68 protein-coding genes and 1 pseudogene (2 of these 69 cut by a window edge) are annotated in these 52,989 nt (G+C 62.0%); 38 read left to right on the plus strand and 31 right to left on the minus strand.

Going from position 1 to position 52,989, the window contains the following annotated elements:
- The 20 genes from IC762_RS12350 to IC762_RS12445 form a co-directional block, all read left to right on the plus strand.
- Nucleotides 1–116, plus strand: partial view of a hypothetical protein gene (locus IC762_RS12350; protein WP_195789080.1) — the 3' end only. The gene continues 160 nt to the left of window position 1, outside the view; 116 of the gene's 276 nt are visible here — the last part of the coding sequence; its start codon lies off the left edge, out of view; the stop codon is at nucleotides 114–116.
- A gap of 1 nt (nucleotide 117) precedes the next feature.
- Complete coding sequence (locus IC762_RS12355) at nucleotides 118–993, plus strand: hypothetical protein (protein ID WP_195790448.1); 876 nt, start codon at nucleotides 118–120, stop codon at nucleotides 991–993.
- Complete coding sequence (locus IC762_RS12360) at nucleotides 993–1,523, plus strand: hypothetical protein (protein ID WP_195789081.1); 531 nt, start codon at nucleotides 993–995, stop codon at nucleotides 1,521–1,523. Before IC762_RS12355 ends, IC762_RS12360 begins: the two co-directional genes overlap by 1 nt.
- On the plus strand, nucleotides 1,523–4,555 hold the full coding sequence (locus tag IC762_RS12365; RefSeq protein ID WP_195789082.1) for a tail fiber domain-containing protein: 3,033 nt from the start codon (nucleotides 1,523–1,525) through the stop codon (nucleotides 4,553–4,555). Before IC762_RS12360 ends, IC762_RS12365 begins: the two co-directional genes overlap by 1 nt.
- Nucleotides 4,552–6,720, plus strand: a complete 2,169-nt coding sequence (locus IC762_RS12370; RefSeq protein ID WP_195789083.1) for a hypothetical protein — start codon at nucleotides 4,552–4,554, stop codon at nucleotides 6,718–6,720. Before IC762_RS12365 ends, IC762_RS12370 begins: the two co-directional genes overlap by 4 nt.
- Before the next feature lie 393 nt (nucleotides 6,721–7,113).
- Nucleotides 7,114–7,779 carry a hypothetical protein gene (locus IC762_RS12375; protein ID WP_246801522.1) on the plus strand — a complete coding sequence of 222 codons (666 nt, stop codon included), beginning with the start codon at nucleotides 7,114–7,116 and terminating at the stop codon, nucleotides 7,777–7,779.
- A gap of 32 nt (nucleotides 7,780–7,811) precedes the next feature.
- Nucleotides 7,812–7,961, plus strand: coding sequence for a hypothetical protein (locus IC762_RS12380; RefSeq protein WP_195789084.1), 150 nt, complete (start codon nucleotides 7,812–7,814; stop codon nucleotides 7,959–7,961).
- A gap of 2 nt (nucleotides 7,962–7,963) precedes the next feature.
- On the plus strand, nucleotides 7,964–8,224 hold the full coding sequence (locus IC762_RS12385) for a hypothetical protein (protein WP_195789085.1): 261 nt from the start codon (nucleotides 7,964–7,966) through the stop codon (nucleotides 8,222–8,224).
- Nucleotides 8,225–8,228: 4 nt separating this feature from the next.
- Nucleotides 8,229–8,612 carry a hypothetical protein gene (locus IC762_RS12390; protein ID WP_195789086.1) on the plus strand — a complete coding sequence of 128 codons (384 nt, stop codon included), beginning with the start codon at nucleotides 8,229–8,231 and terminating at the stop codon, nucleotides 8,610–8,612.
- Between the two features lie 8 nt (nucleotides 8,613–8,620).
- On the plus strand, nucleotides 8,621–8,929 hold the full coding sequence (locus tag IC762_RS12395) for a hypothetical protein (RefSeq protein WP_195789087.1): 309 nt from the start codon (nucleotides 8,621–8,623) through the stop codon (nucleotides 8,927–8,929).
- Between the two features lie 216 nt (nucleotides 8,930–9,145).
- On the plus strand, nucleotides 9,146–9,493 hold the full coding sequence (locus tag IC762_RS12400) for a hypothetical protein (protein WP_195789088.1): 348 nt from the start codon (nucleotides 9,146–9,148) through the stop codon (nucleotides 9,491–9,493).
- Between the two features lie 2 nt (nucleotides 9,494–9,495).
- Nucleotides 9,496–10,545 (plus strand): hypothetical protein, encoded by a 1,050-nt coding sequence (locus IC762_RS12405; RefSeq protein WP_195789089.1) that lies wholly within the window; start codon nucleotides 9,496–9,498, stop codon nucleotides 10,543–10,545.
- A complete protein-coding gene (locus tag IC762_RS12410; protein ID WP_349629751.1) occupies nucleotides 10,524–10,979 on the plus strand; it encodes a GNAT family N-acetyltransferase in 456 nt (151 codons plus the stop codon). The genes IC762_RS12405 and IC762_RS12410 overlap by 22 nt, the downstream gene beginning before the upstream one ends.
- 491 nt (nucleotides 10,980–11,470) lie before the next feature.
- Nucleotides 11,471–11,770 (plus strand): HNH endonuclease, encoded by a 300-nt coding sequence (locus IC762_RS35760; protein WP_433995906.1) that lies wholly within the window; start codon nucleotides 11,471–11,473, stop codon nucleotides 11,768–11,770.
- A 158-nt stretch (nucleotides 11,771–11,928) separates the two neighbouring features.
- On the plus strand, nucleotides 11,929–12,369 hold the full coding sequence (locus tag IC762_RS12420) for a hypothetical protein (RefSeq protein ID WP_195789091.1): 441 nt from the start codon (nucleotides 11,929–11,931) through the stop codon (nucleotides 12,367–12,369).
- Nucleotides 12,370–12,383: 14 nt separating this feature from the next.
- The gene (locus IC762_RS12425) at nucleotides 12,384–13,298 is read left to right on the plus strand and encodes a hypothetical protein (RefSeq protein ID WP_195789092.1); all 915 of its coding nucleotides are present in this window, start codon (nucleotides 12,384–12,386) and stop codon (nucleotides 13,296–13,298) included.
- Nucleotides 13,299–13,316: 18 nt separating this feature from the next.
- A complete protein-coding gene (locus IC762_RS12430) occupies nucleotides 13,317–14,021 on the plus strand; it encodes a hypothetical protein (protein ID WP_195789093.1) in 705 nt (234 codons plus the stop codon).
- 11 nt (nucleotides 14,022–14,032) lie between these two features.
- A complete protein-coding gene (locus tag IC762_RS12435; RefSeq protein WP_195789094.1) occupies nucleotides 14,033–14,293 on the plus strand; it encodes a hypothetical protein in 261 nt (86 codons plus the stop codon).
- 206 nt (nucleotides 14,294–14,499) lie between these two features.
- Nucleotides 14,500–14,784, plus strand: coding sequence for a hypothetical protein (locus IC762_RS12440; RefSeq protein WP_195789095.1), 285 nt, complete (start codon nucleotides 14,500–14,502; stop codon nucleotides 14,782–14,784).
- Nucleotides 14,784–16,772 (plus strand): SGNH/GDSL hydrolase family protein, encoded by a 1,989-nt coding sequence (locus IC762_RS12445; RefSeq protein ID WP_195789096.1) that lies wholly within the window; start codon nucleotides 14,784–14,786, stop codon nucleotides 16,770–16,772. The genes IC762_RS12440 and IC762_RS12445 overlap by 1 nt, the downstream gene beginning before the upstream one ends.
- On the opposite strand, the gene IC762_RS12450 is transcribed toward IC762_RS12445, so the two are convergent.
- From IC762_RS12450 to IC762_RS12530, 18 genes are all read right to left on the minus strand, one after another.
- Complete coding sequence (locus tag IC762_RS12450; protein ID WP_195789097.1) at nucleotides 16,714–16,914, minus strand: hypothetical protein; 201 nt, start codon at nucleotides 16,912–16,914, stop codon at nucleotides 16,714–16,716. The two genes, IC762_RS12445 and IC762_RS12450, sit on opposite strands and share 59 nt — an antisense overlap.
- 56 nt (nucleotides 16,915–16,970) lie before the next feature.
- Entirely contained in the window at nucleotides 16,971–17,228 is a 258-nt protein-coding gene (locus tag IC762_RS12455; RefSeq protein WP_195783609.1) for a hypothetical protein, read from the minus strand.
- A gap of 238 nt (nucleotides 17,229–17,466) precedes the next feature.
- Nucleotides 17,467–17,748, minus strand: coding sequence for a hypothetical protein (locus IC762_RS12460; RefSeq protein ID WP_246801068.1), 282 nt, complete (start codon nucleotides 17,746–17,748; stop codon nucleotides 17,467–17,469).
- Nucleotides 17,749–18,368: 620 nt separating this feature from the next.
- Nucleotides 18,369–18,659: a zinc finger domain-containing protein gene (locus IC762_RS35765; RefSeq protein WP_433995836.1), complete on the minus strand. Its 291-nt coding sequence runs from the start codon at nucleotides 18,657–18,659 to the stop codon at nucleotides 18,369–18,371.
- Between the two features lie 218 nt (nucleotides 18,660–18,877).
- The gene (locus IC762_RS12465) at nucleotides 18,878–19,051 is read right to left on the minus strand and encodes a hypothetical protein (protein ID WP_195783610.1); all 174 of its coding nucleotides are present in this window, start codon (nucleotides 19,049–19,051) and stop codon (nucleotides 18,878–18,880) included.
- Complete coding sequence (locus IC762_RS12470) at nucleotides 19,052–19,294, minus strand: hypothetical protein (protein ID WP_195783611.1); 243 nt, start codon at nucleotides 19,292–19,294, stop codon at nucleotides 19,052–19,054. It abuts the gene before it with no gap.
- Entirely contained in the window at nucleotides 19,287–19,685 is a 399-nt protein-coding gene (locus IC762_RS12475) for a hypothetical protein (RefSeq protein WP_195783612.1), read from the minus strand. Before IC762_RS12475 ends, IC762_RS12470 begins: the two co-directional genes overlap by 8 nt.
- Nucleotides 19,675–20,187 carry a hypothetical protein gene (locus IC762_RS12480; protein WP_195783613.1) on the minus strand — a complete coding sequence of 171 codons (513 nt, stop codon included), beginning with the start codon at nucleotides 20,185–20,187 and terminating at the stop codon, nucleotides 19,675–19,677. Before IC762_RS12480 ends, IC762_RS12475 begins: the two co-directional genes overlap by 11 nt.
- 90 nt (nucleotides 20,188–20,277) lie before the next feature.
- Nucleotides 20,278–20,631, minus strand: coding sequence for a DUF6197 family protein (locus IC762_RS12485; RefSeq protein WP_195783614.1), 354 nt, complete (start codon nucleotides 20,629–20,631; stop codon nucleotides 20,278–20,280).
- Nucleotides 20,632–20,684: 53 nt separating this feature from the next.
- On the minus strand, nucleotides 20,685–21,179 hold the full coding sequence (locus tag IC762_RS12490; protein WP_195783615.1) for a hypothetical protein: 495 nt from the start codon (nucleotides 21,177–21,179) through the stop codon (nucleotides 20,685–20,687).
- A 2-nt stretch (nucleotides 21,180–21,181) separates the two neighbouring features.
- Nucleotides 21,182–21,586, minus strand: coding sequence for a hypothetical protein (locus IC762_RS12495; RefSeq protein WP_195783616.1), 405 nt, complete (start codon nucleotides 21,584–21,586; stop codon nucleotides 21,182–21,184).
- Nucleotides 21,583–21,840: a hypothetical protein gene (locus IC762_RS12500; protein ID WP_195783617.1), complete on the minus strand. Its 258-nt coding sequence runs from the start codon at nucleotides 21,838–21,840 to the stop codon at nucleotides 21,583–21,585. The genes IC762_RS12495 and IC762_RS12500 overlap by 4 nt, the downstream gene beginning before the upstream one ends.
- Before the next feature lie 322 nt (nucleotides 21,841–22,162).
- Nucleotides 22,163–22,537: a DUF4326 domain-containing protein gene (locus tag IC762_RS12505; RefSeq protein ID WP_349629717.1), complete on the minus strand. Its 375-nt coding sequence runs from the start codon at nucleotides 22,535–22,537 to the stop codon at nucleotides 22,163–22,165.
- Complete coding sequence (locus tag IC762_RS12510) at nucleotides 22,518–22,922, minus strand: hypothetical protein (protein ID WP_195783619.1); 405 nt, start codon at nucleotides 22,920–22,922, stop codon at nucleotides 22,518–22,520. The genes IC762_RS12505 and IC762_RS12510 overlap by 20 nt, the downstream gene beginning before the upstream one ends.
- Nucleotides 22,915–23,097 (minus strand): hypothetical protein, encoded by a 183-nt coding sequence (locus tag IC762_RS12515; protein ID WP_195783620.1) that lies wholly within the window; start codon nucleotides 23,095–23,097, stop codon nucleotides 22,915–22,917. Before IC762_RS12515 ends, IC762_RS12510 begins: the two co-directional genes overlap by 8 nt.
- Nucleotides 23,094–23,882 (minus strand): Lar family restriction alleviation protein, encoded by a 789-nt coding sequence (locus IC762_RS12520; protein ID WP_195783621.1) that lies wholly within the window; start codon nucleotides 23,880–23,882, stop codon nucleotides 23,094–23,096. The genes IC762_RS12515 and IC762_RS12520 overlap by 4 nt, the downstream gene beginning before the upstream one ends.
- Nucleotides 23,883–24,025: 143 nt before the next feature.
- A complete protein-coding gene (locus tag IC762_RS12525) occupies nucleotides 24,026–24,223 on the minus strand; it encodes a hypothetical protein (RefSeq protein ID WP_195783622.1) in 198 nt (65 codons plus the stop codon).
- A 5-nt stretch (nucleotides 24,224–24,228) separates the two neighbouring features.
- Nucleotides 24,229–24,528 carry a hypothetical protein gene (locus tag IC762_RS12530; RefSeq protein WP_195783623.1) on the minus strand — a complete coding sequence of 100 codons (300 nt, stop codon included), beginning with the start codon at nucleotides 24,526–24,528 and terminating at the stop codon, nucleotides 24,229–24,231.
- A gap of 87 nt (nucleotides 24,529–24,615) precedes the next feature.
- On the opposite strand from IC762_RS12530, the gene IC762_RS12535 reads away from it, so the two are divergent.
- Nucleotides 24,616–25,080: a GIY-YIG nuclease family protein gene (locus IC762_RS12535; protein WP_195783624.1), complete on the plus strand. Its 465-nt coding sequence runs from the start codon at nucleotides 24,616–24,618 to the stop codon at nucleotides 25,078–25,080.
- 43 nt (nucleotides 25,081–25,123) lie between these two features.
- Here IC762_RS12535 and IC762_RS35245 read toward each other — a convergent pair whose 3' ends face one another.
- A complete protein-coding gene (locus IC762_RS35245) occupies nucleotides 25,124–25,459 on the minus strand; it encodes a hypothetical protein (RefSeq protein ID WP_246801525.1) in 336 nt (111 codons plus the stop codon).
- A gap of 6 nt (nucleotides 25,460–25,465) precedes the next feature.
- Nucleotides 25,466–25,684, minus strand: a pseudogene (locus IC762_RS35770) (hypothetical protein); the annotation flags it as partial.
- A gap of 64 nt (nucleotides 25,685–25,748) precedes the next feature.
- On the opposite strand from IC762_RS35770, the gene IC762_RS12545 reads away from it, so the two are divergent.
- Nucleotides 25,749–26,093, plus strand: a complete 345-nt coding sequence (locus IC762_RS12545; RefSeq protein WP_195789099.1) for a DUF1491 family protein — start codon at nucleotides 25,749–25,751, stop codon at nucleotides 26,091–26,093.
- On the opposite strand, the gene IC762_RS12550 is transcribed toward IC762_RS12545, so the two are convergent.
- The gene (locus tag IC762_RS12550) at nucleotides 26,090–27,061 is read right to left on the minus strand and encodes a DUF2336 domain-containing protein (RefSeq protein WP_433995889.1); all 972 of its coding nucleotides are present in this window, start codon (nucleotides 27,059–27,061) and stop codon (nucleotides 26,090–26,092) included. The two genes, IC762_RS12545 and IC762_RS12550, sit on opposite strands and share 4 nt — an antisense overlap.
- A gap of 271 nt (nucleotides 27,062–27,332) precedes the next feature.
- On the opposite strand from IC762_RS12550, the gene IC762_RS12555 reads away from it, so the two are divergent.
- Nucleotides 27,333–27,527 (plus strand): hypothetical protein, encoded by a 195-nt coding sequence (locus IC762_RS12555; protein WP_195789101.1) that lies wholly within the window; start codon nucleotides 27,333–27,335, stop codon nucleotides 27,525–27,527.
- A gap of 17 nt (nucleotides 27,528–27,544) precedes the next feature.
- Entirely contained in the window at nucleotides 27,545–28,306 is a 762-nt protein-coding gene (locus tag IC762_RS12560) for a hypothetical protein (RefSeq protein WP_195789102.1), read from the plus strand.
- Between the two features lie 21 nt (nucleotides 28,307–28,327).
- Here the strand turns inward: IC762_RS12560 and IC762_RS12565 are convergent, their stop codons facing one another.
- The 3 genes from IC762_RS12565 to IC762_RS12575 are packed head-to-tail and all read right to left on the minus strand — an operon-like array spanning nucleotide 28,328 to nucleotide 31,822.
- Nucleotides 28,328–28,948: a DUF1254 domain-containing protein gene (locus IC762_RS12565; protein WP_195789103.1), complete on the minus strand. Its 621-nt coding sequence runs from the start codon at nucleotides 28,946–28,948 to the stop codon at nucleotides 28,328–28,330.
- A complete protein-coding gene (locus IC762_RS12570; protein ID WP_195789104.1) occupies nucleotides 28,945–29,523 on the minus strand; it encodes a DUF1214 domain-containing protein in 579 nt (192 codons plus the stop codon). Before IC762_RS12570 ends, IC762_RS12565 begins: the two co-directional genes overlap by 4 nt.
- Nucleotide 29,524: 1 nt before the next feature.
- On the minus strand, nucleotides 29,525–31,822 hold the full coding sequence (locus IC762_RS12575) for a transglycosylase domain-containing protein (RefSeq protein WP_195789105.1): 2,298 nt from the start codon (nucleotides 31,820–31,822) through the stop codon (nucleotides 29,525–29,527).
- Between the two features lie 281 nt (nucleotides 31,823–32,103).
- Here IC762_RS12575 and IC762_RS12585 point away from each other — a divergent pair, with 281 nt between their 5' ends.
- The 7 genes from IC762_RS12585 to IC762_RS12615 all read left to right on the plus strand — a co-directional run bounded on the left by IC762_RS12585 (nucleotide 32,104) and on the right by IC762_RS12615 (nucleotide 41,403).
- A complete protein-coding gene (locus tag IC762_RS12585) occupies nucleotides 32,104–32,652 on the plus strand; it encodes a YcgN family cysteine cluster protein (RefSeq protein WP_195789107.1) in 549 nt (182 codons plus the stop codon).
- A gap of 159 nt (nucleotides 32,653–32,811) precedes the next feature.
- Nucleotides 32,812–34,407, plus strand: coding sequence for an MDR family MFS transporter (locus tag IC762_RS12590; RefSeq protein ID WP_195789108.1), 1,596 nt, complete (start codon nucleotides 32,812–32,814; stop codon nucleotides 34,405–34,407).
- Nucleotides 34,408–35,519: 1,112 nt separating this feature from the next.
- Nucleotides 35,520–36,743: an ABC transporter substrate-binding protein gene (locus IC762_RS12595; protein WP_195790096.1), complete on the plus strand. Its 1,224-nt coding sequence runs from the start codon at nucleotides 35,520–35,522 to the stop codon at nucleotides 36,741–36,743.
- A gap of 94 nt (nucleotides 36,744–36,837) precedes the next feature.
- Complete coding sequence (locus tag IC762_RS12600) at nucleotides 36,838–37,713, plus strand: branched-chain amino acid ABC transporter permease (RefSeq protein ID WP_195789109.1); 876 nt, start codon at nucleotides 36,838–36,840, stop codon at nucleotides 37,711–37,713.
- 1 nt (nucleotide 37,714) lies between these two features.
- Nucleotides 37,715–38,641: a branched-chain amino acid ABC transporter permease gene (locus tag IC762_RS12605; protein ID WP_195789110.1), complete on the plus strand. Its 927-nt coding sequence runs from the start codon at nucleotides 37,715–37,717 to the stop codon at nucleotides 38,639–38,641.
- Nucleotides 38,641–40,119 carry an ATP-binding cassette domain-containing protein gene (locus tag IC762_RS12610; RefSeq protein WP_195789111.1) on the plus strand — a complete coding sequence of 493 codons (1,479 nt, stop codon included), beginning with the start codon at nucleotides 38,641–38,643 and terminating at the stop codon, nucleotides 40,117–40,119. The genes IC762_RS12605 and IC762_RS12610 overlap by 1 nt, the downstream gene beginning before the upstream one ends.
- Nucleotides 40,120–40,161: 42 nt before the next feature.
- The gene (locus tag IC762_RS12615; protein ID WP_195789112.1) at nucleotides 40,162–41,403 is read left to right on the plus strand and encodes an ABC transporter substrate-binding protein; all 1,242 of its coding nucleotides are present in this window, start codon (nucleotides 40,162–40,164) and stop codon (nucleotides 41,401–41,403) included.
- A 54-nt stretch (nucleotides 41,404–41,457) separates the two neighbouring features.
- Here the strand turns inward: IC762_RS12615 and IC762_RS12620 are convergent, their stop codons facing one another.
- Together IC762_RS12620 and IC762_RS12625 are read right to left on the minus strand one after the other, a co-directional pair.
- On the minus strand, nucleotides 41,458–42,672 hold the full coding sequence (locus IC762_RS12620; RefSeq protein ID WP_195789113.1) for an NAD(P)/FAD-dependent oxidoreductase: 1,215 nt from the start codon (nucleotides 42,670–42,672) through the stop codon (nucleotides 41,458–41,460).
- Nucleotides 42,673–42,690: 18 nt separating this feature from the next.
- Nucleotides 42,691–44,325, minus strand: a complete 1,635-nt coding sequence (locus IC762_RS12625; protein ID WP_195789114.1) for a thiamine pyrophosphate-requiring protein — start codon at nucleotides 44,323–44,325, stop codon at nucleotides 42,691–42,693.
- A gap of 321 nt (nucleotides 44,326–44,646) precedes the next feature.
- On the opposite strand from IC762_RS12625, the gene IC762_RS12630 reads away from it, so the two are divergent.
- Nucleotides 44,647–44,811 (plus strand): Flp family type IVb pilin, encoded by a 165-nt coding sequence (locus tag IC762_RS12630; protein WP_195789115.1) that lies wholly within the window; start codon nucleotides 44,647–44,649, stop codon nucleotides 44,809–44,811.
- Between the two features lie 3 nt (nucleotides 44,812–44,814).
- On the opposite strand, the gene IC762_RS12635 is transcribed toward IC762_RS12630, so the two are convergent.
- Nucleotides 44,815–45,048, minus strand: coding sequence for a hypothetical protein (locus IC762_RS12635; protein ID WP_195789116.1), 234 nt, complete (start codon nucleotides 45,046–45,048; stop codon nucleotides 44,815–44,817).
- Between the two features lie 49 nt (nucleotides 45,049–45,097).
- Complete coding sequence (locus tag IC762_RS12640; RefSeq protein ID WP_195789117.1) at nucleotides 45,098–46,072, minus strand: Ku protein; 975 nt, start codon at nucleotides 46,070–46,072, stop codon at nucleotides 45,098–45,100.
- A 239-nt stretch (nucleotides 46,073–46,311) separates the two neighbouring features.
- On the opposite strand from IC762_RS12640, the gene IC762_RS12645 reads away from it, so the two are divergent.
- On the plus strand, nucleotides 46,312–46,464 hold the full coding sequence (locus tag IC762_RS12645) for a hypothetical protein (RefSeq protein ID WP_195789118.1): 153 nt from the start codon (nucleotides 46,312–46,314) through the stop codon (nucleotides 46,462–46,464).
- Between the two features lie 26 nt (nucleotides 46,465–46,490).
- On the opposite strand, the gene rfbB is transcribed toward IC762_RS12645, so the two are convergent.
- Entirely contained in the window at nucleotides 46,491–47,585 is a 1,095-nt protein-coding gene (rfbB, locus tag IC762_RS12650; RefSeq protein ID WP_195789119.1) for a dTDP-glucose 4,6-dehydratase, read from the minus strand.
- A 5-nt stretch (nucleotides 47,586–47,590) separates the two neighbouring features.
- Entirely contained in the window at nucleotides 47,591–48,475 is an 885-nt protein-coding gene (gene rfbA, locus IC762_RS12655) for a glucose-1-phosphate thymidylyltransferase RfbA (RefSeq protein WP_195789120.1), read from the minus strand.
- Between the two features lie 507 nt (nucleotides 48,476–48,982).
- On the opposite strand from rfbA, the gene IC762_RS12660 reads away from it, so the two are divergent.
- From IC762_RS12660 to IC762_RS12685, 5 genes are all read left to right on the plus strand, one after another.
- Nucleotides 48,983–49,138 carry a hypothetical protein gene (locus IC762_RS12660; RefSeq protein WP_195789121.1) on the plus strand — a complete coding sequence of 52 codons (156 nt, stop codon included), beginning with the start codon at nucleotides 48,983–48,985 and terminating at the stop codon, nucleotides 49,136–49,138.
- Nucleotides 49,139–49,712: 574 nt separating this feature from the next.
- Complete coding sequence (locus IC762_RS12670) at nucleotides 49,713–49,988, plus strand: hypothetical protein (RefSeq protein WP_195789123.1); 276 nt, start codon at nucleotides 49,713–49,715, stop codon at nucleotides 49,986–49,988.
- Nucleotides 49,989–50,043: 55 nt separating this feature from the next.
- Nucleotides 50,044–50,445 (plus strand): hypothetical protein, encoded by a 402-nt coding sequence (locus IC762_RS12675; protein ID WP_195789124.1) that lies wholly within the window; start codon nucleotides 50,044–50,046, stop codon nucleotides 50,443–50,445.
- A gap of 138 nt (nucleotides 50,446–50,583) precedes the next feature.
- Nucleotides 50,584–51,603: an NAD-dependent epimerase gene (locus IC762_RS12680; RefSeq protein ID WP_195789125.1), complete on the plus strand. Its 1,020-nt coding sequence runs from the start codon at nucleotides 50,584–50,586 to the stop codon at nucleotides 51,601–51,603.
- Between the two features lie 451 nt (nucleotides 51,604–52,054).
- Nucleotides 52,055–52,294 carry a hypothetical protein gene (locus IC762_RS12685; protein WP_246801527.1) on the plus strand — a complete coding sequence of 80 codons (240 nt, stop codon included), beginning with the start codon at nucleotides 52,055–52,057 and terminating at the stop codon, nucleotides 52,292–52,294.
- Between the two features lie 8 nt (nucleotides 52,295–52,302).
- On the opposite strand, the gene IC762_RS12690 is transcribed toward IC762_RS12685, so the two are convergent.
- On the minus strand, nucleotides 52,303–52,989 hold the 3' portion of the coding sequence (locus IC762_RS12690; RefSeq protein WP_195789126.1) for a hypothetical protein. 444 nt of this gene lie beyond the right edge of the window; 687 of the gene's 1,131 nt are visible here — the last part of the coding sequence; its start codon lies beyond the right edge, outside the window; its stop codon occupies nucleotides 52,303–52,305.

Genomic DNA, 52,989 nt, shown 5'->3' on the forward strand with positions numbered 1-52,989 from the left:
CGTCTGTGACGTCTACAGCAACCGCTGGTTCGGCTACGCTGCCAGCAAATCCGACCGGCTTCCTGACGATCACGGTCAGCGGAACAGCCTACAAGCTTCCGCTCTACAAGGTTTAGCATGCCGCTCATCAAAGGCTCGTCGCGAGAGGCGATCTCTCAGAATATCAGGACCGAAAGCAAAACCAAGCCGCACGATCAGGCTGTTGCCATCGCACTCGACGTCGCGCGACGAGCCCGAAAGGCCGATGGGGGTGGCGTACAAGGTATGGTTGTTCCTGGGAACATTGATCTTGCGTCGCGTCCGGTAGTGCATAATGACGACGGTACTATCAGTACGGTGCGGTCTATTGGCATTAACGATGGGGGCAAGGAGGTCCTCATTCCGACAGTGAGCCCGGACGCTAGCATCCTGTCAAACGACGACGCCGTCAGGCTTTATCGAATGACAGGAAAACATCTTGGGATGTTTGACACGCCCGAGAACTCAGATGCCTACGCCGCAAAACTTCACGATGATCAGGCTGTGATGTATCAAGGTCGGGCAAATGGAGGAAGAATTAAAAGCGCTCTCCGAATCGCTCGGAAAGCAGATGGCGGGTCCGTCTACAGCGGATACATCCACGGCAATACCGGCGGCAGAACCGACAACAAAGACATCGACGTTGCGTCGGGCAGCTACATTATTCCAGCCGATATCCTGAGTGGCCTGGGGCAGGGCAACTCACACGCGGGCGCTGAGGCGCTGATGCGGCAGCTCAATATGGGGCCACAGGACGACGCGCAACCGCCAATGAAGGCAGACGGCGGTCCTGTCGGCGCTCCGGTGCCGATCGTGGCGGCATCCGGAGAAATGGTTATTCCTCCGGATAAGGTTGCGGGCTTGGGTGGCGGAGACCTTGATCGCGGTCACAGTATCCTAGACGCGATGGTCTCTCACGTCAGGAAGAAGACGATCAAGACGCTCAAGTCACTTCCGAAGCCAAAGAAGAACTGATGAATCAACCATCGTTGGTGCGTCCCGCTCGGCCTGCTGACAAGAGCGAGGTCTGGCGGCTGTTTCGCTTGTGCCACGCCGAGAACGGATTACTGCCGATCGCTGAGCGCAAGGTTAATTTCTACATCGATCGATTGCTCGAGCCAGCCAACATCGTGGCGGACGACGCCGGGCCTAGAGGCATTATCGGGGTCATTGGTGAGAAGAAGCTGGAGGGCTGCATCATGCTCTCGTTTGGCTCACCCTGGTACAGCGACGAGATTAACGTCGATGAGTTCTTGAATTTCGTCGATCCGGCGCATCGCAACGGCAACCACGCCAAGACGCTGATTTCCTACGCCAAGGAAATGATTGACGCACTCCGAGGTGATCATCCGCATCTCAAGTTGATGATCGGAGTGCTGTCGGTCAAGCGCACGGCTCCGAAAGTGCGGCTCTATGAGCGTCAGCTAACGCCAGCAGGTGCGTTCTTCATCTACCCGCCGCCCGAGAATATCGAGCCGCCACGGCATCTCTACAGGACACGTTGATGGGATCCAAGACCCAGACCAGCACGACGCAGCAGAGCACCACTCCTTATGCTCTGGGCAACCTGCAGTCGATCTATAACACGGTGGCGAACGCCGCATCGACGCCATATCAGGCGTACACGGGCGAACTCACTGCGCCCGTCAACTCGCAGCAGACGGCCGGTATCAACAACATCAATTCCAACGCCAGCTACGCGTCGCCGTACATCCAGAGCGCGGCCGGGCTCGTGCAGGGTGCCTCATCGCCCCTTACGCAGCAGCAAATCCAGAACTATCAGAATCCCTATACCCAGAGCGTCGTCAACGCCACGCAGGCACAGTTCAATCAGTCGAACGCCGAGCAGCAAAACAGCCTGAAGGGCAATGCGGCATCTGCCGGCGCGCTTGGCGGCGATCGGCAGGCCGTTGCGCAGTCCCAGTTGGCCGGGCAGCAGCAGCTCGCACAAGCGCCCGTGATCGCAAACCTGTACAGTCAGGGCTACAACAACGCCGTCAATACGGCCGCCCAGCAGTATCAGCAAAACCCCCTCGCACAGGCTGGCGCGCTGGCGAACTTCGGCATTCAGGGACAGAACGCTGCGCTCTCTGGTGCCAATGCCCAGATCAACGCCGGCAGCCTCCAGCAACAGACCCAGCAGGCCCAGGATCAGGCAGCCTATCAGCAGTTCCAGAATCAGGCTGGCTATCCGTTTCAAACCGCGGCATTTCTCCAGCAATACGGCTTGCCGACCTCGCTCGCGCAAGGCAGTTCGTCGAGCGGTACGCAAACGTCGCCGGGACCGAACCCGTGGACGCAGGCGCTTGGCCTCGGTACCGCGGCACTAACAGCCTATTCCGACGCGCGGGTAAAGGAGAACGTCGAGGAAGTCGGCAAGACCTTCGACGGCCAGAAAATCTATCGGTTCAACTATCGCGGCAGCCCGTTAACTCAGATCGGCCTGATCGCGCAGGACGTCGAGAAGAAGCACCCGGACGCTGTGGGTGAGGACCGTGGAATCAAGACGGTCGACTATAAAGGCGCGACGGATGATGCGGCCGACAAAGGGAGATACGCTTTCGGCGGCTACGTCAACACCTCGATGCCGTACACCAGTGGCTCGTCTTACGTTCCTACGGGCAACGCGTCGAATGCCCAGCTACAGACTCCGACGCTGCAATATGCCAAACCGGCCTCGTCCAGCACGGGTTCCGATCTCGGCAAGACGATCGGGACGGCGGGGAAGGCGTTCAGCAACCCGCTTTCCTACGGTGCGTCGATCCCCGGCGCAGAGGGCCCGACGTCTGTTGGTGGCGCTCCGCTCAACGGCGTCTCGCCCTTTGGCGGGGTTGGCTACCAGAACAGCACCGGCAACTTCAATGGCATCACAGACGCTGCGCAGGATGCCATGCAGGACGCAGGTCTTTTGTCACGTGGCGGCTTCGTGAGCGCTGTGCACCACATTCGCGAGAGCATTCGCCGTTCACGCGGGGGAGCAGTGACGAGTCCATTCGCGGGCTACGCTGACGGCGGCGGTATTGACTTGGCTGAGCGGTTCGCCCCTGTTCAGGAGGCAATCGCGAATGGAGACTTCGATCCGCAGGGCATTAACTCGACGACATTTGCAGCTCCTGCGCGCGACACTTCGCCGATGGTCGCAGCGGCCAATGACGCTACCATCCCGTTGCCCGTTGCCAGACCCGCAGCCGCTGACGCCGCCTCGGCGCCGGTCACGCTGCCTGCTGCAATCGCCAATCCGGACAGCACTCCTGCACCGGAGCCTACCTCAGCGCTGGCCTACGACTCTGGCGACCAGCCGCAGCCTGCGCCGACTCCGTCTGCATCTCCCGTAGCTAATCCGGCCGATAGTCGGTTTGGGTCGTTCAATCCGTTTGGCTTGAGCGACAAAGCGCGAGAAAGCATCATCGCAGCGGGTCTGGGAATGGCAGCCAGCCGCTCTCCGTTCGCAATGAGCGCGATCGGTGAGGGTGGCCTGAAAGGCTTGGGAACGTACTCCGCAGCAACCGCTGCTGAACAGCAGGCGGCTGACAAGGCAGCCACGCGCCAGCAGAACCAGCAGCGTATCGATCAGGAAGCCAAGCGCATCGCGAACCAAGCGTCACAGTTTGCAAAGACGCAATCGCTTGCCGAGCGGCGAGAGAAGTTTGCAGAAGACAAGACGCCGTCCGGTTATCGTCAAAAGGACGATGGATCATATGAGCCAATTCCGGGCGGCCCGGCAGACCCCGAGATTATTCGCAAGGCGGCGGAAGCTAAGCGATCGAACGCGGCTCTTGTTGACGACGATACGGCCGACTTCCTCGCTGAACGGGTTCTGGCGGGCGACACCAGGGCGCTGGTGGGCTTCGGTCGTGGTGCTCAGGGTCCGGAGAACTTGGCAAAGGTCCAAGCTCTGGTCGCAGCCAAAGCGCGCGAGCGTGGAATGGATGCGTCCGATATCCTCAACCAAGTTGCGGTCCAGTCTGGCAACACGGCGGCTCAGCGCACGTTTGGTACGCAGACGGCAAGAATGGCCGTCAATGCTACCGAGGCGCAGGGAGCAATTGAGTTGGGTCGGGCTGCGTCATCTGCTGTTCCGCGCACGAACTGGGTGCCCGTCAACAAGGCCATTCAAGCCTATCAGTCGGGCACGAGCGATCCTGCCCTTGCTAAGTTCGGTGCCGCCAACTTGGCGATCATCAACACCTATGCTCGCGCGATTAGCCCGACTGGTGTCCCTACCGTCAACGATAAACAGCACGCCGAACACCTGCTTTCGACTGCGACCGGGCCAGATGCCTATAATGCCGTTCTCGATCAGATGAACGAGGAGATCAAGATCGCCCACGCGGCGCCTCAGAAAGCAAAGCAGGAGATCGAGGATATTCGCAAGGGTAAGAAGTCGACGCCGGACAAGGCAGCATCACCCAGCTCGGCACCCGCTATCCCGGCGCCGCCGGCCGGTCTGCCTGCTGGCTCTGCCTATAGCCCCTCGCGTAATCAGTGGAAGGCGCCTGACGGAACAATTTACAACGCGGATGGCACCAAACCATGAAGCATAAGGCTTTGGCGATCGCGCGTATTGCTGCCAACCACAAGATCAAGCCTGTGAATTGGGATGCGGTTCGCCGTGGTCCTTGGGATAAGAAAAAGCCGCACAAGGCTGATGGCGGCGGCGTCGATGACTGGGTTTCCCCGCCCGTGGATGACTGGATTTCGCCTGAAAAGCCCGCAACGCCTGACAAGGGAGTCCTGAGTGCTGCTGCCCATGGGTTGGCGCAGGGTGCATCCTTCAACTTCTCCGATGAAATGATGGGTGCCCATGCGGCGGGCCCATCGTGGGTGCCGGAAGTGGTTGGTCCATTACCGCTCCGCACTATGGTTGGTGCTGGGCGAACCGGTCTCGCATACCTGACGGGAAAAGACCCGGACGCAATTGCTGCCTATGAAAAGGCCCGAGACGAAGAGAGGGCCGCGAACGAGGAGGCTCAGCAGCAACATCCCTACGCCTACACCGCCGCTGAGATCGCAGGGGGCGCTGCCATTCCGGTGGGGGCTGGAGCCACTGCCGCAACGCTGCCCGGGCGCATTCTAAGAGGCGCCCTGACGGGTGCTGGCGTTGGTGGGCTGTATGGCGCTGGTGCTGGTGATACGGCAACCGATCGCCTCACTGGCGCGGCTACGGGATCGTTAGCGGGCGCGGCCACCGGTGCTTTGGCTCCTCCGATTGTTGAGGGTGCCATTCAAGGCGTCAGCCATTTGGCGCAGCCGGCAATTAACACGGTCAGAGGACTATTCAACCCCGAAGGGGAGGCCAGCCGAAGGGTGGCGACTGCCCTTGAGCGGGACTTCCAGCATCAGGGACCTCAAGTTACACCCGAAGAGGCTGCAATCGCACAAGCCGCAGGTAGCCCTACTGCGGTAATAGACGCTGGTGGAGAGACAACGCGGGCGCTTGCTCGTTCGGCGGCGAACACCTCTCCAGAGGCTCGCCAAGCCCTCTCAGGGCTGACACAAGCGCGATTTGGCACGCAGAACCAGCGCGCCGCTGACTTTGTGCAGCGCTTGACCGGAGCGGCGGGGGATAATCCCGCTGATATCGAAGCAATCCAAGCGGCGGCACGGCGCGTTAACCGCCCCGCCTATGAGCGCGCATACCGAGAGGGCTCAGCGGTTTGGAATGACGACTTGGAGCAATTGTCGCAGGCTCCCGCGGTACAAGACGCGATCCGTCAGGCCACCAGAACCGGAGCAAATAGAGCTGCTGCTGAAGGCTTTGAGCCGGTTCGGAATCCATTTCAGTTTAGTCCAGAGGGCCATATGTCCTTGCGGACCAATGCGGATGGCAGCCAAGCTCTTCCGTCGTTGCAATTCTGGGACCACGTCAAGCGCAACCTAGATGATCAATTCACCAAGCTTCAGCGAAGCGGTGAAAACTCTGCGGCTCGCGACGTAGGCGACCTGAGATCGCAGTTGCTCGGAGTCTTGGATCAAGAGGTCCCGTCCTTTGCGAATGCTCGAGCCGGTGCAGCGCGAGCATTCGGTGCCCAAGATGCAATGGAAGCGGGAGCGAACTTCGTTAATTCGCGCATGGAGAATGCCGACGCTAGACGGGCGCTCGGTAGAATGTCAGCGCCTGAGCGTCAGCTATTTCAGCGTGGATATGCTTCTGCACTCATCAACAAGATAGACGAGATGGGAGACCGTACCACCATTCTCAACAAGCTATCCAGTTCTCCGGCAGAGCGAGAGCGGATGGAAATCGCGCTCGGCCCGCAAAATTCCCGATCTGTCGAGGCCTTCCTTCGTGTGGAGGGCCTAATGGACAGAGCAAGGAATGCCGTGGTTGGAAACTCTACAACGGCGCGGCAGTTGGCGGAGTTGGGATTGGCCGGCGGTGCGTATGGCATTGCGAGCCATGGAGACCTAACCGACCCCCGCGCCGTGGCTACTGGTATGCTCGTCTATGGACTGACGAGGGGGAACCACGCCATCAACGAGCGAGTTGCCCGTCGAGTTGGCGAGATGCTTGCCAGTAACAACCCTGACGTAGTTCAGCGTGGGATTCAGATGATCGCTCGTCACGCTCGTATTTTGAATGGGTTTCGAGCGATGGACAACGTTGGATCCCGCGCTGCTGGTCAGCAGTCGGCGAAGATCGCCCCCGCAGTGCAGGGACCAGTACCAAGTCGCGCCGACGACGAAAAGAAGAAGCCCTAAGGGATATGGCACAAGTAGCCAAATCAGGGACAGGCCCGCGCTAATTAATAGTGCGATCATTCTGGCTTGCTGCACTCAGACGCTCATGATGGCGGCTTATGGCACTCGGACTCTACGACTCGATTCTAATTCCAATGAATATGAGGTGGTGCCCGCAAACTAAGAGGAGGCCGTCCACAAGCGGACTCTTCTTCTATCTTTGCCTCTGGCGATAGATAGTAAACGACCACGGCAAAGTTAAGCAGCAGCAAAAAGCCTATTAAATCGATCCAGCCATATTTCGACATCGAAAGACATCCTCAGCAACCCTGAGTCGAGCCTACCCCGCAACCGCTAATAGAGCAATCCACCGAAGGCCGCCTCTGGCGGTCTTTTTCGTTTCAGGACGGTTTCATGGTCGATCTATCCTCTCTGAAGACACAGAACGCGAAACGTTGGGCGGTCGCGAAGCCGACCCGAAACATGACCGCCGTCGCCAAGTCCCTGGTGGCGGCGAAGTCCCGGTATCAGGCTGTAGAGGCCAAGACCGCCGTCCCGTGGTGGTTTATTGCCGTGGTGCACGAGCGAGAGGCATCGCAGAACTGGTCGACACAGCTCGGGCAAGGTGATCCGCTCAACCGGGTATCGACGCACATTCCGACGGGGCGCGGGCCGTTCCCAACCTGGGAAGCTGGTGCCTATGACGCCCTCGTTAACACCTCTCCCTATGCCGCCCGCAACAAGGACTGGTCGTCCGGTGGTGCGCTGACGATGCTTGAGGAGTACAATGGCACAGGCTATGCCGCCCGAGGCAAGCCATCGCCTTACGTGTGGGCCGGCACCGATCAGTACGTCAGCGGCAAGTACGTCCGCGACGGGGTCTACGATCCGAACGCCGTCGATCAGCAGCCCGGCTGCGCAGCGATGCTCCTCGCAATGAGGCAGCTAGATCCATCGGTTCGGTTTGCTGGCGAAGCAAACTTTCCAAGTCCAAAACCCCAGCCCCCAGTCGTCCCGCCAAGCCCTCCGAAAGAGGGCTTTTTTAATGCCCTGAAATCTCTCTTCGTGAAGAAAACCTGAAAGGAAACTACATCATGTTCGGACTAACATTCTTGGGCGATATCTGCGTGTTCATCGGTGGCATCGCCGCTGGCATCCTCTACGAAACCAAGATCAAGGCCTGGATCGTCGGCGCTGAAGCATTTGCCGCATCCCTCAAGGCCAAGGCCGCTGCCGTAGAAGCGGCTGTCAAGAAGACCTGAGCATGCGCCAGTTCTTCGCTGATCTGTGGGCCAAGGTCAAATCCGATATCGCGAATGCATTTGCGATCATCGGGACTGGTCTTGGCTCGGTCATGGCCCACATCGACGACGTCGCCTCCATGCTCGGCGATCCGAGTCTAAGTCAGCAGCTATCGACTGTCTTTACAGATGCAAAATGGGTCGGACGCTGGCTTCTGTTCGTCGGGTTACTGACTGTGGCGGCTCGCTTCAAGAAGCTGGTCCAATCACCTCCGAAGGAGTGACGCAATGTGGCTCGCTATAATGCAGTTCATTGGTGGGCCTGTCGTCTCGGGCCTCATCAATGCCTACAACTCGTATCTGAAGGCAAAGACACAGGACGCAGCCATTGCAGCCGACCTGGCAGGCAAGGAAATCGCTGCACAGACCGTTGAAGCGCAGGCAATACAGCAACTAAAGATCGCTGAGATCGGCCATCCATATGAGCCCGAGAAACTGGCGTTTTACGTGACGCTGGTGTTCTACGCCAAGTGCATAGTCTGGGATACGATCCTTGGTCTCGGTACCACGCCAGCACTCCACGGCGATGTCAGCACATGGGCCGGCATGATCATGGGGTTCTACTTCGGAAAGCGGACGTTTGAGAACGTCGCCAGAATCATAAAGCGGTGAACTCAATCATGGAATGGCCGGAAATTGCTGCTCTCGGCACGTTAGGGGCCTTCAGCATCGCGTTCGCTACCTTCTGGATAAAGTTCGGTGGGCGCGTTGCTGCTGCCGAGTCTAACGCAAAATCTGCAAAAGACGATGCAAAGGAAGCCAATGACAAGGCGGCTCTGCTCTCGACATCATTCTCATTGTATCGGGAGCAGGTGGCGCGAGACTACATCCATCGCGAGGTTATGCGGGAAGTCGAAGACCGGTTGACTGCTGCAATCGACCGCCTCGGCGATCGGCTGGACCGCTTCGTCGAAGCATCTAAGCGCTAGTTATTCCATTACAATACGAGGTGTCATGCTGCGAATTGCATTCGCTGGCGCGCTTTGCTGTGCGCTCCCTTCTGTCGTCATCGCCGAGCCAAATCTACCGGCAGGTATTACCTGCGAAACGATCAAGGCAAAGGTCGCTGAATTCGGCCGACTGCGGGCTCTTCTTTGGGCTCGTCGGCAGGGGTATCCAATCGCTCAAATCAATGAGGCGCGCAAATGCTTGGCAAAGTGAGTGTGTTGGTCGGCGTCGTCCTGTCGGTGGCGTTTGTTGGTGTTGCGATTGCTCACGATCACAACAGGCCCGAACTAAACAATTGGTTCATGGGGCTACGAGCTGGTGGCTCCGGCGCTCCCTGCTGTGATGGCTCTGACGCGACGTCCCTCGAAGACCCTGACTGGGATATGAAGGACGGCCATTATCGCGTTCGTCTTGACGGCGAGTGGATCGATGTCCCACCCGAAGCGGTTGTCACCGTTCCGAACCGATACGGCAGCGCACTCGTCTGGCCTTACTCGGGATATCAGAAGGGAATTCGCTGTTTCATGCCCGGGACCATGGGCTGAACATGGCATTTTCCGATGCGCCGACCGATGACCAGTGCCGCGACGCGTTTCTAGCCAAGGGACGGCATGACACGCTGACGTCTGCGGCTTATGCGCTCGGCATCTCGGTCCCCGCACTGAAACACAGGGCAAAATTATACACAGATCGGGGGCTGGCAGGAAAGGCCACGATAGAAGCCGACGAGATCGTCTTCCCCGATCTGCCGTCGAGCGAATTGGATGCCGGCGAGCTAATAGAGCAGGCTGCTGTCAGATTTGAACGCCACCTGGCTGCCCGCGACGCGCGCAGATGGATGGAGATTAAGGTCAAGAGCAACAAGCCGATCGGCGTTTGCTTCATGGGTGATCCGCACGTCGACAACAACGGATGCAATTGGCCATTGCTTCGACGCGACATTGGCATTCTTGAGCAGACTGAGGGGCTTTACGCCTGCAACATCGGAGACCTGACGGACAACTGGGTGGGGCGCCTCGTGCGGCTCTACGCCGATCAGGAAATGAGCAAAAAGCAAGCGTGGAAGCTCGCGAAGTATCTACTCAAGGACTGCAACATCAAATGGCTGTGCCACATTCTCGGCAATCATGACGCATGGAACGACGGCCCGTACCTCATAAAGGCGAACGCCCGGCCGATGGTGCCAGTTGAGGATTGGCAGTCTCGGTTTCAAGTTGTGTTTCCCAATGGGTCTCGCGTGCGCGTCCACGCTGCTCACGACTTCCCGGGTTCATCTATCTGGAACAAGATGCACGGTCCTCAGAAGGCGTCCATGCTTCTTGAAGAGGCGGATATCTACGCCTGTGGTCACAAGCACGAGTGGGCCATCAACACCAGCGAGAACGCCCAGCGGGGCTTCATCTATCACCTGATCAGAGCCAGAGGATACAAGTTTATTGATAGCTACGCCGACCAGCTCGGCTATCCGAGCCAGAAGTTCGGCGCCTCGATAACCGCGATTATTGACCCGCAAGGCGAAGGGGCAAAGCGCATTCGTTGCTTCCCGGACCTTGAAGAGGCGGCTGAGTTTCTGACTTGGAAGCGGTCCAAATCCTGATGTACCGAATCCGAGAAGTCGATGCCTCGGATGATGAAATCTCGGAGATGATAGAACACCTGCACAGGGCAACGTCCGATTTCCCAGCACTGGAGCAGTCGGATTACGACGAGGGGCATTGGTGGATCGGATATCTCGACAATGATCCGGTGTCCTACGCCGGTGTGATCCCGTCCTCAATGTATCCTAGCTCGGGTTACTTCAAGCGTGTCGGCGTGCTGAGCGGACATCGAGGCAACGGACTCCAACTTCGCCATATGAAGGCAATCGAACGCAAAGCCAAGTCGCTTGGCTGGGCGATGATCGTGTCCGATACGACCGGCAACACGCCGTCCGCCAATAACTTCATTCGCGCTGGCTACCGGCTGTTCGATCCCACTTATGTCTGGGCCTTCCAGCACACGCTGTATTGGAAGAAGGATTTGAATGCGTAGGCTGCTGCCGTGGGAGCGCGACGCGATCGTTCAAGCTATGGCGGATGACGAGAAACGAGACTCCATTTGCGCCGAGTTTGGCGTCAGTCGATCTTATCCCAGCGTGCTGGCGCGACGGAGAGGCATCCCACCTCGTTCTCCGGGTAGGCCCAGCAAAAGGTTACAACTTGGGAAACCCGTAGTAGCTTCAGCCTGAATTCTTGGATGGCGCGCTGCCGTCCCTTCGTCCTTGGTCGCGAGGCTCGCGAAACAGGGTCCTTGATCGGATACCTGTGGTCGGCCTGAACGCCAGAAAGCAAGAGACGCTGAAGCATGAGCGACTGCTCGCGCTCGTCTCCTATGACGCTGAGACCGGAGTTTTCACCTCCCGCACCAAGCGGGGGCCAGTGAAGGCTGGTGCGGTCGTTGGCGGCACATCTCATCGTGCGGGATATCGAGAAATTCGCGTCGACTATGAGCGCTTCTTGGCTCACCGACTTGCGTGGTTCTACGTGAATGGCGAGTGGCCAAACGGTGAAGTCGATCACATCGACGGAAATCGCGACAACAATAAACTCTCCAATCTGCGTGTCGTCACTAGACAGCAGAATTGTTGGAATCGCGGACTCGGCAAGGGAAGAGTTCTCCGCAACATCACTTTCAAAAGTGGGAAGCCGCATGTGAGTTTTTCGCGCGGCTATCAACGCTTCTACTGCAAAGCGTTCCACACGCTCTGCAGCGCAATCCATGAACGCAACCGCATAGCCAGAGAGACCTACGGCGAATTCTCTCGCTCTTACGCCAAGGAGTAACGAAGATTAGCAACACCCAAGCACCAAACGGCTTCCAGTATTTTGGACGCCTTGAGGGCGGCTCTCCGACCGCCGGCCTTTCCACGCGCCTCATCGCCAGTTCTGACACTGCTGCCGTTGGCTACGGTGACCCGGTCACGTCGCAGGCAAGCGGCTATGTGTCGGCGTCGGTGGCTGGCACCACTCAGATCGACGGCATCTTCTACGGCTGCACGTATCTGTCGACCGCGCTAGGGCGCCAGGTTTGGCAGAACTACTACGCCGGTTCCGGCGCTGCCGGCGACGTGACTGCGTATATCTGCACTGATCCGGAAGCCCAGTTCATTGTTCAGTCGAACAACACTGCCATCGCCTTCGCCGACATCGGCGCGAACATCAATTTCGTTGCCGGCACGCCGAACTCCACCACGCAGTTCGCGACGTCCGCAGTTGATCAGTCGACTATTTCGACCACCAACACGCTTCCGTTCCGGATCGTCGGCCTGCTTTCGCAGTCGGCGCCTCCCGGCACTGACGGCGCGGACAACACGTCTGCGTTCAATCGCGTGATCGTCTCAGCCAACAACTGGGATCGCAAGTCCCTTCTGGGCATCTCCTAAGGAGGGATTGAATCATGCCTATTGCACTTTCCAGCATCCGCAATCTGCTCCTCCCTGGTCTCTGGGCCGTTACGGGAAAGTACGATCAGCTTCCAGCCGTCCGCAAGCAGGTCTTCAAAGAGCGCAAGTCCAACATGGCGCTCGAGCAGTCCACCAGCATGCGCTACATCGCGCAGGCCTACATCAAGCAGGAAGGCGCTCCGACTCAGGCGGACAACGCTTCCGGCCAGCGCTACACCTACAATCAGACTCACAACGAGCTGGCGGTTCTGTTCGCCATTACCCGCAAGGCAATCGACGACAACCTGTACAAGACCGAATTTGGTCCTGCTGTCATGGGTCTGAACGAGGCATTCGATCGCACCAACGAGGCGTTCGCTGCTGATGTGTTCAACAGCGCGACGACCTATCAGAATGCGATCGGCGGCGACGGTGTTGCGCTTCTCTCGACTGCTCACCCGGTTGACGGTGGAACATTCTCCAACCTCGCGTCTCCGGCCGCGTCGTTGAACGAGACGTCGTTGCTCAACGCGCAGGTTGCGATCAACGCGAACTTCCGCGACAACGCCAACCAGCGCATGAACGCAAAGCCGCGTAGGCTCGTCATTCCGCCGCAGCTCGAGCCGGTAGCGATCCGTTTGCTCAAAACCGAGCTGCGTCCTGGCACTGCGAACAACGACGTCAATGCGATCCTGTCGACGCAAGGCGGTATTCCGGACGGCTATCTAGTCTGGAACTACCTTACCTCGCAGTTCGCTTGGTATCTGCAGACCAACCAGGACGGCCTGGTCTACATGAACCGCGTTCCCTATGAGACGGATATGTCGGTCGAGTTCTCGACGGACAACCTGCTCGTCAAGGGCTATCAGCGGAATAGCTACTCGTACAACGAACCGCGGGCTCTCTACGGCTCCAACCCGACCTCGTAACCGGGACGGAGTCATAGCATGACCAACATCACGACGACCAACCTGCCGAACGGTATCACCAATGCCGCTCTCAACACGGTCATGTCGAGTTACGGCGCTCCAGATCCGAGCGTGTTCCACTCGTATTGGAACGACTTCGACACGTTCGCGTCGGGCGACTGGACCAATACAGCGACTGGATCGGTCACGAATGCGATCGTTGCCGGAAACGGCGGCATTCTCTCGCTTGGTAACTCTGCTGCCAACAATGATCTGGATTCACTTCAGCTCAAGGCGGCGACTTTTGCGATTGTCGCGGGATACAAAGCCTGGTTCAAGTGCAGGCTGAATATCTCGAACGCGACGAATGCCGCGCTGACCATCGGCATGATTCAGACGACGACTACGCCGCTCACCGTTACGGACGGCTTGTGGTTCTCGAAGGCTGCGGCCACCACGGCAATGAATTTCAATATTGCCAAGTCGTCCACGACAACGACGCTCTCGTCTGTCGCCACACTGGCCAACACCACCTATCTCAACATCGGTTGGCACTACGACGGCGGATCGACAGTCTCGGTCTACGTCAACAATGCAAGGGTTGCCGGCACGTCGGTTCTGACCAATCTGCCGACTGCAAACCTGAACCTCACTCTTGCCGTCGCCAATGGCACCGCTGCTGCAAACACATTGCTCATTGACTACGTGGGCATGTTCAACGAGCGCGACTCCGCCTCCCTCTAAGGATTCTGAAAATGAAGCACCGTCACCACATGAAGAAGGCCAAGGGCGGCGAAGTCTACTCCGGCGCCGGCTCCAACGTCGTCAAGGAAGCCATGGAAAAGAAGCATGGCGGCCGAGTGAAAAAGGAAGTTGAGAAGCCCGAAGGCGGCAAGTCCAAGATGCGCATGGACAAGCGTCCGCGTCGCGCGTCTGGCGGTCGTGTCGGCTCCGATAAGTCGCCGTTTTCGAGTGCCGCAAAGCCGGGCCAGAACACCGAGGCGGCCAAGCCGTAATGGCTAAGCTGACGACTAAAGAGCGAAGCGCATTGCCAGACAGCGCCTTCGCTGGACCTGATCGGTCCTATCCGATCGAAAATCGAAGTCACGCGCAAAATGCGTTGGCTCGGGTCAGTCAGCACGGCACGAAAGAGTTGAAAGAGCGTGTGACCAGAGCGGTGCACCGCAAGTACCCGGACATGGGCGGAAAGTAATCGGCCAACATGGCGGCTCCAGACTATGCATACTTCAGCAGCATTTCCGCCACGCCAGCTAAGTTCGAACTGAGCGGCGGGGCTTACGGCGTTACGGTTCATGCTGGCACCTGGGGCACTGCAACACTGCAGCGTCAGTTGCCTGATGGCTCTACGCTTGTGACGGTTCTGTCCGCATTCAGTGCTGATGGCTACCAAGAGATCCATCTTCCCGGCGGGATCTATCAGCTCACATTGTCTGGTGTCTCTGGTCTGGTAGGAGAGGTGGCCCTCATCGCATCAGGCATTTACTGATGCGCCGGTCGCGCCTCATCACTCTCCTTGGGGGAGCTCGCACGCCGTCCTGGCTACCGGCGGGATTCGCCGGAGCTCTGAACTTCCAGACCCAGCAAGCTTATGTCGTCGGTCAGGGATACATCCCTTTCAGCCCACTGCTCACGACCGCGCGCACGACGCCTGAGCTTGTCACCGACTACAATGGCAACGTCACCGTCGTAGGTAATAATACCGCAGCGATTTCAAATGCTGGCCTTCAAATCTATGGTGCAACGACGAACGTTGTTCTTTGGAACAACGATGGCACCAACGCCGCGTGGACGAAAACCAACTGCACGGCGGCTCTTGACCAGCCTGCGGTCACCAGCGACCAAACACCGAATACGACCACGAGCCTGACGGCAACCGGGGCCAATGCGACGTGCCTGCAGTCGATCACGCTGGCTTCCTCGGCGCGCTTCCATACAGCCTACGTGAAGCGCCTGGTCGGCTCTGGCGAGATCGACATGACGATGGACGGCGGGACCACATGGTGGGCCGTGACGCCGTATCTCAACTCGAGCGGCTATACCCGTCTTTCAATCCCCGGCAAGACGCTCGCCAATCCGCAGGTCGGCTTTCGGATCGTCACAAACGGCGACAAGATCGCCTTCGGTCTCGTCCAGAACGAGAACCATAATTTCCCGTCGCCCGCCATCCCGACGACCAGTGTGGCCGTCACCCGTAACCAGGATGTCATCACGGGAACGGCGGCGCTCAGGGCGCTGATTTCTCCGACGACGGGCACCATCTACGAGGCCTATGGGACGACCTACGCGCCACCCGCCGGGATTTGGTCTCTCTCGGACGGCACGACGAGCAATCGAATGGATGTTCGTTCGAATCAGACGGGGCTGGCGGGTTCGTTCATCACGGTCGGTGGCGTCCAGCAGTCCGGCATCAATGTCGGCTCTCAAGGCTCGCCGGGCTCGATTGCTGCGGCTGTGATGTCCTATACAACCGGATCGCAACAACTCGCGGTCAACGGGGCGCTTGCAACACCGGGAACGCCAGGCTCGATTTTTGCGTCGCCGACCACGATGCATTTCGGTCAGCTCGCAGGTAACACCAATCCGCTTCAGAACAATCTTCTTGTCTTTGCATGGTCGGCCTCGGCTTTAGGCGGTGCCGCCGCTCAAGCATTGAGCGCGCAGTCTTACTTCTCACTGCCGGCAAACACGATCTTCTGCTGGGGCGACAGCCTCACCGCAGGAACGGAAGACGGCACCAACATTACCTATCCGAACGTGCTCTCGACGCTGTATGCGCCCGCGCGGCTCACGGAGAACATGGGGGTCGGCGGTCAGACCAGCACGCAGATTGCGGCGCGTTTTCTAGCGGCACCGTTCACGTGGAACTATAACTCGGTGCTCTGGCTCGGCCGCAACAACTCGAGCCAGGGGGCGACAGTTCAAGCGGACATCGCCTCAATGGTGGCTAAGCTTGGCCTGAGTCGGTCGCTGGTGCTCTCGGTGCTCAACGGAGAGGGCGAGGGCACGGGGACCGGGGTTCTTACGAACATCTTGGCCCTAAATTCTGCGCTCTCGTCGACTTACAATTCTCGGTATGCCGATGTTCGCAGCATGTTGGCAACGGCGGTCAATCCGCTTGATCCGACTAATGCTGTGGACGTTATCGATCGCGCCAATAATATCCCGATCTTTACCTACCGCGCGGTCGACGTTACCGGCACAATCACGACTGCCGTCGTCGCCCCCACCGACACGTCCTTCTCTGTCTCGGTGTCGGGGCTCGCCGCCAATTTCATCCTCGCGGTCGGCAGCGAATATATCTACGTCAACGCAGTGTCGGGAACGAACGTGACGAGTTGCATCCGCGGCTACGCCGGGACGACTGCGGGGGCCTATGCGACGGGTCAGGCCTTCGCCGGCACCGACAACATCCATCTCAGCGCAGCCGGCTACGCCCTGGTGGCGCAATGGGTGGCGGCTGCTGCGGGTTATTGAGGTCGGTATCCTCCGCGAACGCCACGCCCTCCGGATCATGCACATCAAGCCAAGCCTGCGCTTCGTCCTCGGTCTCGAACCGCTTGAAGCGTTCGGGATCGTCCGGGGCTTTGGAGGTGTCTTCGTAGACCCTGACTTTCATCGGATGATCTCCGGAAAATGCGAAGCCCTCCCGCCCGAAGGCGAGAGGGCCTATGGTTAGCCCACATTGAGGCGCTTGTTAGTTTCCTTGACGTAGGCATCTGGGTCGTCCTGGCCGCCGCGATCGATCCACCTCTCGTACTCTTCTCCCATCGCTGGCTTGCCGTCACGTCCATGGAAGCGGACGAGATAACGTTCTTCGCCGGGCGAGTCGGTGGGCTTGAGTACGGTCGCGCGGCCTTCGAATATCAGCCCCTTGTTCACCGACATCTGAAACACATTAACGACGTCGCCCTTCTTGTGAAGATGCTTCACGATAGTTCTCCATTTTCAAACAGCCCGCACTTCCCGAGTGCGTGAGAACATCGTAGCAAATCGACTTTCGCCAACTTGGCAGTTTCAGCCGTTTCGGCTCTGTGATGTCCTTTGAAAATAGGGGTTGCGTGCATTTCCGAAAATCAGTTGACGCGGCAAAAATAGAGGCGGCGCGCATGATTGCGCGAGGTCACACTCGGATTTGGCGCCACTGTACCCTGCAACAATTTGTGAATCATCATCGGATGATCCTATAGCCTTTGACCGCCTTCTTTCTCGGCGCCCGCGGCTCCTCCGGCTGCCCGTGGTTGATCGCCCTCAGCATGAACATCCACGCAAACAGCACCCATCCTTGCTCTCGTTCTGCGGCCTTGATCAGGTGCTCTACGGCGTCCTGCCAGTGGGGTTGCTGCTGCTGGGCCTTGGGTAGCGAGAGGATGTGGTCGGCGGCCTCCTGGAGCGTCCTGAGCGTCTTGCCGGGCAGTTCGATCGGGTCGGTGAACTCGCGGGACCAGGTCATCCACGCACCGGCCCCCATTTCTGCCTCGGGAAGTCCGGCCGGATATCGGCACCGCGGCGGTGACATTCCTTGCACGTGAACCTGGGCTCGAGATCGGACAGCCGGACGTCATCCGGCCATTGGTCCACCTCTGCCGGCGCCAGCTCGACGGAATGGCTACACCTGTGGTCCGAGCAATAGACCAGCAGGCCGCGCACGCCCGATTGCCGCATTTCCCCGAGGGTGATCTTTTGTTCCGCCATCCCCGCAGGCTATCAGGCCGCGGGCGGCGTGAGGAGCCTGTGTGGGCGGCTTGTTTCCGGTGCCGCCGCCCCGAGCACCTGACAAATCGTCTTGGTCAGTAAACCAAAGGGAGAAACCTGACGGCCGACGATCCGGAACTGGTGATGGCGCGCCCCCTCAGGGAGAGCGTGGAGGGGATGGTAACTCGTCTTTTGAGTAGGGTCCTTTATCGACTTGCGTCCTCGTGAGCCTGCATCCGTCTCCACACCTTCGACCATCCGCAGTCCGATCGAAGCGCCCCCCGCAAACTTCGCAGACCTGATTGACTCTGGCTAATCCTCGTGCTCGCCGTATCTCGGTAGGCGTCCTGTTGTCTGCCATGCCCCCTCCATCTTGGCTTAGGACTGTTGTAGTTCTTCGCAGGATCGAACGCGTGCGCGGTGAGGCGAGATCGATCTATATGATCCGTCATGTGCGATATAGCGGCAACCGGCTCCAGGTCGAGCCAGACAATAGGGGCACTGTACTTTGAAATATTCGCTGTTCTTTGTCGGCGTTGGCGGCTTGGTAATGGCCGCCAACGCGGCTCGCGCGACATCGCGCTCAGCCTCGCCTATGGCTGTATTTAGCCCCAGCTTTGCTACAATAGCCATCGCGACGCGATTTATCGTTGCAAGGTCGTAGATCATTCCGCACTCCCTGCTCACCAAAGTCGTTAGGGGTTGCTCGCTCTAATTTTCTTCGGAATTGGCGGCTGGCCTGATTTAAGGCCGAGTCTATATGTCCTAGCTTGGACGGAACCTCGCGGCCAACCGACGTGGGGCCGATTGCCCCAATAAGCCTCGAGGGCTGCGACGCACATCTTTTCTGTGATCGGTATGTTGTCCACGTCGCGCCTCCTCGGGTTCTACTGAAGTACGCTGCGGGTCTTGACGCCGGGACCCATAAGCAGTTCGCCGTTGTCGTCGTGATATTCCCACCACAGGGTTTCCAGCCGATCGAGATCGCTTCTCTTCCAGCCGATCTGCAGACAGTAGGCGAGCCAGCGGGCGCAGGCCATGATCGCTTTCTTCTTCGGCATTCAATCCCCCTCCCGCGAGTTTCCCACAGGACTGGCCGGCCGCTGCACCAGATCGAGAAGCCGTTCTATCTTCCTCGAAACGGAAACCCATTCGGACGCCGGTATGCGCCAGACGTCCTCAAACGAGATGGTGGGCTCCGATTCCTCGGTTTCCTGTTCGATTGTGACCGTCACCTTGAAGCCGCTGCCGTCGCTGTACGGAGCGAAGCCGGACTTCGAATAGAAGAACTTTTCGTCACCCATTGCCGCCCTCCGTGCTCGGTGAGGAGATGGCACCGGGCCGCACTGGCAGACGCTTCCAATGCGTAAAGGCTCGAATGTGAAACGTCGGGCCGTCCGAAGTCGCAAGGCGCCACTCGGTTTCATCGTTGTCGTCATCCCAGAAGACAACCTGATGGAAGCCATCTAGCAATCGGTCGTCGCAGACGAGATAAGCCTCACCGTCCCTTGGGAAGGTTTCGATCGGCTGCCAGTCACCGCCCGTCTGCTCGGATGACCGAGCAACCCCCGTCAGCAAATCTTCAATCACCTCAGCGATCGATTGCCGAACCGTGTTCGGGACGCGCTGCAGACTGGCGTCCGGTTTGCGGAGCGCGTCGATGGCGCGGTTCGCTCTTTCGACATCAATCTGCATTGCGGGCCTCCGCAAACTTGCGACGAAGCTCTTCACGCCGAGCATCTTCCTGCGCCTGCGCTTCCGGAGTGAGCTTGAACATCGCGACGCCGCTCGATGTCGGGTAAATGTCGCCGCCGTCCGAAACCATGTAGAGGCCGTCAGGCCACTTGCCCTGGTAGTAGCAATCGAAGATTCCGGTCGAGCCGAGTTCGATCACTTTGAAGTCGGAGCCGTCCTTCGGGCAATACTGCGGCTCTCTCCAGCCCAGTTCCCTTAGCCTTTGATGAGCGTCCCATAGAGCCGCGATAGCAGCCTTCTCGTCCGGCATTTGCTCGGCGCGTTTGGTCTCCGCTGTCTTGGCGTGCTGCCATAGGGCGTCGGCCTCGGCTCGCGTCAGCGGCTCATGCCGCAGAATTGGCATGCCGTTATGATCGCGGCGCTCAGTGTCGAAGGTTTTGTGCCCGACGATATCGTCAGGTCCTTGGGCGATGAACATATTGCAGGTGTCGGCGGTGTCCATGCTGTGTTCCCCCAGCGCTCGGTTGCACATACGGCAAACCTCATCTGTCATGATCCTATCCCCGATCTCTCCGAATGACCGTTGCGGCCATCAGCCAACTTGTGCGATCTGGATGGCTCGATCGAACATTGCCATCGCCTGCGAATGACCCTTGTCGTTCTCTTCGTGAGGCCACGAGCTGCCCTGTTCTTTGGCCGCGAGTTCCAGCAGTTTGTATGCCGAAGAATTTTCAGCGACTTTGATGTTCGTGCCGGAGACAACAGCAAGAGCTCCGATCGAGCAGAAACTGACAGCGCCCGCCTCGTCGAAACGAACCCATGAGTGATTGATGTCTCTCGCGTACTCGCCGCATGTCCAGTGCTCCGGGTTCGCTATGATATCTTTCGCCTTGCGGAGGATGGTAACGACGTCGTTCTTGGTGGCCCAATTCGGATCGTAAAGCATCTTCGTTCTCCTAGAGTGTTGAACCGGGGTCGGTGGGGTTGCGTTGAGACCGGCTATGCCGCGCGGCGGTAGCCTGTCATCATGATGAAGCCACTGCCGGCGGCTTGAGTGGCTTCTTCGCCCTTCATTCCGAACATGGCTGGAGTGATCACGTCCCAAAGGCCAAGCACCTTGCCCAGCGCAAAAAGCTGGAATGCCGCGCCCTGGTCGCCGATCTCGGCCCCGACCGTGATGTAGGATGGACCGCCGGCCAGCGAGGCGGGGTCCGGATACTCATTGAGAAGATTGACCAGCTCGGCCTTGTGCTTCTCAGCCTCGACCTTGTTGACGCCGATGACGAGAAACTCAAGGTCAACCTTCACTAGGTCATCTGGCGCATCGTTGGCGGGTGGCATCATGTCGAAGGTGACAACGCCGCCGGGCAGCTTGTCGCTCTCGACGCCTTCCTTGATCGCATCGACGAGCTCGGGAGTGCCGTGAATCACTTCGCCCTTGCGAAGCTGTACGGTAGTTTCGTTCAGTATTTTATAGAGGCGATTGAGGTCCATTTTTAAATCTCCTGATTGGGGGTTGAGAGGTGGTGGCGCGAGAGTGATGCGCTGGCTACCGCCTCCAATGCGCGCACGCAGACCTCGATCTTATGATCGACGTGGGAGGTCGGCAGACCTCTCCGCTGCAGCCGTTCTTGCTCGGCCATGAACAATGCACCGGCGCGTTCGAGGTCGCGCTCAGGCGTTTTCGGCTTCCACCACTTGGCATCCCACGGCCAGCCCATGGGGGCACCGTCGTATCTGATCGGGGCGAGCTCGCCGGGTAGCAAGCGCGCGTTGGCGAGGTAACACATTCCCGCTCTCAATAATTCGCCGTCGGCGTGATGGTCATCATGGCTCGTCGACCAGCCTTTGATCGCGACCTGCCGGCGTCGTTCGGCGACAATTCTGTCCATCGACGTCATGGGATTCCTCGGTGAGTTGAAGGAAGTGATGCTGCCCCGCGGACCTCGTCGATGTGCTCTTTCGTGATGCCGCCGTTCTCGACGAACCAATCCCAAGAGCCTTCGCGCAACAGACCAAGGCGCTCACAGCGACGAACGAGTTGTCCCGGTGACGTTCCGTCCATGTCGGCAAGCGCAATTGCCATGCGCCTGGTGAACGTGCTGCTGCCCTCGACGTGGCTCCGGAATGCGGCCGTAAGCGCGTCCATGTCCATGATGCTCACTCCCGCACCCCCTTGTGCTGCGGAGCGGAGGGGGCGGACGCGCGTCTGAGCACATCGGCCTGACGCGGTGTCGCGATGATCGTCGAGTTGCCAATGACCAAGACGTCGGTCGGCTCCCGATAGAGCATGATGAAGTGAGGAGGGTTGCGACGTTTCCACATGCGGCGCGTTCCCCAGCGGCCAGTTCGCTTGCTTGGGACTTTCGGACGCACCCAAGGGCCGCAGACATCTTGTTCGGTGCGACACTGAGCTTGTGCATCAACAATCCGAACGGTCATCCCGCCGTAGGTTCCGGGTCGATCAAATATGCCCCTCATCGCCGCTCCCCATTGTGTTGAGGCTCGGGGGCGGATGGACGGTTCGCCAGCTCGAGTAGCACGTCGGCGTGGCACGGCTGATCGAGCGCGCACCAGCACGCCAAATTCTTGCCGCCAAGCTCTGCTCTGATCTCCTCGCACGAGGGTGGCTTTCCGAAACAATTCTCATAGCTTCGAACGGCCGGGTCACGATCAAGCCACGCCTGGTACTGTCGAACAGCATCAGCGGCCGTGAAATCCTTCCACATGCCAACCCGGAGCGGATTGCCCCACTTTCCCGGCCGCGTGACGCTCACTGTGTTCGGCGGCATCTTCCAGCCCGGTGTTCGCTTGCGCTGCATCCTGATCGGCTCACCCATGGGCGCCACCATCGGTGCTACGTGCTCGATCTCCTTCCGCCACCAGCGCCGCCATCTTCACCAGGGCGCCCATTGCATCGTCCTTCGTCTGGACTTCCGCAACGCTGAGTGCATAGTGTTCGCCGATGTTCTCGGCCAATCGATCGGCATAGGTGCGTAAAGCGCCGCCCGATCCGCCATTCAGCAGACCCGTCTTGCTCCAATCTAGGAGTTCGCGGCAGCGCTGAACGAGATCAGGATCAACGGCCGGCACCACCGCCATCGTCCCGCCCTGCGCAGGCTGGGACGCGGCGAGCTGGGCGCGGAGAGCGTCGGCGAGGTCCCTGCGAACCTCCCAAGCGCATTGCAGGCCGTGCTTCGCGAAGACGTCGATGATGGCTCGGTCGATGTCACTCATGGTCTTCTCCCGACTGCGCCTTGCGCTCGCGCTCGGCCGCAGCTTTGGCGTCTCGCCCATCGCACCAGCCGCGGTTGTAAAGTTTCTCCGCCCAAGTCGCGTTGATCTTGGGGATCGCGGGTCCCGGTTTTCCTGCTGCTGCGTCGGCGACGCCTCGGAGATAAGGTGTCGTCATTTGCCTTCTCCCGACTGCGCAGGCTGGAGGGCGGCGCGGGCTCGTTCTCCGCAATCCTCCAGCAATGCTTCGGTGGGCTTCCATTCTGACAATCCGACTCCCATGCGCGTTCGCTTTTGATGGAGTTTGAAATTGTCGCGATAGAACTCAAGCGCCTCTCTCAGCGGCTGCTCGGCCGGGCGGGGATGGGCGGGATGCTTGGCAAAACAGCTAACCAGACGCCGTTCAAAATTCTCTTTGGCTGCTACTTGGGCGGCTTCGACCGTATCGAAATTTCCGATGACTCGGCCGCCGGCTATAAGCTCCCATGGAATGACACTAAAATAATCGCGCTCAATCGCATAGGAACCGAACTGATGGTCGGCCCAATATGAGATTTCGTCAGCGGGGTTCTTGTGCTCTTCCCATTCCAATGGAAGGATTGATATTGACGCATGTTCTAAGTTAATCCGGCGCTCGATCTCCAGCATCCCGCGGAGCTGGTCCAGATCTCTCCGCAGTTGATCAACGGTCGGCTGATCCACATGCCTGAGCGGCTCGTCATAGGGCTGGGTTGTCGGATCGTAGACCCCCTCCGGCTCTCTGGGCTGCTCACCGAGGGACCGGGTATTCCAGCGAACGGCCATCGCGTCGTGGTCGTCGCCTTCGATCGCGTCGAGCATGGCGTCGCAATCGTCGCACCGAACATAGGGCCACGGCACGAAATCGATCTCATTCACGCCGAACACGGCTTTCCCGCCGCAAAACGGGCACGGCTTCAGCTCTGTGGTGGTGTCGGGGGTCATGGGGTGGCTCCTATCTCGGATCGCACTTCGGGCAATGCCAGAAACCGGCGCCTAGCCCCTCGTATCGCGTCATCTCGGCCCCGCATTCGCATTGCGGTCCCCGGTTCATCCACGCGACAAAGCGCTTCCAAATCCTCATTGGCCTATCCTTTAGCGACGGTGAGCGGGCCAATTTTGCGAACAAGCGCGCCACGCAGCCAGATTTGACCAATCTCGCGCGGGTGTTTTTTCAGACGCTCCTCGACCCTGGCCACGGCATGGTCGAGCGTCGTTGCGCTATCGCGCATTCCCGTTCCGTAGGAAATCAGATAGGGGCGATTTTGCTGCTTGATCTTGCGCATGCAGATCAGCACTCCCCCATGTCGGCGCTATCCATGCGCTGGCCGTACAGCGGGTCGCAGCCGTCGTCCTCGTCGCGCGGCGGCTCCTCGTCGTTAGCGGGGGCCTCGAAATACGGGGACTGTCCGCGATACTTGATCACGTAGCCCTTGAAGCCATCGCCGCGCCTGGAATCGTAGATGCCGATCTGGCCTTCCTCGACCTCCGCAAGGAGATCGGTCGCGATCTCGATTACGGTCTCCAGCTTGTAACCCTTGGAGACGTAGCGGCTCTTGAGCGGGGGAGTGGTGTCGCAATCGAGATGCATTGTCTTGCTCCGCTGTTGACTGGATATCTCGTATGAGTTATTTATCTCATATGAGATATCATCCGTCAACAATAAATCATATGAGAAATGGCAAATTTCGTGTATGTGATCGGAGCCGTTAGCGGCCCCCAAAAGATCGGCATTGCGCGCGACGTCCAAAAGCGCATGAAGACGATCCAGAGCGGCAGTTTCGAGCCTCTTGCGATCGGTTTTTGCCTGGAATCGCCCGACCTTGCCGTTCATATTGAGAGCTACGCCCATTGGCTTCTCCGCGATCACCGGATGTCCGGGGAATGGTTCAAGGTCTCTCCGGATGCAGCGATTTCGGCTGTCAAAGAGGCGGCGGCCGCCGTCGCGCTGGGTGAGCGTCGTGCTAAGCTGGTAGGTGTTGTGGGCAGGAAGAAACGATGGTCTGAGGACATGCAGGCTCGGTTCCCGGAGGGGACGTTCGAGCGCATTGAGGCCGTCTTGGCGGATGGTGAGGATCGGACGGACTTCGTCCGGGACGCCGTCGAGCGCGAGCTGAAGCGCCGCGAGAAGGCAGACCGCTGAACCCGCTCCGGCGATCCTTGGGCAGGCGCGATGGAGGGGCGCGTCATCGCAGCGCCTCCGCGAGCCGATCGGCCTGATACGCCATCTGCTGATCCCGCTTTAACTTCTGCCTGAGCGCCTCGTAAACCTTGAGATCGGCTTCCTTGGTGCATTTGGAGCAGGACCTCATCAATGGATTGCCATGATGACAACGCTTGAGCGGTCTCTTCCATTTTCTACGAGGCTTGTCCTCGACCGGAAGAAAAGTGGCGATGAAATCGTTTTCAGCTTGGCGAAACGCGGCAATGCCGTCTGGCGATAGGCGAGCGACGATATAGCGCCTCAGATGGTCTGAAAGAACAAACCACTCTCGGTGCACGCGATCTTCAGCAAACCGCATGTGAAGCTCCTTCTCCGCGTTTAGCGAACCGCTAAATGAGAGAAGAAGAACGGGGCGGAAGGGGCTTCCCGTAGAGACAGCCGAAAACCGAGCAGCAACATCCTGGGCGCGTCCGATTTTGACCCGGCCAGCGCAATAGATAAAATATACGAAATAGGCATGAGGCAGCCCGGGGCACTTCGTCCCGGGTAACTCTTTGGGTAACGCTACGTCCTGAAGTTCCATCTATGTTCTCGCATCTTGCTTACTCTGGTACGCAGCTACTCATTGAATTCTTTGGGAATTTTCAATGAGGCTTAAAACCAGCATTTGGGTGGCGGCCTATCTGCGCCGCTGTCAGACCGAGGGCGTGTTCGGCGCGATCCGCAAGAAGGGCGCCGAGGAGGCCGGCGCCGTGTTCGTCAAGGTGGCGCTGATGGACGGCAATGCGCTGCTGTACGCGCCGGCGCCGCAGACCGTCTATGACGACAGCCGCCCGGCCGAGCGGCTGTTCGTACTGACCGCGCCGCAGCCATTGCCGGAGCCGTCGATCGAGGAGCGATTGACCAAGGAGCTCCGCTTCGATCCCGACGCCTGGATCGTCGAGACCGAAGACCGCAGCGGGCGGCACTTTCTCGATCTGGCGCGAAGCTAGCTTTTTGAGTTCTGGTTGCGGATCGCGGGAGCGCTGCCGGGCTGCACGGCCGGCCGCGCCTGCGACGGTGTTGCGCGCGCACGCTGCCGCTCGTCGTCGTAGAGCGAGGAGCGATATTTGGCGCGGGCTACCGCCATGGTCGAGCCGCGCCAGGCCGCCAGTATCACCAGCGCCGAGCGTTCGCTCAGGCGATCGTAGAGCCGCGACAGCCGATAGACGTAGGTGAATTGTGAGCCCGCGTCCGGATTGAGGAACATCAGGATGCGCTGGAAGGCCGGGCCCGACATGTCGAGCGCCCGCATCGCGCAGGCGAGCGGCTCGCCGCCGGGATCATTCACCACTTGCGCCGCGATCCGCGACGGCAGGATCAGCGCCTCGCCGACCTCGAGCGTGAAGTTCTCGATGTCCTCGGCGAATGCCGCCATTTCCAGGATATGGACCGCACGCGCGGCGCGCGCTGTGGAAATCCGCGCTGCGGCCTTCAGCGGCGTGTCCTGCAGATTTTGCAGGATCTGCGCCCGCTCGCTGGCGGTGGCGGTGAAGAACATCTCGGAGATTTCCGCGGCGTCGTTGGGCCGCATCGACAGGCTCGCCGCCATCCGCAGCTCGGCGTCAGTCGGGATTCGGCTCGGCGGCGTCGGCGGCGCGGGAGCGGGAAGCGGAGAGGCTGCCGGCATCGGCTGGCCGGCATCGCCGTGGCGCAGCCCGAGCTTGTCCATGATCCTGGCGGGCGTCGCCGGATAGATCGCAAGCCGGGCCCGCACCGCGGCGCGGGTCGCATCGTCGACCTCGTCGATCAGCCGCGACGTCAGCTCGACGAACTGCTGTTCCTCGTCGGCGGAGTGCGCGCTCGCCTGCACGTAAAGATCGGTCAACACGCGAAGCAAGGTCGGGCGGATGTCGACGCCCTCGCGGCGGGAGAGCGTCATCAGCCCATCGAAACCCGGAAATAGTGGAGCTGCGCTCATCTCAGGCGTACGCGACTTGGGTCAGGACCAGGGGTCAAGGATTCGATCTTTGGAAATCGTGTGGAGGCGAGCCTACGCGGGCTGCTTTAAGGGGCAGTTAAGGAAAACAGCCGGTGAAGCCGAAGCTGCGAATGCGCGTGTTAAATAAGGCACAGCGCCACATCCGTAACCGCCCGTAGGCACGGCTTAAGATGTCATTAACCATGCGCGGTCTTAATTCGGCGAGTGCAGGGGCAGGTGATGTCCGTGCGGGGGCCAGAGAGAACGGAACATGGGCACCATCATCGAATTCCCGGCGGATGCGGCTACGCGGCGGCCGAGCGTGATGGACGCGGCCGGCGAGCGCATCGGCAACGTGCTGATCCTTCCCGTGGTTCGGATCGAGCGAACCGTCGAGGAGACCGGCGGAGGTCGCGGACCGGAGCAGGGGACGGCGCAGGGCCGCCGTCGCCGCCGGCGCTCCTGACCTCGGGACATCATGCGATGTCGGAGCGTGCGCGGCGGTCATTCCCGGCGCTGATCCTGCTGCTCGCGGGCGCCGCGCTCGGCGGCTGCAGCGGCGGCGATTTCGGCCGCACCCGTGACAGCTTCCGTAACGACGACATGCATCGCTGGCTCGGCGGTGAGGCGACCGGCAGCGTCGGCATGAAGGCCTCGCAATTCCAGCTCACCGAGCAGGAGCGGCAACTGCGCGATCTCGCCTACCAGTTCATCGAGCCGCCGCTGTCGCGGCCGGCCTGGAAGAGCGTGTTCGGCGACTACCAGAAGCTGCCGTCGCCATGGCGGCAGAACGTGGTGTTCGACCGCACCGCCTATGGCCGCAATCTGATCGACGAGCCGCATCGCTCGTTCGCCTCGCGCTATTCGCTGCTGATCGACGACGTCCGCGACGACATCACCCGCTTCGAGCCGTTCTTCGCGATCGCAGCCCAGGTGATCGAGCTCGACCGCAAGCGCAACGCAGCCATCGGCGTGATCGCCAACGTTTCGCCGCGCGAGCGGGCCGACGCGGTGGCGCGGATGGAAGAGAACGCGCTGATCGTGCAGTGGGTGCAGCAGAGCCTGGAGCGGCGGGTCTCGTCCTATCGCTGGGCGCTGGAGCGGCTGGTGATCCAGGCGCCCGACGGCATGGCCGCCGACGCCGACCGCCAGATCAACGAGCTCGCCCGGCTTACCGCAAATCCGCCCGTCGTCATTTCGCCGGTCGCGCCGGTCGCCGGTGGTGCGGTGGTGTCGAAGGGCTGACCTCGCCACCGCGCCAACCCGCTAGCGCTTGCGCGCGGGAGGCGGCGGAGCCGCAGGAGCGGGCGGAGGCGGCGCCTCCTGCTTGGCCGCGACCGGCTCGCTCTGCACCTTGCAGGTCGCCGCGGCCAGCGAGGCCTGCGCCTGCGGCATCAGGCCGGGCTCCGCGGCCAGCGCCTTCAACAGGATCAGCCCGGTCGTCGTCGGTGAATCGATGATCAGCCGGTCGGCCGCGGTGACTTCCTCGTCCTCCGGCAGGTCGTTGTGCTGCGCCTCCGTCATCAAATCGAGCTCGATCACCTTCTTGCCGGCGGAGCGGTCGTTGATCGCGTAATAGGCGACCTCGTTGCGGGTGTAGAACGACACTGACGTATAGGCCTGGCTCACCGGCACCGTCAGCTTGATCGGGCCGCTCCCGAGATCGTAGCGGCAGATCGCCATCGCGAACGCCGGATCCATCAGCGGCAGCGGCGAGTTGCTGGGATCGGCGAGCGGCAGCGGCGTCACGCTGTTGAGCTTGGTCATCGGCGTCAGCCGCGAATAGGCGTCCTGCGATGCGATCCGCGGCAGCGCCAGCACGCTGACGAGATGCACCACGCCGCCAAGCAGCACGCCCGCCACGATCGTGAGCAGGATCCGGATCATGGGCAGCCCGTCGTGGCGATGGAAGGCATCGGCGCGTCGCGCTGCGTCCGCGTCGCGACCCCGACCGGCGTATCGTAGAGGCGGAGCATCAGCGCGTAGCGCTCGATGCCGCCGGTCGGCAGCCAGTTGCCGGCACGCGAGCGCGAGGCGATGTGGATCTCGAAAGTGCCGTCGGAGGCGCGAATGATCTCCTGGCTGGTGAAGCCGTAGCGCTGCAGCGCGTTGGCGACCAGGCGGCCCTTGCGATCGAACAGCGTCAGCGTCCAGAACCGCGCCGCCGGCGTCACGCCGCTGACCACGACGTCGCAGCGGCCGTCGAGCGGCTTGTTCTTGTCGTCGGCGATTGCCGAGAACGAGATGCCGTCGCCGGTGCCGATCGGCAGCTCGCCGGTGCGGGCGATGGTGGCGCGCGAATAGGGGTCGACATCGGAGGTGCCGATCCGCGGCCGCGCGGTCCAGGCGCCGATCTTCAGGGTGCCGAGATCGGTGCCGCGCGTCGCGGTCGCGTAGGTCAGGCCGAGGCCGACGGCGGCGGCGATCACAAGCGCAAGCAAGGTGGTGAGGAGCAGCCGCACGTCAGTTCTTGCGTGGCACGGATGCTGTCGTGCCGTCCGGCCCGGCCGCGGCGACGTAGTTCTCGGGGAACGCCAGCGCGCTCGAGGATTCCGGCTTGCCGGTCTTCGACGGTTCGTTGAGCGTGGTCTTGCCGGCGGGCGCGGTGGTCTTGGCGGCGTCGTCGAGCAGCTTCTCGACCCGCACCAGGATATCGGCGCCCTTCTTCGTCAGCACCGGCGGCGTGCCCGGCTTGGTCTCCAGCACCTTCGGCGACGCATTGGCCTCGGCGTTGGCCTGTGCGCCCTTCGGCAGCTTCTGGCCCATGCCGACGCCCGCGAGCTCGCGCACTTCGACGCCCTGATGCGCGGCGAGCATGATGTCGTGCCAAGTCTGCGCCGGCAGCGATCCGCCGGTCATGCGGTTGGTCGGCGAATAGTCGTCATTGCCGTACCACACCGCGCAGGTGAAGTTGCCGGTGTAGCCGACGAACCAGGCATCGCGATAGGCGTTGGTGGTGCCGGTCTTGCCCGCGGTTGGAATGCCGTCGAGCGCGGCGCGGCGCGCGGTGCCTTCGCTCACCACGTGGCTCATCATGCCCGCCATGTCGGCGGCGATATTCGGTGGGATCGCCTGGCGCGGCTTCGGCCCGTCGCGGTCCCAGCGCCAGACCGGGTCGCCGGCGCCGGTGCGCACCTCGAGCACCGCATGCGGCGTCACCGCCTTGCCGCGGTTCGGGAAGGTCGCATAGGCCACGGCGTGCTCGAGCACGGTGACCTCGTCGGAGCCGATCGGCATCGACGGCGTATCGGGCAGCGGCGCGGTGAGGCCGAAGCGTCGCGCCACCTCGACGATCTTGGCGCGGCCGAGCTTGGCCGGGTTGCTCGATTTCGGCTGCTCCTTCTGGCCGATCGCGATCGACAGCTTGACCGGGATGACGTTGATCGAATTGGTGATCGCCTGCGTCAGCGTGATCAGGCCGGAATAGGAGTGGCCATAGTTCTGCGGGCACCAATTGCCGATGCAGACCGGACCGTCGACGATCTTGGAGTTCGGCGTGAAGCCGTTCAGCAAAGCCGTGGTGTAGACATAGGGCTTGAACGACGAGCCGGGCTGGCGATAGGCGTCGACGGCGCGGTTGAACTGGCTCGCACCATAATCGCGGCCGCCGACCATGGCGCGGATGCCGCCGTCGAGATCGGACACCACGGTCGCCGCCTGGGTCGCGTGATAATCGCGCCCGAACTGGCGGAGCTGGTTCTCGATGGTCTCCTCGGCCGCGTGCTGCACGTTCATGTCGATCGCGGTGCGCACCACGAAGACGCGCTCGGTATAGGATTTCGGAAAGGTGTCGACCAGCTTGCGCATCTCGTCGAAGGCGTAGTCGAGATAGTAGTTCGGCGAGTTCTCGTCGCGCCGGTCGACCGCGACCGCGGGATTGCGGCGGGCGCCGAACACCTGGCCCTCGGTCATGAAGCCGGCATCGACGAGGTTGTCGAGCACGACGTTGGCGCGAGCGCGTGCCGCCGGCAGGTTGATGTGCGGGGCGTACTTGGTCGGCGCCTTGAACAGGCCGGCGAGCATCGCGGCTTCCGCGAGGTTCACGTCGCGCACCGACTTGTTGAAGTAGAAATGCGCCGCGCCGTCGACGCCGAAGGTGCCGCCGCCCATATAGGCGCGGTCGAGATAGAGTTTCAGGATCTCGTTCTTGGTGAGCCGGGTCTCCAGCCAGATCGCGAGGAAGGCTTCCTTGACCTTGCGCTCGATGGTGCGCTCGTTGTTCAGGAACAGGTTCTTGGCGAGCTGCTGGGTGATCGACGAACCGCCCTGGCGGACGCCGCCGGCCTGCGCGTTGGTGACCAGCGCGCGCGCCAGGCCCGGGATATCGATGCCGAAATGGTCGTAGAAGCGGCGGTCTTCGGTCGCCAGCGTCGCCTTGATCAGATTGTCCGGAAAGTCTTCCAGCGGAATCGAGTCATTGTGCTTGATGCCGCGGCTGCCGATCGGATTGCCGTAGCGGTCGAGGAAGGTCACCGCGAGATCTGACTTCTTCAGCCAGTCCTCGTCGGCGGTCTCGCGGAAGGCGGGGATCGCGAGCGTCAGCAGCAGGATCATGCCGCCGAGCCCGATGGTCGCGGCCTCCGACAGCGGCTCGATGAACACCCAGCGCTTCCAGCGGCCGACATAGAAGCGGTCCATGAAGGTCGAGTAGCGCTCCCAGAGCTCGCGCAGGCCGCGGCCGGAATTAAACAGCGCCGAGTCGAAGCGCGCATCCAGATCCAGCCGGAAATTGTTGAGCCGCTGTTTCCAGTTGTTTGGCACGGTCCTAGGCGACCTCAGTTAAATGGAGCGCCAGGGGCGCCCCGCGGGGCACTCAGACGCGCGTCTTGCTTCGATGTTGCGGCAAACCCAAGGCGCTTTTGCGTCGTTGGGGACTCGGGCGCTGTTCTATCCGAGCAGCTGTCACAAACCAATGGCGCGGCTGGTGAATTTAATGAAAGGCCTAACGCTGCCCACGCACTTTTGCAGCCCCGCAAAATCACCCCCTTGCGCGGCCCAGAACCGCGCCCCAAGAAGAGCGATATCGGCCGTTTTAGGGAATCATGACCACAGCGCCCAAACGCCCGTCGGATCAGGCGGGATTCTTCTGGAAAACCAAGACGTTGGAAGAGATGTCCACCGCCGAATGGGAGAGCCTGTGCGACGGCTGCGCGCGCTGCTGCCTGGAGAAGCTCGAGGACGAGGACACCGGCAAGATCTACTTCACTCATATCTCCTGCAAGCTGCTCGATTCCGGCCTGTGCGCCTGCAAGGACTACCCCAACCGCTCCGACAAGGTTCCGGATTGCGTGCGCCTGACGCCCGAGAACGTCCGCACCCTGAACTGGCTGCCGCCGAGCTGCGGCTACCGCCTGGTCGCCGAGGGGCGCGACCTCTATTGGTGGCATCCCCTGATCTCCGGCGATCCCAACACCGTTCATGAGGCCGGGGTCTCGGTGCGTGGCCGGGTCGAGGGCACCGAGCTCGACGTCAACGATGCCGATCTCGAGGATCACATCGTGCGCTGGCCAGGGCTGCTGCCGAAGCAGGCACGCTTGAAGAAGCGGCCCAAGGTTCTCGACAAGGCTCTCGTGAAGTCGCCGAAAGCGTGACGCCGTCACGCGCTTCAGGTTCACGTCAGCGCGAGGATGCCGAGGCGGGATGCACCCATGCGCTGAGGTGGCTGCCTCAGCATCGCGTTGCAGCATACATTGCAATTCGAGAATGATTCCATCGCGGGCAGGGGCCTGCGCAGCAGATTTACGCCAAAAATGAACAAGTATGAACGGCAGAGCCGTTTTCCTGCCGACCAAGAAACTTTGCCAGACGACATTGCCGAAGAGCTGTCTCGCCTTCCGAGCGAAGTGATCGAACTCAACGACGCGCCGCCGCTGGCGCCGCCGACCGCTCTCAGCCACGACGAAGTCCGCACCATCGTGATCAGCCTGATGCTGACGATGTTTCTGGCGGCACTCGACCAGACCATCGTCGCAACCGCGCTGCCGACCATCGGCCGCCAGTTCCACGACGTCACCAATCTCTCCTGGGTCATCACCGCGTACCTGCTGGCGTCCACCGCCGTGGCGCCGGTGTTCGGCACCTTGAGCGACATCTATGGCCGCCGCGCCATGATCATCACTTCGCTCAGCCTGTTCGTGGTCGGCTCGGTGCTGTGCGCGGTCGCGCCCAGCATGACCATGCTGATCCTGGCCCGCGGCCTGCAAGGGCTCGGCGGCGGCGGCATCATGCCCGTGGTGCAGACCGTGATCTCCGACGTGGTGTCCCCGCGTGAGCGGGGCCGGTACCAGGCCTATTTCTCTTCGGTCTGGATGGCCGGCGGCATTCTGGGACCGGTGGTCGGCGGCGTGTTCGCCGAACACCTGCACTGGTCGATGATCTTCTGGATCAACCTGCCGCTGGCGGCTGCCGCGCTGGCGCTGTTGCTGCCGAAGATGAAGAAGATCCCGGTGTTCCACCGCAAGCGCGAGGTCGATTGGTTCGGCGGCATCCTGCTGATGGCCTCGGCCGTCGTGTTCATGCTGGTGCTGACCTGGGGCGGTACCCGTTTCTCCTGGCTGTCGCCGACGATCACGGCGATGCTCGGCGGCTCGATCGCACTCGCCGGCGCTTTCGTCTGGCATGCGCGCCGCGCCGACGAACCCTTCCTGGCGCTGTCGCTGCTGAGCGGCTCGGTCGTGCCGTTTGCGATGGGCGCGGGTGGCTGCGCGCTCGGCGCCATGGTCGGTCTCACCGTGCACCTGCCGCTTTATTACGAGGTGGTCTATCATCTGACCGCGAGCGAAGCCGGCCTCGCGCTGATCCCGCTCGCCGCGATCTCGACCTTTGGTGCCGCGATCGCCGGCCGGACCATGGCGAAGGCCAAGCACTACAAGCGCGTCGCGATCGTCGGCACCTCGGTGGCCGCGGTCGGCGCCGTCGTGATGGCGGTGACCACCTTGCCGCTGTGGGGATTGCTGGTCGTGATGAGCGTGTTCGCGCTCGGCCTCGGCACCACGTTCCCGGTCAGCGTGGTGTCGCTGCAAAATTCCGTGGCGCGCCCACAGGTCGGCACCGTCACCGGCGCGATGAACTTCTTCCGCGCGCTGATGGCGTCCTTCACCGTCGCCGCCTTCGCAGCGATCCTGCTGATGACGCTCGGTCCGGACGTTTCGCTCGCCGGCGAGCATCATGCGGCGGGCGCCGGTGTGGTGAGCTCGATCCCGATCGCCGACATGATCACCGCCTTCCGCTACGTATTCGGCGCTGCCGCCGTGCTGCTGACCACGGCCGCGATCTGCATGATCACGATGGAAGAACGCCCGCTCGCCGGCCCCGCCACGCGGCCGGCGGTGGAGATGGCGGAGTAGGGGCGAGCGCTCCTCATCATCGCACCTGTCGCCCTGGCGAATGCCAGGACCCATTACCACCGAATGTGATTGTGAACGGGACTGCGGCTCCAGCGTCGTGCACGAACAGGCCGTTGGGATAATGGGTCCTGGCTTTCGCCAGGACGACGGTGAGGATAGTTTTCGCTTCATCAACCACCACCGCGATGTCGTCCTCCGCGCATGCGGGGGACCCAGTATTCCAGAGGCAGTCGTGCTTGAGCCGATGGGCCGCGGCGTACTGGGTCGCCCGATTAAATCGGGCGATGACAGGTGTGGATGAGGATACAGCTTCGCCATCTCGCGACATGTTTTGCCCGAGCTTTGCTTATCGTTTCGCCGCTCTGCGATCAGAGGGCGCAGGGAAAGCCGGGTGCCGATTGCACCCATGGGCCCGGTGCAACAAAAAGCACCGGGGGTAGGACCACAGGTGTAACCGGAAACAACCCGGCTTTCCCTGCGCGATGGGTTACGGCTTATACGTGCTCGCCCCGGCGAGACTGGGCTTTTGTGTCACCGTCATCCCGGCGATGCGTGAGCATCACAGGGAATCAACACCTGCCACTAGGGCGTCAGGCCTGCACGATTTCGCCGTCCGCCTCGCGCGCGCTACGTCTTCGCGCGCTCGGCGTCCACCGCATCTCACACCGCACTCATGACGACCGCGAAGCGCCCCTCGATCGGGTGAGACGCCGACATTAAACAGCTGAGTTGGGGTCTACGTCAAGAAATATTTCCGAAAAAACGAAGATGTCTCTCCACCGTCATTCCGGGGCTCGCGTCAGCGAGAGCCCGGAATCCATTTCGCCACGGACTATGCGGCCTGATGGATTCCGGGCTCACGCCAAGAGGCGCGCCCCGGAATGACGGGGAGAGCGACGGGGCACGCTGCCTAGTTCTTGCTCAGCCCCCGACCACTACTTTAGTTGCCGTCGGCGCATGGCGATCTGCATGCAGTTTCGCTTGCTGCACATTTTGTCGCGGCTATAGTCGCGGCCCAAGAAGAGGCCGAATAGGGCCCAAGAGAGCTCGAAGCAGCCGAAAACGAGGAGAGAAACAGAGTGAAGAGATCAACTGGACTGCCCTTTCATGCGATGCAGCAACTCGCCGGAGCGGTCGCGCTCGGCCTGGTGGCGGCGGCTCCGGGTGGCGCGCTTGCGGCTGATACCCTGAAGATCGGCGTGATCGCGGAGGCGCAGGCGATTGCCGGCGCGTCGATCCCGCAGGCAGCCCAGATGGCCGCCGACGAGATCAACGCCAAGGGCGGCATCGACGGCCGCAAGATCGAGATTGTCTCCTACGACAATCACTCGTCCTCGGCGGATTCGGTGCGCGCGTTCCAGCGCGCGGTGAACGAGGACAAGGTCAACATCGTCATCGCGAGCTACATCAGCGAAGTGGTGCTGGCGCTCGAGCCCTGGGCCTCGCGCCTGAAGACGCCGTTCGTGACGCCGGGCGCCGCCTCCAACGAGATCAGCAAGAGCGTCCACGCCGATTACGACAAGAACAAGTACACCTTCCACGGCTACCTGACCTCGGCCGCGCTGGCGCTCTCGGTCTGCGATGCCGCCAAGGACCTCCTGGTCGACGGCAAGCACATGAAGACCGCGGTCATCATGAGCGAGGACGCCGCCTGGACCAAGCCGCTCGACGTCGGCTACGAGGAGTGCCTGCCCAAGATCGGCCTCAAGGTCGTCGATCACATCCGCTTCTCGCCAGACACCACCGACTTCACGCCGATCTTCAACAAGATCGAGGCGGCGAAGCCCGACGTCATCATCACCGGCATCTCGCATGTCGGCGTGCAGCCGACGGTGCAGTGGAAGAACCAGCAGGTGCCGATCCCGATGTTCGGCATCTCCTCGCAGGCGACCAACGAGACCTTCGGCAAGGACACCAACGACGCCGCCGAGGGCGTGCTGTACCAGGGCGTCTCGGGCCCGAACGTCGCGGTGACGCCGAAATCGGTGCCGTTCGCCGAAGACTTCAAGAAGCGCTACGGCAACTATCCGTCTTACGCGGGCTATACCTCCTACGACGAGGTCTATTACATCGCCGATGCTGTGAAGCGCGCCGGCTCCGTCGACGCCGACAAGATGGTCGATGCGCTGGAGAAAACCGATTGGGAAGGCACCATCGGCAAGATCCAGTTCTACGGCAAGGACGATCCGTTCACTCACTCGATCAAATACGGCAAGGGCCTGATCACCGGGCTGATGCTGCAGTGGCAGGGCGGCAAGCAGGTCGCGGTGTGGCCGAAAGAGGTCGCCAAGAGCGAGCTCAAGTTCCCGAGCTTCATCAAGGTCACCTCGAATTGACCGATAAAGACGCTCCCGGACGCTGTCCGGGAGCGTTTTTCTGTCGTCACGCGTCCTCCACAACAGGCAGCCCTGCTGCCGCGGCCAATCTGAGATGCTTGCGTTACAAATCCTGATCGATGGCTTCGCCATCAGTGCGCTCTACGCGCTCGGCGCCACCGGCTTCACCCTGATCTTCGGTGTTTCCGGCGTGCTCAATCTCTCCCACGGTGCCATCATGGTGGCCGCGGCGGTCGCGGCCTGGGCCGCGGCCAGCGTGCTTCACCTCGACATCTATTCCGGCGCGCTGCTCGGCGTCGCCGTGGCGCTGGTGATGGCGTTCGCGACCTATTTCGCGGTCGTGAAGCCGATCCAGAACTCCCGCCGGATCCCCAATGAGGAGAAGGAGATCTTCGTCCTCACCGGCACGCTGCTGTGGGGGATCATGATCCAGGAGCTGATCGCCTATTTCTTCACCAACAACGCCAAGACCGTGCTGCCGATCGTCGAGGGCGTGGTCGACATCTTCGGCAACCGCACGCCGCGCAACAACATCTTCACCGCGCTGGTCTGCTGCCTCGTGATCGGCCTGCTGTGGCTCCTGGTGAATCGCACCCGCACCGGCAAGGCGGTGCTGGCGGCCTCGATGAACCCGCGCGGCGTCACGCTGCTCGGGCTCGAACTGACCCAGATCTACATCGTGGTGTGGGGTATCTACGGCATCCTGGCCGGCATCGCCGGCGTGCTGCTCGGCATGTTCCTCGGGGTCAGCTCCTACAGCGTCGGGCCGCTGACCGCGAGCGCGTTCTCGATCGTGGTGTTAGGTGGCCTCGGCAGCGTCTCCGGCTCGCTGATCGCGGCGTTCGTCGTCGGCTATCTCGAGACCCTGACAGCCTATCTGGTGTCGCCGGCCTATCGCACCATTCCGGCGCTGCTGCTGCTGGTCGTCGTGATGTATATCCGGCCCCAGGGCCTCTTGGGGAGGCGCTGAGATGGGCAACTTCTTCACCTCGCGCCTGTTCTTCATTTCGCTCGCCTGCGTCGTCGTGGCCGCGACGCTGCCGCTCTACGTCTCCGGCTATGTGCTCGGGCTCCTCACCGTCGCGTTCTATTTCGGCGTGTTCGCGATGGCCTGGGACCTCTTGTTCGGCTTCGCCGGCGAGGTCAATTTCGGGCCGACCTTCCTGATCGGCGTCGGCGCCTATACCGCCGGCATTCTCAACGCCCAGTTCGGCTGGTCGGTCTATCTCTGCATCCTGCTCGGCGCGCTCGCCTCCGTGGTCGCAGGCTTCGTGCTGGCGCTGCCGGCGCTGCGGGTGAGGGGACCGTATTTCGGCCTGACCACGCTGGTCGCGGTCTTGATGCTGCAGAATTTCGTGGTCGTGTTCGCCGATCTCACCGGCGGCGAGATCGGGCTGACGATCCCTGACGTCATCACCATCAATGCCGGCGCCAATTACTGGATCGCGCTCGGCTTCATGACCATCAGCGCGGCGATCCTCTACGGGCTGTCGCAATCGCCGGTCGGCCTCGTGCTGCAGGCGAGCGGGCAGGATCCGGTGCAGGCCGGCGCGCTCGGCTTCAACATCGTCAAGCACAAGCTCGCTGCTTTCATCGTCAGCGCGTTCTTCTCGGGGCTGTCGGGGGCGCTGTTGGTGTTCTACTTCGGCACCGCTTCGGTCGGCACCGTCGTCGACGTCGCGGTCGGCGTCAACGTGATCGTGTCAGCCGTGCTCGGCGGCCGTCGCACCGTGCTGGGGGCGGCGTTAGGGGCGATCTTCCTGATCGTCGCCGGCGAGTTCTTGCGGCCGACCGGCGAGCTGGCGACCTTCATCGTCTCGGCGGTGGCGCTGCTCGTCGTGCTGTTCTTCCCCGGCGGTTTCCTCGGCGCGGCCTTGTCACGCGAGGCGCGCTCGTAATGGATCAGACTGTGACCACTGCAACGCTTTCCGTTCGCGGACTGACCAAGAGATTCGGCGGCCTGACGGCCGTCAAGAACCTGTCGTTCGAGGTCCATCCCGGCGAGATCCTGGGCCTGATCGGGCCGAACGGCTCCGGCAAGTCGACCGCGATGAAGAGCGTGATGGGGATCGAGCGCCCGACCGCGGGCGAGGTGATCTTCGCGGGCGAGAACATCGCAGGGCTCCCGGCGCACAAGATCGCGCGCAAGGGCTTTGGCATGGTGTTCCAGCACTCGCGGCCGCTGAACCGGCAGACTGTGCTGGAGAACATCATGGTCGCGCTGCTGCCGGACAGCCTGTTCATGCTGTTTCCCGACAAGGCGCTGACCGAGCGCGCCAAGTGGATCGCCGAGCGCGTCGGCCTGGGGGCGGTGATGGACCGCCGCCCGCCGACGCTGCCGTTCGCCGACCTGCGCCGGCTGGAATTGGCCAAAGCGATCGCGCGTGACCCGAAGGTGGTGCTGGTCGACGAGCCCTTCGCCGGGCTGACCAGCGCCGAGGTCGGCACGTTCTCGGCGCTGATCCGCACCTTCCGCGACGAGGGGCGCGCGGTGATGCTGGTCGACCACAACGTCAAGAGCGTCGCGGCGCTGGTCGACCGCGTGCTCGCGATGTATCTCGGTGAGGAGATCACGACCGGCCGCGCCGAGGACGTGATGAAGAACGAGACCGTGCGGCGGGTCTATCTCGGCGGCGCGATCGAAACCCATGCGCGGCCGGAAACCTCGTTCAAGGACAAGGTGCCGCTGCTGCAGGTCGAGAATGTCAGCGTGCATTACGGCAAGGCGCAGGCGCTGGAGAACGTCTCGATCCATGTCCATGAGGGCGAGTTCGTCTCGGTCGTCGGGCTGAACGGCGCCGGCAAGACCACGCTGTTCAACACCATCTCGGGTTTTCTGCCGTACACCGGCGACATCATCCGCGGCGGCGAGAAACTGCGCGGCATCGGGCCGGCGAAGATCGCGCGCTCGGGCCTCGTGCAGTGCCCGGAATCACGCGAGCTATTCGGCGAGATGTCGGTACGGGAGAATCTCGACCTCGGCGGCCAGCACCTCGATGACGCCGCGCGGGCAAAACAGCTCGCCTGGCTGTTCGAGCTGTTCCCGATCCTGAAAGAGCGCCAGGGCCAGATGGCGCAGACGCTGTCCGGTGGCGAGCAGCAGATGCTGGCGATCGGCCGCGCGCTGATGATGCAGCCGCAAATCCTGATCCTGGACGAGCCGACGCTGGGCCTTGCGCCCGTCATCCTCGAACTGCTGTCGAAGGCGCTGGAGCGGCTGCGCCAGACCACCAAGATCACGGTGCTGCTCGGCGAGCAGAACGTGACGTTCGCGCTACCCCATGCCGACCGCGTCTACGTGCTGGAGCACGCCAAGATCGTGTGGGAAGGCGATCCGGGCCGGTTCGCGGCGGAGGCCGGCAAGGACTTCCTGTAGGTTTTGAGTGTCGACAATAACAAAGCAAAGAAAGGGAGATTGATGATGTCACGATATTCAATGGCCACCCTGTTGCCGCTGGCGTCCGCGCTCGCGCTGTGCCTCGCAGCACCCGCTTATGCGCAGTCCAAGGACCCGATCAAGATCGGCGTAATCGCCGAGGTGCAGTCGATCGCGGGCGCGGCCACGCCGGGCGGCGCGCAGATCGCCGCCGACGAGATCAATGCCAAGGGCGGCGTGATGGGCCGCAAGATCGAGATCGTCACCTACGACAACAAGTCGTCGTCGGCGGATTCTGTGCGCGCCTTCCAGCGCGCGGTCAGCGAGGACAAGGTCTCCGCGGTGATCGCGAGCTACATCAGCGAGGTGGTGCTGGCGCTGGAGCCGTGGGCCTCGCGGCTGAAGATGCCGCTGATCACGCCGGGCGCGGCCTCGAACGAGATCACCAAGGCTATTCACGCCGACTACGAGAAGAACAAGTACACCTTCCACGGCTACCTGACCTCGGCGGCGCAGGCGCAGATCGTCTGCGACGCCGCCAAGGATCTGCTGGTCGACCAGCTCAAGTTCAAGTCGGCGGCGATCATGAGCGAGGACGCGGCCTGGACCAAGCCGCTCGACATCGGCTACGAGGCCTGCCTGCCGAAGGCCGGGCTGAAGGTGGTCGAGCACATCCGTTTCTCGCCCGACACCACCGACTTCACGCCGATCTTCAACAAGATGGAGAGCGCCAAGCCCGACGTGATCGTCACCGGCATCTCCCATGTCGGCGTGCAGCCGACGGTGCAGTGGAAGAACCAGCAGGTGCCGATCCCGATGTTCGGCATCTCCGCGCAGGCGCTGAGCCCGTCGTTCTGGGGCGACACCAACGGCGCCGCCGAGGGCGTGCCCTCGCTCGCGGTAGCGACGCCGAATGTCGCGGTGACCCCGAAGACCAAGCCGTTCGCCGCGGCCTTCAAGGCCAAGTTCAACGTCGAGCCGGCCTATACCGGCTACACCGCTTATGACGAGGTCTACATCATCGCGGAGGCGATCCAGCGCGCCGGCTCGACCGATCCGGACAAGATGGTCACCGAGCTCGAGAAGACCAACTTCGAGGGCACGATCGGCAAGATCGCGTTCTACGGCAAGGACGACGAGTTCACCCACGGCATCAAGTCGGGCCCGGGTTTCGTCACCGGCCTCGTGTTCCAGTGGCAGAACGGCAAGCAGGTCACGGTCTGGCCGAAGGCGATCGCGGAAGGCAAGCTGAAGTTTCCGGATTTCGTGAAGCTGTCGCAGTAACGGCGCAAGTCATTTCGGACGGCGAGGGGCGGTCGCGCGGTGGCCGCCCCTTTGCTATTTGCGCGTCTTGGGCGCGGCCTGGATCGTCGGCGCGGCCGCGGCGAGCAGCGCGGCGCGATCGCCGTTGCGCGGCGGATAGATGCGCTCGCGGTTGATGGTCTGCTTGGTGGCCTTGGCGGCCGCGCCCGTGGTGTGGACCGCGCGGTCCCAGCCGGTGGTGTAGAGCGCGCCCCAGGCGCCGAGATCGAGCACGGTGACGTACCAGTCGATGGTGAGCGGCAACAGCTCTTCGCCGAACAGGTCCGCAACCACATTGTGGCCGGCGAAGCGGCCCATCGGCCGCGCGAACTGGCAGGACATCACGCTCGGATGCGTGCCGTCGATCAGACAGGTGGCGACGTCGCCGGCGGCGAACACGCCTGTGAGGCCCTCGACGCGCATGAAGTGATCGACGGCGAGCCGGCCGAGCCCGTCGCGAACTGCCGGCAGCGTCGCGGCGAGCGGGCTGGCCCGCATGCCCGCGCACCAGACCACGGTCTCGGTCGCAATGATCTCGCCGGTATCGAGCGTGATGCCGGCGGCGCCAATCGCGCTGACCTTGACGTTCAGCCGGGTCTCGACGCCAAGCGCAGCGAGTGCCTCGTTGATGACCGGACGCCCACGCGCGCCAAAGGTCGCACCGACCATGGGATTGGGATCGACCAGGACGATGCGGCGCGGGCCGGTGACGCCGGCGTGGGCGAGCTTGTCCGGCATCTCGGTCGCGACCTCGATCCCGGTGAAGCCGGCGCCGACCACGACCACGGTCGCGCGCGCCTCGGACGGCGGCTGCTTGCCGAGTGCCGCAAGATGCGCGTCGAGCTTGACCGCGGCTTGATAGGTGTCGACGTCGAAACCATGCGCGGCCAGGCCCGGGATTGCAGGGCGGACCAGTTCGCTGCCCGTCGTCAGCACCAGCCGGTCATAGGCGAGGACCTCGGTGCCGGAGCCTTGCCTGACCGTGACCTGCCGCGTCGCCGGATCGATCGCCGCGACCTCGGCCACCCTGTGCCTGACGCCGACCGGATCGAGCAGGCCGGCCAGCGGCAGCGCGACGTCGCCGAGCTCGACCTCGTAATTGCGCACCCGGATGTTGTGATAGGCGTTGCGGTCGACCACCAGAATCTCGGTGTCATCAGCCCGTGCGCCGATCGCGTCACGCTTGCGCGCCGCGCCGAGCGCGGCCCACAGCCCGGCAAAGCCGGCACCCAGCACCAGTATGCGCGCCATCTCTCTCCTCGCGACGGTTCAGGTCCCCGGCCGCGACACCTCGGTCTCCTTGCTGGTGATGAACTCCAGCAGCACCGGGATGCCTTCCTGCGTCTTCTGGATGCCGCGCTTGATGGCGGGGATGATGTCTTCCGGCTTGGTCACCCGCTCGCCATAGCCGCCGAAGGCGCGCGCCATCGCGGCGTAGTCGCCGGAGATGTCGGTCGAGCGGTATTTCTCGGTCGAGATCGGCATCACCTTCAATTCGATCGCCATCGAGAAATTGTTGAGCAGGATCGACATGATCGGGATCCGCTCGCGCACCGCGGTTTCGAAATCCATGCCCGTGAAGCCGATCGCGGCATCGCCCCAGACATTGATGCAGAGCTTGTCCGGCTTGGCGAGCTTGGCGCCCATCGCGAGGCCCAGGCCGTAGCCGAGCTGCGTGGTCTTGCCCCAGCCGATATAGGACAGCGGCTCGACCGCCTTCCAGAACGGCGAGAGCTGGTCGCGCGGGCTGCCGGCATCATGGGTGATGATGGTATTCTTGATGTCGACGGTGTGCTGCAGGTCCCACAGCACGCGGTAGGGATTGAGCGGCGCATCGTTATGCGTCAGCTTCGGCATCCACTTCGCGAGCCACTCCTTGTGGCTTGCCGCGATCTCCTCGGCGACCGCGCTCGCATTGCGATCCGAGGTCACGGTCTTGCCGATCTCCTCGAGCAGCGCGTCGAGCACCAGGCCGGCGTCGCCGACCAGAGCGATCTTGGCCTCGACATCCTTGTTGATGTGGTTCGGATCGAGCGTCGAATGGATGATGGTCTTGCCCTTCGGCATCGCGATGCCGAACGAGGTCTCGGTGAAGGAGCAGCCGATGCCGAGGATCACATCGGCCTCAGTGAGAAATTTCGGCACCGCGCGCGGCACCGCGAGGCCGCCGGAGCCGAGCGACAGCGGATGCGTCTCGGGGAAGGACGATTTGCCGCCGAGGCTCGTGGTGACGGGAATCGCGAGCCGCTCGGCGAGCCGCTTCAGTTGCGGCCAGGCTTTGGCGTAGTGCACGCCCTGGCCGGCATAGATCACCGGACGCTTGGCATTGACGAGCAGTGCGGCCGCTTCCTTCACATGCAAGGGGTCGGCGCCGTAGCGGGTGCGCAGCACCGGCGTGTAGTTGAGGGGCTCGGCGACTTCCTCATTCCACATGTCGGCGGGGATCTCGACGATGACCGGTCCGCCGCGGCCGTTCTTCAGTTTTGTGAACGCCCGCCGGAAGATGTTGCAGACCTCGGCCGCGATGTTGATCGGCTCGGACGATTTCGAGAATGCCTTCATGGCCTGGCTGGAATTGAAGTTCGGGTCGATGTTGGCGAGCCGGCGCGCATAGCCCATCGGCAGCACCAGCACGGGCACGGATTCGCCGTAGCACTGCGCGACGCCGCCCATCGCGTTCTCGGCGCCGGGGCCATGCTGCATGCAGAAGGCGCCGATGCTGCGTCCCGAGGTGACCCGGGAAATCGCGTCCGCCATGTGCACGCCGATGCGCTCCTGGCGCACCATCACGGGGCGGATGTCGGCATTCGCGGCGTATTCGATCAGATGGTTGACCGGATAGCCGCAGAGGATCTCGATGCCCTCGCGCTTCATGATTTCCGCGATCGCGGTGCCGAGCTTCATGCCGGTCTCTCCCTTTTGGATGCGGCCGGTTGCTCCGGCCTCGTTGTCGTCCTGTCCGATAAAGGAACAGGATTTTTGCGGCCGGTAAAGCGCGCCTGCGGCCGGATCAGGTAGTCCTGATATGCGTTTGCGGGCAATACGGGCGCTGCGCCCGGCCGCCGGGCGGAAATGACGCAGGCAGGCATGTCGGTGAAAACCCGGATCGCCCTTAAGCGATCGTTCATCCTGTCCATCAACGCGCCGTCAACCAATGGAACCTAGTTTTGCTGGCATATTGCCACGGCGCGGAAGAAACTCCGCGGACGTCGACAGGAGCTTTTCATGCGTGGGTTGCTGGCAAGATTTCTGCGCAATCAGGACGCGGCGACGTCCATCGAGTATGCGGTTGTCGCGGCCGGAATCAGCATCGTGATCGTTACCGTCGTCGCCGGTATCGGCACCAACCTCAGCGGCCGCTTCGTGTCCTACAGCACGGCGCTGAAATAGGGGCTAGTCCTCGTCTTCCCCATTCAACGCGCGCAACATCGCGATGCGCGCGAACATCAGCCAGCCGCCGCCGCGTTCCGCCGCATTGATCAGGTGCTCGACCGCGACCTGCCAGCGCGTCTCGGCTTGCGCATCTTCGGGCAGTTTCATGATGTAGTCGGCCGCCTGTTGCAGCGTCACGAGCGCCCCGCCGCGGCCCAGCGCGATCGGCTCGTCGAAGGGCGTCGACCAGGGCATCTCAGGCGCGGCGGATCTGGATCATCATGGTCCGCCGCGGGCTGCCCGCTCAGCCCGCCTTCTTGCGCGAAGCGGTGCCTTGCGCGCGGGCCGGCTTCTCGGCCTTCTTCGGCTCAGGCTTCGCGACTTCCTTGGGCTCGCGCTTGCCGCTGCCCGAGATCGGCAGCAGCATCTCACGCTGGCCCTCGACGCGCTTCTTCGGTTTCTTGGCCTTTGCCTTGCCTTCGGCCTTGGCGGGCGCGGCCTGCTTCTCGTTGGCGAGGCTCTTCTTCAGCGCGTCCATCAGGTTGATGACGTTGCCGCTCGTCTTCGCCGCGGGCTTCTCGACTTTGATGCCGTTTCGCTTCTGATTGATCAGGTCGATCAGCGCCTGCTCGTAGCGGTCCTCGAACTCCTCGGGCTCGAACTCGGCCGACTTCTGCTCGACGATGTGCTTGGCGAGATCCAGCATGTCCTTGGTGATCTTCACGTCCTGGATGTCGTCGAAATATTCCTTCTCGCTGCGCACCTCGTAGGGGTAGCGCAGCAGCGTGCCCATCAGCCCGTTGTCGAGCGGCTCGAGCGCGATGATGTGCTCGCGATTGGTCAGCACCACGCGGCCGATCGCGACCTTGTTCAGGCTGCGGATGGTCTCGCGGATCACCGCGAAGGCGTCATGGCCGACCTTGCCGTCGGGCACGAGATAATAGGGGCGGATCAGATAGCGGCTGTCGATCTCGGACCGCGGCACGAATTCGTCGATCTCGATGGTGCGGGTCGATTCCAGCGCGATATCGTCGAGCTCGTCCTTGGTGACCTCGATGTAGGTGTCGGTGTCGACCTTGTAGCCCTTCATGATGTCGTCGGACGACACTTCCTCGCCGGTCTCCGCATCGACCTTGGCGTATTTGATGCGATGGCCGGTCTTGCGGTTGATCTGGTTGAAGGAGACCTTTTCGGTATCCGACGTCGCCGGGTAGAGGGCAACCGGGCAGGTCACGAGCGAAAGGCGCAAAAAGCCTTTCCAGTTGGCGCGGGGGGCCATGGGATACTCCGAGGACGCAACGACGGAACACTCAAGGATAACACGGGAAGGCGCATTTTAGACATTGCGCGCCTGCGAAATCTGGCAACGGCGTTAACCGTGGTTACCCGCTGCGTCGGTTTGTCGCCGTGACCAAGGCCTGCATTCGGGCTCGGAACATCGCTCGGCATCATGCGTTGGCTGTTCGAGGGGGCGGGCAATCGGCCCGGAATTACAGGCACTTACGCAGTGAGGTCCCCATGGCAATGGAACGACACGGTCAGATCATCGAAACCCCGACCGAAGCCCGCCAGGCCGAGCCGGGCCCTTCGGTCCTCGCGCTGCTTGCAGCCTCGACGGGGCTCGCGGTCCTGATCCTCGGCACCATCTGGTTTGTGTTTTTCAGGGTGTAGCGGTTGGCGCGCGCTTTTCGGGGACACTATTCGCGCGGCCGGGCGGCGAGGGGATCGGCAAGTCCCAGCCGCCTGGCCTCGTAGCCGGAGGTCCGGATCGACTGCCACCACGGCCTGTTGGCGAGATACCAGCGGACGGTCTTGTCGAGCCCGCTGTCGAAATTCTCTTGTGCGGCCCAGCCGAGCTCGCGCTCGAGCTTCGAGGCATCGATCGCGTAGCGGCGGTCATGGCCGGGGCGATCGGTCACGAACGAGATCAGCTGGCTGCGGTCGCCGTGATCTGACGGTTGCAGGCGGTCGAGCAGCGTGCAGAGATCCTTGACCACGTCGAGATTGGTTCGCTCGTTGCGGCCGCCGACATTATAGGTCTCGCCGACGCGCCCGTGTTCGAGGATCGTGTGCAGCGCGCGGGCATGATCCTCGACGTAGAGCCAGTCCCTGACATTGCCGCCGTCGCCATAGACCGGGAGCTGTTCCTCGGCGAGCGCCTTGATGATCATGTGGGGGATCAGCTTCTCGGGAAACTGATAGGGTCCGTAATTGTTCGAACAGTTCGAGACCAGGCACGGCAATTCGTAGGTTTCGCACCAGGCGCGGACCAGATGGTCGGATGCGGCCTTGCTGGCGGAATAGGGCGAGTTCGGCGCGTAGGGGCTTGCTTCCGTGAACGCGCCGCCGGGACCGAGCGAGCCGAACACCTCATCGGTGGAGACATGCAGCAGGCGGAAGGCACTGCGCGCCGACGGCGTTAACGTCCGGAAGTGGCGCAGCGCCTCCTGCAACAGCGTGAAGGTGCCGGTGATGTTGGTCCTGATGAACTCCTGCGGACCGTCGATCGAGCGGTCGACGTGGCTTTCGGCCGCAAGATGGATCACGCCGCGCGGCTGATACCTTGCAAACAGCGCGCGCAGCGCTTCGCCATCGCAGATGTCCGTTTTTGCCAGCGCATAGCGCGCGGAGTGTGCCACGGCCTGGGGGATCGAATCCAGGCTCGATGCGTAGGTCAGCTTGTCGATGTTGACGATCGCAACGCTGGTCGCGTCGAACAGGTGTCTGATCACAGCGGAACCGATGAAACCGGCGCCGCCTGTTACGAAGATCGTTGATCGGCTCTCACTCATCGTGGCTAGCGCTGCGACTTCGCAAAACTGTGATAGACCGAGAGCAGATATTCGCCATAGCTGCTCCGCGCCGAGCGCTGCGCCAGCGCGTGGAATTGGTCGAGCGTGATGTTTCCCATCCGCAGCGCGATCTCCTCGATGCAGGCGATCCGCAGGCCTTGCCGCTGTTCCAGGATCTGGACGAAATGGCTGGCCTCGACCAGTGACGAATGCGTTCCGGTGTCGAGCCAGGCGAAGCCGCGGTGGAACATCTCGACAAAGAGCTCGCCGCGTTCGAGATAGACGCGGTTGATATCGGTGATCTCGATCTCGCCCCGCGTCGACGGCTTGATCGACGCCGCGATGTCGAGGACCGCGTTGTCGTAGAAATAGAGCCCGGTCACCGCGACGTCGGATTTCGGATGCGCCGGCTTCTCCTCGATCGAGACTGGCCGCCCTTGCGCATTGAGCTCGACCACGCCGTAACTTTGTGGTGAGGACACCGTGTAGCCGAAGATCGTCGCGCCGCTCGGCCGGCTGCCGGCCCGCTTCAATTTGTCGCCAAGACCGTGACCGTAAAAGATGTTGTCGCCGAGCATCAGCGCGACATTGTCGTGGCCTACGAAGTCGCGCCCGACGATGAAGGCATCGGCCAGGCCGCGCGGCGTATCCTGTGCGGCGTAGGAGATCTTGAGTCCGATCTCGCTACCTTCGCCGAGCAGCCTCCGGAACAGGTGCTGATCGTCAGGCGTCGTGATGATCAGGATATCCTTGATGCCCGCGAGCATCAGCGTCGACAGCGGATAATAGATCATCGGCTTGTCGAATACCGGCAACAATTGCTTGGAGACGACCGTCGTCACGGGATAGAGCCGGGTCCCGGTCCCGCCCGCAAGAATGATCCCCTTCATCGCGCCTCGCCCGCAGGAATTGATTGCCCGGTCAACCTCTAGCACAGATTTGACCGCCGGTAGGGCGCCGCAGCACGCCCCTTGACGCCCCTTGGGTCGGAATTACCCCGTCTCGGCATGGGCTTGCACGTCGCAGCGAGAGCCCGGCGCGCTTCGCGGGCGCGTTTGAGACGACCGCGCAGCGGCACATCGCGATTCTCATTCAGCGCACGCCGGGAAAACTGTTGCGCGTAAGCATCCTGAAGTGTGGACGCGCTCACATTTGTTGGAAATGATCGCTGCTATGTTGCCGCGGAATTCAGCTCCCACCTCGCCGGTAACCACAATCAGTTAGGTTAAATTGCAGATCTCGTTGTGCGCGTTGCTTCACGTCGCTAGAACGGACTTTGATTTCAGGAGTCCGATCGGCGATTTGATGACCGGGCGGCTCGGACGGCTTGGACCATTTGCGTCATGAGATTATTGAATTTGATTGATAGGAAGTCCGAATCGTTGTCGAGCCTCGATATGTCCTCCCAGCCCGAGAAGATGTCGCTGTTGCTGCGCTTCAAGGAAAGGAGCCTTTCCGGAGCGTTCGTCGCACTGACGGTGCTGGCGATGGTGGGGTGGATCTATCTTCTGAGCTCGATGTTCGTGAAATTCGTTCTGTGGTTTTTTTCATAAGACGTATTTGATTTCATCAGACGCATCTGACCGCTGCTGGTCACAATCGCATCGTTCGTTTGCACAAAATTTTCAATCGATGACCAATCTTTCGGCGCGCTGAACCATCATGTGGTCACAACTTCGCACTCTAAATTCGGCAAGAATAATTGCCGAACAGGGACACTGCGATGGCCATGGCTCTCTCGATTCTCGCAGCGATGTTTGCTGCGGGATACTTCGCCGGATATGCAACGCGCGCCTGGCGGTCGCAACGGCGCCGCGCGCATTACCTGGCGAGCTGGCCGTATCAAGCGACGCCGTCGGGCGGCGTGGCGGCAAAATCCCCGACCAGCATGTTCGGCCATCCGCGTCGGGCGTTCTAGAGCGCAGGCCGTCTCGAGCGAAGACGCCGCGTGTCGCCCCTCTTGGTTCACTGGCATGACATTGGCAGGGCGGAGACGTCCGGTGGCGTTGCCGCGTGATCTTGCGGAACGCGATCGAAGAGCTAGATTACCAGTTTGTGGCGCTCACGGCATCGGCGGCGCCTCGATGTTCGGACCGGGCCCGCGGATCGCGCGAGAGTTGTCACAGCATGAATGATCCGACCAATAACCCGCCCAGGCGCTACGTCATGGACGGCTATGGACGCCGCGTGCTTGTCGGGCTGACCGTCGAGGAGACGTCAGAATTCGAGCGGCTGGAGGCAAGCCTCGCGCTGTTTCATGGCGAAGGCGCCGGTGGCGATCTGCCGGTGTCGGGCCCGGAACGACGCTGGCTCGAGCTTTATGGCAAGCACGACATGGCCTGGCTCAGATGGGTGGCCGATCGCCGCGCTGGCGGGGGCAGGAATTTACCGGTCTTTAACTAAGCCCGGGCGACGCTGAGACGCGCCGCCTGACCAGGCCCGGATCGGATTCGCCAACATGTTTCAGCTGTTTTTGCAGTCCCGTGCGCAAAATCTCGTCAGATCGCGGCTTGGCGGCGAGGGGTTCAAGGCGCGCTCCGCGGAACGCGACGCCGAGACCGACCGCAACAGGATCGCCTCGATCGTGACCGCCATCGACACCGCCCTGCAGGCGGCCGAGAGCGAGCAGGCCGGCCTCAGCGGCCGGGTCGAGGACGTGCTGGCCCGCGCCGCCGTCACCCTGGGCAACGGCACCGACGAATATCTCGAGCGCGAAGCCCTCGACAATTACCACCAGGACCTGTTCGACAAGGAGATTTCGAACGGCCAGCGCCGCCTCAAGGAGCTGGCGACCGAAATCTCCCACTTCAAGTTCATGAAAGCCGCGGTTCTGAGCCGGTTTCCGGATTTCAAGCCTTGAACCGGCTGCAAGGGCCGATTACCAGACAAGCATCTTGATATGCAGGGGCCGCCGGCCGCGGCCCGGTGCGCTTTTGGCGGTCGTCATTTACTTTTGCGGCCCATTTTTTGAGCCTGAGGGCTGGGGGCAGGCAGGCACATGGCGCTACAGGGCAATCTGCTGGTCACCGGCTGCGCCGGCTTCATCGGCTATCATCTGGCCGACCATTTGCTCCGGTCAGGGCAGCCGGTCATCGGCATCGATAATCTCAACGACTATTACGATCCCGCGCTGAAGCGCGCACGGCTCGATCGCCTGACTCAGAGCTCCGGCTTCACCTTTCACCAGGTCGACCTCGCCGATCGGGCGGCGATGCGAGAGCTGTTCGAGCGCGACCGGTTCGAAATCGTGGTGCATCTCGCCGCCCAGGCCGGCGTGCGCTATTCGCTGCAGAATCCGCACGCCTATGCAGATTCCAATCTGGAAGGCTTCTTGAACGTGCTCGAAGGCTGCCGGCACACCGCGTGTCGGCACCTGCTGTTCGCCTCGTCGTCCTCGGTCTACGGCGCCAACACCAGGCTGCCGTTCTCGGTGCACGACAATGTCGATCACCCGATCAGCCTCTATGCGGCGACCAAGAAGGCCAATGAGCTGCTGGCCCATTCCTACAGCCACCTCTATCGCCTGCCGACGACGGGCCTGCGCTTCTTCACCGTGTATGGGCCGTGGTACCGGCCGGACATGGCGCTCTATCTGTTCGCCGACGCCATCACCAGCGGGCGGCCGATCAACCTGTTCAACAACGGCAACATGCGGCGCGACTTCACCTATGTCGACGACGTCACCGAAGCGATGGTGCGGCTGATCGGCCACGCGCCGGCGGGCAATCCGGACTGGTCCGGCGATCATCCGGATCCGGGTTCGAGCAAGGCGCCCTGGCGCATCTACAATATCGGCAACAACAGGCCGGAAGAGCTGATGCATGTAGTGGCACTGCTCGAGCAGGGGCTGGGCAAGCAGGCCGCGAAGAACTTGATGCCGATGCAGCCGGGCGACGTGCTGGAGACGTTCGCCGACACCAGCGACCTTGCGCGCGAGATCGGGTTTCGGCCGCAGACCAGGATCGAGGACGGCGTGGCCAAATTCGTGGCGTGGTATCGGGCCTATCATCGGGTCTAAAGCGAAACCTGCCGGATCCGCCGCCGAGAGGCCGGAACCATCCCCGGCAGAGCGCGTTACCCCTGACCATGCGGATATTCCTTATCATCATGGGCTGCTGGGTTCTCGGCAGCTTTGGCATCGGCGCCCTGATGGTGTGGCGGCGAATTCCGCCGTCCGAATATCGGCGCCGGTTTCGCAACATACGTCTTCACGCCGTTCCGGTTCGCGTGTCGCATCTGCGCGTGGTCGGCCGCACGGCGACCCTGCCGCGAACCGACCGGTCCTGATCGCGCGCGACGGCGTAAGCCCACTCACATTGCTCACATGTCGCATTGCTCACATGGCGTTCGGACGCTTGGCGTCCGGATGATTTTTGCTATGGTCCGCCGATCGAATGCGGTTTCGCGATTGAGGAGCAGGCGACGTGTCCGTCAGAAACATTCAGGCAACGATGGGAATTGCGTTTGGGTTGGCGCTGGCCGCGCCGGCGTCGGCATGGGCTATTACGGCGGAAGTGGCGCGCGCCTGCGACGCTGCGGTGTCGAAGGCCTTCCCGCCGAAGCAGATCGGCAACCCCGCGGCCGGCAGCGCAAAGGGCTCCGCCAAGGAACAGCGCGAATACTTCAAGAAGTGCGTCGACAACAACGGCAAGGTGGACGATCCGCCGGCGGCGGACAGCAAGCCTGCGGACGCCAAGCCAAGCAAATGACGCTTTGCTCATCGCCCTTTGGGCGGCGGGCACGGCGAGTAGAACGCGCCGTTGGTGGCGTTGAAGCGCTCGACGCATTGATCGGGATCGGTGACCTGGCCGGCCACCGTGAAGTCGTAGCCAATACCCCTGACCACGACGACGTAGCGCCCCGGCGTCAGCGCGAAGCCGTCCTGCTCGGCTTGCAGCAGCACCATCCGCGGCTGATCCTCGACCGGTCCGACCTTGTAGGCGAACGACATGCTCCTGATCACCCAAGAGTCGCCTGCATTGACCATCGCCGCTTTGCCCGAAGCGTCGATGCCCATCGCGCGCGACACTCTGGCGACGACGCGGACCTCGGCCGTGCTGGAATCGAGGGCGCCATCGGGCCTGAACACGATGAACTTGACGTCGCCATTGCTCACCGTGGTCGCACTCGGCGTATTTATGGCGGCCGAAATTGCGACACGGCGGTCCGGCACCTTGCCGGGCACCGGCTTCAGCTCCTGCAACTCGCCATCGGACAGCGCGTAGACGCCGAAGGTGACCGGTAACGGCATCGAGGGTTGCGCGGGTTGCGGCGCCGGCTGAGGCTCGGCGGCCTGGCGCTCGGGCGGCGGGGCTGCCGGAGCCTGAGTGGATTGCGCGACGGGTGGTGAGCGCTGTGACAGCGCGGCGAACTGTGTTCTGATGCGTGGCCAAAAGACTGCGGC

This window comes from Bradyrhizobium genosp. L, from assembly GCF_015624485.1.
GTDB lineage: Bacteria > Pseudomonadota > Alphaproteobacteria > Rhizobiales > Xanthobacteraceae > Bradyrhizobium.

Bases quoted from the DNA above. Each gene is read 5' to 3' on its own strand.
- IC762_RS12355 (WP_195790448.1), top strand. From the start codon at position 118: ATGCCGCTCATCAAAGGCTCGTCGCGAGAGGCGATCTCTCAGAATATC.
- IC762_RS12360 (WP_195789081.1), top strand. From the start codon at position 993: ATGAATCAACCATCGTTGGTGCGTCCCGCTCGGCCTGCTGACAAGAGC.
- IC762_RS12365 (WP_195789082.1), top strand. From the start codon at position 1,523: ATGGGATCCAAGACCCAGACCAGCACGACGCAGCAGAGCACCACTCCT.
- IC762_RS12370 (WP_195789083.1), top strand. From the start codon at position 4,552: ATGAAGCATAAGGCTTTGGCGATCGCGCGTATTGCTGCCAACCACAAG.
- IC762_RS12375 (WP_246801522.1), top strand. From the start codon at position 7,114: ATGGTCGATCTATCCTCTCTGAAGACACAGAACGCGAAACGTTGGGCG.
- IC762_RS12385 (WP_195789085.1), top strand. From the start codon at position 7,964: ATGCGCCAGTTCTTCGCTGATCTGTGGGCCAAGGTCAAATCCGATATC.
- IC762_RS12390 (WP_195789086.1), top strand. From the start codon at position 8,229: ATGTGGCTCGCTATAATGCAGTTCATTGGTGGGCCTGTCGTCTCGGGC.
- IC762_RS12395 (WP_195789087.1), top strand. From the start codon at position 8,621: ATGGAATGGCCGGAAATTGCTGCTCTCGGCACGTTAGGGGCCTTCAGC.
- IC762_RS12400 (WP_195789088.1), top strand. From the start codon at position 9,146: ATGCTTGGCAAAGTGAGTGTGTTGGTCGGCGTCGTCCTGTCGGTGGCG.
- IC762_RS12405 (WP_195789089.1), top strand. From the start codon at position 9,496: ATGGCATTTTCCGATGCGCCGACCGATGACCAGTGCCGCGACGCGTTT.
- IC762_RS12425 (WP_195789092.1), top strand. From the start codon at position 12,384: ATGCCTATTGCACTTTCCAGCATCCGCAATCTGCTCCTCCCTGGTCTC.
- IC762_RS12430 (WP_195789093.1), top strand. From the start codon at position 13,317: ATGACCAACATCACGACGACCAACCTGCCGAACGGTATCACCAATGCC.
- IC762_RS12435 (WP_195789094.1), top strand. From the start codon at position 14,033: ATGAAGCACCGTCACCACATGAAGAAGGCCAAGGGCGGCGAAGTCTAC.
- IC762_RS12440 (WP_195789095.1), top strand. From the start codon at position 14,500: ATGGCGGCTCCAGACTATGCATACTTCAGCAGCATTTCCGCCACGCCA.
- IC762_RS12445 (WP_195789096.1), top strand. From the start codon at position 14,784: ATGCGCCGGTCGCGCCTCATCACTCTCCTTGGGGGAGCTCGCACGCCG.
- IC762_RS12450 (WP_195789097.1), bottom strand. From the start codon at position 16,914: ATGAAAGTCAGGGTCTACGAAGACACCTCCAAAGCCCCGGACGATCCC.
- IC762_RS12460 (WP_246801068.1), bottom strand. From the start codon at position 17,748: ATGACCTGGTCCCGCGAGTTCACCGACCCGATCGAACTGCCCGGCAAG.
- IC762_RS35765 (WP_433995836.1), bottom strand. From the start codon at position 18,659: ATGATCTACGACCTTGCAACGATAAATCGCGTCGCGATGGCTATTGTA.
- IC762_RS12465 (WP_195783610.1), bottom strand. From the start codon at position 19,051: ATGCCGAAGAAGAAAGCGATCATGGCCTGCGCCCGCTGGCTCGCCTAC.
- IC762_RS12470 (WP_195783611.1), bottom strand. From the start codon at position 19,294: ATGGGTGACGAAAAGTTCTTCTATTCGAAGTCCGGCTTCGCTCCGTAC.
- IC762_RS12475 (WP_195783612.1), bottom strand. From the start codon at position 19,685: ATGCAGATTGATGTCGAAAGAGCGAACCGCGCCATCGACGCGCTCCGC.
- IC762_RS12480 (WP_195783613.1), bottom strand. From the start codon at position 20,187: ATGGACACCGCCGACACCTGCAATATGTTCATCGCCCAAGGACCTGAC.
- IC762_RS12485 (WP_195783614.1), bottom strand. From the start codon at position 20,631: ATGCTTTACGATCCGAATTGGGCCACCAAGAACGACGTCGTTACCATC.
- IC762_RS12490 (WP_195783615.1), bottom strand. From the start codon at position 21,179: ATGGACCTCAATCGCCTCTATAAAATACTGAACGAAACTACCGTACAG.
- IC762_RS12495 (WP_195783616.1), bottom strand. From the start codon at position 21,586: ATGACGTCGATGGACAGAATTGTCGCCGAACGACGCCGGCAGGTCGCG.
- IC762_RS12500 (WP_195783617.1), bottom strand. From the start codon at position 21,840: ATGGACATGGACGCGCTTACGGCCGCATTCCGGAGCCACGTCGAGGGC.
- IC762_RS12505 (WP_349629717.1), bottom strand. From the start codon at position 22,537: ATGGTGGCGCCCATGGGTGAGCCGATCAGGATGCAGCGCAAGCGAACA.
- IC762_RS12510 (WP_195783619.1), bottom strand. From the start codon at position 22,922: ATGAGTGACATCGACCGAGCCATCATCGACGTCTTCGCGAAGCACGGC.
- IC762_RS12515 (WP_195783620.1), bottom strand. From the start codon at position 23,097: ATGACGACACCTTATCTCCGAGGCGTCGCCGACGCAGCAGCAGGAAAA.
- IC762_RS12520 (WP_195783621.1), bottom strand. From the start codon at position 23,882: ATGACCCCCGACACCACCACAGAGCTGAAGCCGTGCCCGTTTTGCGGC.
- IC762_RS12525 (WP_195783622.1), bottom strand. From the start codon at position 24,223: ATGCGCAAGATCAAGCAGCAAAATCGCCCCTATCTGATTTCCTACGGA.
- IC762_RS12530 (WP_195783623.1), bottom strand. From the start codon at position 24,528: ATGCATCTCGATTGCGACACCACTCCCCCGCTCAAGAGCCGCTACGTC.
- IC762_RS12535 (WP_195783624.1), top strand. From the start codon at position 24,616: ATGGCAAATTTCGTGTATGTGATCGGAGCCGTTAGCGGCCCCCAAAAG.
- IC762_RS35245 (WP_246801525.1), bottom strand. From the start codon at position 25,459: ATGCGGTTTGCTGAAGATCGCGTGCACCGAGAGTGGTTTGTTCTTTCA.
- IC762_RS12545 (WP_195789099.1), top strand. From the start codon at position 25,749: ATGAGGCTTAAAACCAGCATTTGGGTGGCGGCCTATCTGCGCCGCTGT.
- IC762_RS12550 (WP_433995889.1), bottom strand. From the start codon at position 27,061: ATGAGCGCAGCTCCACTATTTCCGGGTTTCGATGGGCTGATGACGCTC.
- IC762_RS12555 (WP_195789101.1), top strand. From the start codon at position 27,333: ATGGGCACCATCATCGAATTCCCGGCGGATGCGGCTACGCGGCGGCCG.
- IC762_RS12560 (WP_195789102.1), top strand. From the start codon at position 27,545: ATGTCGGAGCGTGCGCGGCGGTCATTCCCGGCGCTGATCCTGCTGCTC.
- IC762_RS12565 (WP_195789103.1), bottom strand. From the start codon at position 28,948: ATGATCCGGATCCTGCTCACGATCGTGGCGGGCGTGCTGCTTGGCGGC.
- IC762_RS12585 (WP_195789107.1), top strand. From the start codon at position 32,104: ATGACCACAGCGCCCAAACGCCCGTCGGATCAGGCGGGATTCTTCTGG.
- IC762_RS12590 (WP_195789108.1), top strand. From the start codon at position 32,812: ATGAACAAGTATGAACGGCAGAGCCGTTTTCCTGCCGACCAAGAAACT.
- IC762_RS12595 (WP_195790096.1), top strand. From the start codon at position 35,520: ATGCAGCAACTCGCCGGAGCGGTCGCGCTCGGCCTGGTGGCGGCGGCT.
- IC762_RS12600 (WP_195789109.1), top strand. From the start codon at position 36,838: ATGCTTGCGTTACAAATCCTGATCGATGGCTTCGCCATCAGTGCGCTC.
- IC762_RS12605 (WP_195789110.1), top strand. From the start codon at position 37,715: ATGGGCAACTTCTTCACCTCGCGCCTGTTCTTCATTTCGCTCGCCTGC.
- IC762_RS12610 (WP_195789111.1), top strand. From the start codon at position 38,641: ATGGATCAGACTGTGACCACTGCAACGCTTTCCGTTCGCGGACTGACC.
- IC762_RS12615 (WP_195789112.1), top strand. From the start codon at position 40,162: ATGATGTCACGATATTCAATGGCCACCCTGTTGCCGCTGGCGTCCGCG.
- IC762_RS12620 (WP_195789113.1), bottom strand. From the start codon at position 42,672: ATGGCGCGCATACTGGTGCTGGGTGCCGGCTTTGCCGGGCTGTGGGCC.
- IC762_RS12625 (WP_195789114.1), bottom strand. From the start codon at position 44,325: ATGAAGCTCGGCACCGCGATCGCGGAAATCATGAAGCGCGAGGGCATC.
- IC762_RS12630 (WP_195789115.1), top strand. From the start codon at position 44,647: ATGCGTGGGTTGCTGGCAAGATTTCTGCGCAATCAGGACGCGGCGACG.
- IC762_RS12635 (WP_195789116.1), bottom strand. From the start codon at position 45,048: ATGCCCTGGTCGACGCCCTTCGACGAGCCGATCGCGCTGGGCCGCGGC.
- IC762_RS12640 (WP_195789117.1), bottom strand. From the start codon at position 46,072: ATGGCCCCCCGCGCCAACTGGAAAGGCTTTTTGCGCCTTTCGCTCGTG.
- IC762_RS12645 (WP_195789118.1), top strand. From the start codon at position 46,312: ATGGCAATGGAACGACACGGTCAGATCATCGAAACCCCGACCGAAGCC.
- rfbB (WP_195789119.1), bottom strand. From the start codon at position 47,585: ATGAGTGAGAGCCGATCAACGATCTTCGTAACAGGCGGCGCCGGTTTC.
- rfbA (WP_195789120.1), bottom strand. From the start codon at position 48,475: ATGAAGGGGATCATTCTTGCGGGCGGGACCGGGACCCGGCTCTATCCC.
- IC762_RS12660 (WP_195789121.1), top strand. From the start codon at position 48,983: ATGTCCTCCCAGCCCGAGAAGATGTCGCTGTTGCTGCGCTTCAAGGAA.
- IC762_RS12670 (WP_195789123.1), top strand. From the start codon at position 49,713: ATGAATGATCCGACCAATAACCCGCCCAGGCGCTACGTCATGGACGGC.
- IC762_RS12675 (WP_195789124.1), top strand. From the start codon at position 50,044: ATGTTTCAGCTGTTTTTGCAGTCCCGTGCGCAAAATCTCGTCAGATCG.
- IC762_RS12680 (WP_195789125.1), top strand. From the start codon at position 50,584: ATGGCGCTACAGGGCAATCTGCTGGTCACCGGCTGCGCCGGCTTCATC.